The following is a 48,217-nucleotide window of genomic DNA, read 5'->3' on the forward strand; positions in this document are numbered from 1 at the left end:
ACCATCGACATCGCCACCATCAAGATCTGGCTCCGCGACCTCGCCCGCGAAACCTGATCCACAAGACACGGCCTAGTCGCGATCCGGCCCCGATGCCATATCGAGGTCCCCGCCTCGCGGAGCCGTGCCAACCAACGCCGCATCGGCCCATCGATGACTTGCTCGTTGCACATCAACGATCACGGAGCCGTCCACGGCTGGGAATACCGACCTTTGGTCCGACCTTGTGTACCGACCTTTGGTCCGACCACCCCCTGAGCTGGGCATTCAGGATGGACCTTGAGCCTCAGCAAGATCGTTTCGGCGACCCTCGGAGGTACATTGAGCGCACCCAGGCCGGCCGCGATTGTCGACCGGGTTGACACAGACTGCTGGAGGCAGCCGGTGACCCGCCCCAGTCCGTACGTTCGCCGACGATGGCTAGGACGCGAGATCAAGCGACTGCGTGACGAGCACGCGATGCCGGCTGAAAAACTCGCACGCGCCGTCGGGTTTCCGCGTCAACAGCTCAGCGCCTTGGAGAACGGCCATCTCGGCCCCGACATCGATCTGGTCAGCGTGATCTGTGACTATCTGGCCGTCGGCGTCAAGCGGCGGGCAGCCATCATGGACGCGGCGACCGATGGCTGGGCGCGCGGATGGTGGATGGCCGACGCGCAACGAATGGGCCTCCGTCAGGCCACCTACGCCGACCTGGAAAGCGGCGCCGAATCCATCACCGAGTACGCCTTGGCGCTGTTTCCCGGCCTGCTCCAGACGACCGCGTTCGCCGACGCTCGGCTGCGCAGCGAACCTGCCCGTCACACCGAGACCTTCGACCCCGCCGCGGCGGTCGCCGCCAGGGCGCACCGGCAGCAACTACTGCTCGCCGCCGATGGGCCGCGCTACGACCTCCTCCTCGACGAGATCGCGATCCGACGCTGCGCCGCCGAAGCGCACATCGTCGCCGACCAACTCCGGCACCTCATCGACGTCTGCGCGACGCACCCCACCGTGACCATCCAGGTGCTGCCGATCGGCATATCGATCAAGGGCCACAGCGCCTATAAATCGGCGTACTCGATCTACCGCTACCGCGCCACGCCGAACTCCCTGGCCGTCGCAGTCGACACCCTCACGAATGATGTGATTTACACCGAGATGGAGGAGGTCCAGCCCTACCTGAGCCTGCACAGCCGGCTGAAGGCCGCCTCACTCGCACCTGACCTCAGCATTCGCCTGCTCCGCGACGCGGCGCAGAGCCTGTCACCCATCGAAGGAGTCTCCGCATGACCGCACAATTCACGGGATGGCGCAAGTCCACCCGCAGCGACGACGGCAACTGCGTCGAGGTCGCCAGCGCCGGCGACGGCACCGTCGGCGTGCGCGACTCGAAGAACAGCGCCGGCCCCGTCCTGGCATTCGAGCCCGCCGCCTGGAGCGCCTTCACCGGGAGCGTCCGAGCTGGCACGTTCAACCGTTGATCCCTGGCTCTGACCACAGCAGGGCGGCACGCTCGGTGACGAGAATGCGAGTGGCGCGGCTGTGAGGCTGATCGGCCGGCGCCCGGTCAGGGGCACCCGCCTCAGAAATTGGCGGCCACAAGATCAGGGCAGTCGACGGCGGGACCGCGCGACGCTCGCTGGTGCTGAAATACTATTCATGGCCGCCGAAGCGTCGCGCGTCATCGCGCTGATGGAAGGTTCATGTGCCGTGGAGGTAGCTTGTGCCGCGCCACCCTGAAGCGATCATTGAGCCGAATGTCCTGCTCAGTGAGGCCCGCAAGTCCCGGTCGTCGCCGAACCGACGTGGCCAGCAAATGTCGCGCACCGAGCTTGCCGACGCGGTGAACAGCAGCCTCGATCGGCTTCACCCTGGCCGGGACATGACGGCGCAGTACGTCGACTCCCGGTGGATCGGCAAACTCGAACGCGGGGAGCACCGCTGGCCCAGCGTCGAGCGACGCGTCGCCCTCTGCCACGTGCTGACCGTCACCGACGATGCCCGGCTCGGCCTCTACAGCCCACGCCGCTCGCCCGACGCTCCACCCGAGTACTCCGGTCCGCAGCCAGCAGCGCCAACCGCATCGGTGACCCGCATCCGCGTCGACGACTCGCTCATCGCCGGCCAGCCAGACGCGGTCGAAGTGTGGCTGGCCGAACTCCACCGCCTCACACAGCAGGCCGGCCCCTACGTAACCCCGCACCTTGGTACCCAGGTCCGCCAACACCTCGACGTCCTCGATCACCTGCAAAGCAACGGCGGCCGACCGCACCTGGCGAGCGTCGACGCCCGGTGGTCGGAATACATGAGCTGGGTCGCCGACAACAGTGGGGCCTCGGATGGTGGCTCATGGCTGGACCGATCGCACCGCCGGGCGAACGAAGCCGGTGACCAGCTGCTCGGCGCATACATCCTCATGCGCCAAAGCCAACGCGCCCTCGACGACGGCGCCGTCCGCGCCGCGATCACGCTGTCCCGCCGATCACTCACCCACGGCCCGGTGCCGCCCCGCACACGCACCCTGTGCCTGACGCGATTGGCTGAAGCGCTGGCCAGCAACGGCGACGACGACACCGACAACGTGATCACCGCTGCCCGCCGAGGGCTGCAGAGCGCCACCAACGACGCCGAGGACGAGTTCGCCAGCCACTGCGACCTGCGCTACGTCACCGCGGTCGACGCGCGTTGCCGGCAACTGCTCGGCGACACGCTCTCCGCCGGTGCGATATTCAACGAGCTTTTGGACGGCGACAACCAGGTACCCCTGCTCGACGCCGGAATTTGGTACGCACACCTCGGCGAGTGCTACCTGCCCGACGACCCAGAGCGGGCAGCGGGCCACGGCATGAACGCCCTGCGGCTCGCCAACGAGACGGGCTCGTACCGCGCCATCCGAGCGTCACAGCCGCTCGCCATCGCGCTGCGCCGCCACACCACCCTCGCCCCCGTGCGAGCCTTCGTCGATGCTCACCGCGCTGCGGTGCTCAGCCGGTGACAAGATGACCGAGTGGATTTAATCCCCATGACCACCAGCACCGAGATCGCCGCCCAGACACCGACGGTCGCGGTGCTGCCAGTCGGCAGCTTCGAGCAGCACGGATCGCACCTGCCGCTGGCCACAGACACAATCATCGCCGCGGCGATCGCCACGTCAATCGCCGCACGGTACAACGTTCTCGTTCTGCCGCCGATCACCGTGTCCTGCTCGCACGAGCACGCCGCGTGGCCAGGAACCGTCAGCATCAGCCATAAGACTCTCTCGGCCATCGTCGAGGACATCCGGGACTCACTCGCCAACAACGGGATCACGCGGTTGGCCATCGTCAACGGCCACGGCGGCAACTACGTGCTCAGCAACATCGTCCAGACCGCCAACGCGTCAAAGCCGGGCGTGATGACGCTGTTCCCGACCCGGGCTGACTGGGACCAGGCACGGGCAGCCGCCGATCTAGAGACTGACGCGCATCGCGATATGCACGCCGGCGAATTGGAGGTCTCCATCCTGCTGCACAGCTGCCCGGACGCCGTCCGCCCCGGCGTTGCGCAAGGCGACCACCTCGCTGACGAACGCGCCATGCTCCTTGTGCATGGCATGGGTGCGTACACGCAGACAGGCGTCATCGGCCAGCCATCGGCCGCGAATAGGGAGAAAGGACACGCGCTGCTCCACAGTTTGACCGAAGCCTTCGGTCGCCACTTGTCAGCCATGGGCGTCGAACGACAGTCCTCAGCGGGGCGCTGGTGACCCTTGGGTCGAATTATTGAGCTGTTGGATATCGAATCCGCACTGTCGTCGAGCGAATTCGTTTAATCACCGTCAACAGTAAGGCGTCCGGGCAGGCCGGCGCGCGCGAACGTGAAAGGGAGGGCCAGTGCGACGCTATCTGGACACCGATGTGGTGCCCAACACTCAGCTCAGCGAAGCTCGCCGAAGAACAGCTTCGCCCACAAGTTCCGCAGAGGGCATGTCCCGCAGCGAACTGGTCGATGCGATCAATGCGAGGCTCCGTGACCACGCTCCTGGACGCAACCAGGCGGCCATCGCCGTCGATGTTCGCTGGCTCGCCAAGCTCGAACGCGGCGAGGTCCGTTGGCCCAGCGAGGAGCGCCGCACCGCCCTGCGCCACGTCCTCGACGCCACCACCGACGAGGACCTCGGTGTTCATCGACCGATGTGCCGGGACCTGTAGTTGCCTCGCCATCCGGACACGGTGATCACGCCGAACACCCCACTCAGCGACGCCCGCCAGCGACTGCCATCACCCCGGCGGGCAGGCCAGAGCATGTCGCGCAGCGAACTGGCCGACGCCGTCAACACCGCCCTCGACCGGCTCTACCCCAGGCGTAACCTCACCGCCCACTACGTCGACTCCCGCTGGATCGGCAAGCTCGAACGCGGCGAACACCGCTGGCCCAGCGAAGAACGCCGCGCTGCCCTCCGCTATGTCCTCGGCGCCGTCACCGACACTCAACTCGACCTCTACATCCCACGACGGACTGATATCACCAGTGGCACCGGCCATTTCACCGGTCAGCCGTCACCGGGGAGTTGGGACGAGACGATCTATGAGCTGCGCGCCCAGTGGCACCTGCTGGTTCAGAACGACAAGCTGTTCGGACCGCAGTACGCGCTCATCGGCGTCACTGCCCAGCTCACGCTTGTCGATCGGCTGCTCGTTGAGGTGCCAACGTCATTCCGCCCCAGCCTCGTCCGCCTCGCCGCCCAGTACGCCGAGTCCGCAGCATGGTTGAACCAGTCGCTCGACGACGCCCCGGCCGCTCATCGCTGGACCGGGAAGGCGCTCTCCTGGACCGATCAGATCGCTGATCCGGTCATGACGGCGTGGGCGATGTATCGCAGCAGCCAGTACTGGCTCATCGCCGGGAAGCCGCATCGTGCTGTCGAACGGGCCGGTGCCGCCATGGTCAATGACACGAAGGTGCCCAGCCCGGTGCGGGCAGCGCTTCGCGTTCAGCATGCTCATGCGCTCGCCGCAGTTGGGGAGAATCGTGAAGCGATGCAGCTCCTTGACGACGCGCATCGTTGGGCCGCCGACCGTGGCCCAGGTAAGCCCGAAGGGGAGCACGGCTCTTACTGCACGAGTGGGTACATCGAAGTTCACCGCGGGACCTGTCTCCGGCTCGGGCAGCGTCCCGAGGAGGCCATCGCGGTGCTGGACGCGGCGCTGCCGTCGATCCCGTCGCTTCATCGCCAGGACTTCACCTCAGCCCTGCTGACCAAGGCCGCAGCGCATGTCGCGGCCGACCAGCCCGACCAGGCCGCCGCCACCGCGCGTATCGCGCTGCCGGTCGCCCGTCGCGCTGGATCGCGGCGCATTTTGCACCAACTGGCCCAGATCGGATCGGCGGTAGACGAGCACCGTCACCTGGCCGACGTTCGCGCGTTCCTCGACGACCTTGTGGAGACCCCCTGATGGCATCAGAGGTAGAGCTGGCCGCGATGCGGCACGCCATCACGCTGTCGGCCCTTGGGCTGGGCACCACGAGCCCGAACCCGCCCGTCGGATGCGTCATCCTGAGCCAGGATGGAACGATCGTGGGTGCAGGGTTTCACCGCCGCAAGGGCGAGCCGCACGCCGAAGTGCACGCCCTCACCGCCGCTGGAAACGCGGCTCGTGGCGGGACAGCCGTCGTCACGCTTGAGCCATGTAACCATGTCGGTGTCACACCGGCGTGCCGCCAAGCGCTGCTCGACGCCGGCGTTTCCCGCGTCATCATCGGCGTCATCGACCCAACCTCGCGCGGCGAAGGCGGTGCCGCAACGCTCGCTGCCGCAGGCGTCGAGGTCGAAACCGACGTGCTGCACGACGAAGCCCTCACGGTGCTTAGCCCCTGGCTGACCGCAACCACGCGCCGGAGACCCTACCTGACATGGGCGTACGCCCCCGACGACGGGCGTCAACAGGCGGCGCAGGGACGTCTTCTGCTCGATCTTCGCGGTGGCGCGGATCTCGTCGTGGCGGACAAGACCCTCTACGAGGGTATCCCCGGCGGTCACACCGCAGAGCATTTCGCACTGCCGGGGGAAGCCGATATTGACGTCGGCCCGCTGCGGTGGTTGTCGGCCGCCTACGCAGTCGGCGCACGTAGCGTGCTCGTCGTCGGGCATGAGTACGCCGAAGCACTGCGATCGCAGCTGCACGCCATCGACGAGGTCATCATCTCTGTATCGCGAGCTGATCCGTCCAAGGCGCTTAACACCGTCGACGCCGGCCTCATACCCAACGACTTCCACCTCGTTGCAATGACCACAGCTGCGGACTCGTTAAGGGTCCACCTGCGGCGCTCCGCGCACAACATGGAGTAGCACCCCAGCACCCCTCCGACGCTTCGCCAATGAACAGGTTCGCCGGCGTCTCATGCGTCTCATGCCGCCTCACACAGAACGCGGACCACGCCGATTCCCTCGCAATGGCCAGTACTGACGCTGGCCGCCTGGAGCTCCTCCTCGCCTGAGTGGCCTGTCGGGTGAGCAACGGGGGTCGCTCGGCGTGAGGCATCGACTGACGCCTTCTCCCGCTGGCTCTGGCAGCGCCCCGAACCGACGTCGTGGCACCCAAGCCGGCCGCTGACGACCGTGCGCTTGCGGGGTGGTTTGTCCAGCTCAGCACCTGGTCGGACCGTAGGTCGGTACACAAGGTCGGACCATAAGTCGGTATTCCCAGCCCTCTTGTGAGGGGTGATCCTGGGCACACGAAGTGATGGCACCAGGTCCATCAACCACCGGGATCGGCGACAACAGCCGGGATCCCCAGAGGCCGAGGCCCGCCCGATCGACAAGGAAGGTTCCCTGGTGCAAACGATCAGCCCTGGCGTATCTTCAACTGCTCTTACCAGTGACAATAGAGAATCCCACACCGAGGTCTTCAAACAATTGATCGATGTCTGCGTCGATTTCAAGTTGCAAGACCAGATCTACCGGCAACGGAGGAGTCCCGAGCAGATCCGGGACATCCTCGTCCGTGAACTGCCCGAGCACCCTACCGACCTGGCCGAGATCCTCGACGACTTCCGGCACTCGGTGCTGCCGCTGTGCAAGAACGAGAACAGCCCGTACTTCCTCGGGTTTGGCGACACCGGAGACGATCCGGCCGCGCTGGCGGGCGGGCTACTGGCGCTGTTTACCCAGCAAAACCTGATCAACCAAAGCTTCGACTCGCCCAGCGCGACCTTCGTCGAGATCGCCACCTTGCGGTGGCTGCGCGAACTACTCGGATACACGAACCTCCCGGTACCTGATCTCACCTGCGTATGGAATGTCGGTGGCCTGGTCACGACAGGTGGCACGTCGAGCAACACGGTGGCCATGATGTTGGCGAGGGAGCAGCGGGCGCCGGGCTGCATGGTCCGGGGCGTGTCCGACCCGGGCCAGTTCGGCGTCATCGTCCCCCGTGGCATCGGGCACTACAGCGTGAGGAGCGCGCTGACCTGGATCGGCTGCGGCGCTCAGATCATCGAGGTTGACACCATCGACTTCCGTTACGACTTGCAGGCGCTCAAGCGGACCCTGCACGAGCACAAGGGCCGCGTCATGTCGGTGGTCGCGTACGCCGGAGACAGCCGAACGCAGACAATCGAAAACCTGCGCGCCGTGCACGACGTGGTGCGCTCTACGGACGAGTCAATCTGGCTGCACGCGGACGCTTGCTGGGGCTTCGTGTGTACCTTTAGCGAGGCCCTGCGGCCCCGCGTCGATGGCATTGCCGAGTACGACAGCGTGACGGTCGATCCACACAAGGTCATGGCGGTGCCGTACAGCGTCAGCGCTCTGCTCGTCAAAGTACCCGAGCACCTTCGCATGATCACCAGCTATTCCGACCTCATCATGCAGGAGGACTTTGCCTTCGGACAGATCACACCATTCATTGGAACCAAACCGTGGGCGTCGCTCAAGCTGTGGATGATGATGCGCGCCCACGGACGCGCCGGGCTCGCCGCAATGATCGAGCGCCGGATGGAGATCACGCGGGCGTTCGTCGAGGCGGTTGACCAGCGGCCCCGCTTCCTGCGGCTACACGATCCAGACCTCACGGCCGTGGCGTTTCTCTACCTCCCCACGGACGTCGACCCCACCCGGCCGGACATCGATCGCGTCAACACCGTGAACAAGGAGATCCACCGCCGCCTTCTCGAGGTTGGCCAGTGGCACCTGCACCAGTTCAGCATCCCCGACCCCGGGGTACTGCGAACCGGCGAAATCCTGCATCCACTCCGATTCATGGGCGCGAATCTACGTATCGAGGAGCGCCACATCCGCGGCATCCTCGGACATGTGCAGGCGCTTGGTGCTGAAATCGAAGAGTCCTGCTAACCGGATCCCCGTCGTCACTCACCCTGGGAGGCAGATGATGGATATTCAATCCGAAAAATTCCGCGCGGTCTACCACGCGCCCGGCATCTACGAGCAGGTACTGCTGCCACACTTCTTCGACGGTGTGGAGGATGTCGACCTGGTGGCACGGCTCATGCTTGAGCACTACGGGCAGCCTGGCAACGACCGACGGCTCAACGTCCTGGATCTCGGTTGCGGGACCGGGCGGGTCACCACCGTTCTGGCCCCATACGCCGCAACGCTGTACGGCATCGATAGCGGCGGACCGATGATCGCAGCCTTCCGCCAGCGGTTCCCGGACGCCCAGGCCGCGTGCCTGGACATCCGGGAGGCGGTCGAGGCGATGCATGCCAAGGGCCTGGCAGGCACGTTCGACGTAGTCGGCGCGTTCTGGTCCTTGAGCTACCCCATCCTCGATCTGTTCGAGGAGATGACATCCGAAGGCATCCGCCCGCGAGCCGACGCGGCGGATGCCCGCAGGCGAGCCGACGGATTTGTGCGCGACGTCCTGAGCCTGGTCGCCCCGAATGGCCGCCTGATCGTCATGTTCTTCGACTCCGAAACGCCCGAGCAGCGACTCGTCACCCAACTCTGGGAGCAGATCGCCCCATTTCCCGGCACTGGCCGCGGATACGCCCGTGAGATTGTCATCGAGGGACTACGGGACGCCGAGTCGCGCGGCGAGGGCCGCCTGGTCCACACCCGTCGTGGCGGTGTCGCCGCAGCTCCGACTCCGGACGCGGCGCGCCGGTGGTTTGAGATCGTGCACCTCAAGTCGTTCCCCGCACTGGTCTCCGACCCCACGACCCGAGCCGCGGTTGAACGCTTCGCCAGGGAGCACGAGCAGCCATCGGGCGAGGTCCTTATCCCCTCGGGAGTCCATCTCATCGACTTCTGGAAGATCGAGAGCCGCGCGCATGTGGCGGGGTCGGCGCCGGCGTCGCTGACGCGGAGGCTCCGATGATCAATGAGCTGCTCGCCGACGCGAGCCGGGTTCTGCACAAGCTTGTTGGCACCGCCGGCTACGGCCTCGTCTACGGCTCCCATGCCCGTGGTACCGCCAGCCCTCAGTCAGACCTGGACCTTCTCCTCATCACCGATGAAGTGCCCGACCGGATGGATACCGCAGCGCTCGTCAGCGAGGTGCGGAGCCTGCACGCCCGGCACGGATTGGACCTTGACGAGGAGGTGGCGTACGAGGTCAAGCTCTTCGCCCGTACCGATGAGGTGATTCAAGCCATCGCGCTCGGCGGCTTTGTCATCGACCCTTCGGGCCGGCTGTCGATTCCGCCGGTAGTCGCAGAACCGGGGTTCTTGAACTCGACACCGTTCAAGCTCCGCCTGATCCTCAACGCGCTCACCAGCCCTCACATCTTCCTGGGCGGAAACGTCGAGCGCTACCGCGAACACCAAGCGCAGGCGAGCAACGCGGTGGCACTGCTGGCCCTGTCAATGGTCGATGAAACCGAACGGATCTCCATAACCCACCTCGTCCACATGCTGATCAGTGATCCCGGTAGCGGCAGCCATGGCAAGGACTACCTTGGCTACGCCTCCTCGGACACAGCCGCTCTGCATGGTCTGGTCCAGTGCGGCTTGGCTGGCTTGAGCACTGCCGACGCGACCCGCGCCGTTGACGGGGTGCTCGTGGAACAGCGTGCACAGATACGAAGATCACTCGTCGCCCGCTGTGGGGGCGGCAAACCATGACGGAGTCGAGCGGCTCGGCCGGTAGGCTGCCGATGTCAGTTGCGTGCCAAACAATCACAGCTTGTGATGGACGAGAAGGAAGACGCCCGAGTGACCGACGCCGTCGCAACCAAAAACCTGGTGGAGTCCGCGGTGTCCGCGGCCATGACCCAGGTCCTGCCAGCCGATCTGGCCGGCGGCGACCCCCTGGTGCGACGATCCGACCACGCCGACTTCCAGTCCAACGTCGCCCTCGCGCTAGCCAAGCAGGCCCGCCGGTCACCCCGTGAACTGGCCCAGTCCCTGGCCGAAGCGATCAACGACCAGACCGTCTCCGCGACAGTGTCTGGACCCGGCTTCCTCAACCTGCGGGTGAGGGACGGGGCGATCTGGGACCGGGTCAACGATCGAATGAGCGACGAGCGGCTCGGTATCGGCACGCCGGCGACCGGCGAGCGCGTCGTAATCGACTACTCGGCACCTAACATCGCCAAGGAAATGCACGTCGGGCACCTGCGGACCACGATCATCGGCGATGCCCTCGCTCGTGTCCTGGACTTTCTCGGTGCCGAGGTGGTTCGCCAGAATCACCTCGGTGACTGGGGCACCCAGTTCGGCATGCTCATCCAGTATCTCGACGAGCACCCCGAGCTGCCCTGGCGGCAGCAGGACACGCTTGTGGACGCCACCAGCACGGTGTCCACGCTCGACGGGCTCTACCGCGCCGCCCGTGCGCAGTTCGACGCCGATACGGCCTTCGCCGACCGAGCTCGATCCAGGGTCGTCGCCCTCCAGTCCGGCGACCTGGACACCCTCGCCGTCTGGCGCGATCTTGTCGGTGAATCCCAGCACGCCTTCCAGGCCCTCTACGACCGCCTCGGAGTGCTACTCACCCCTGCCGACTCGGCAGGCGAGTCCACCTACAACCCCTACCTCGGCGATGTCGTGGACGAGTTGACCGCCGCCGGCATCGCGGTGCCCAGCGAGGGCGCGCTGTGCGTCTTCTTCGAAGACATCATCGGCCCGGACGGTGATCCGGTCCCATTGATCGTGCGTAAGAACGACGGCGGCTTCGGCTACGCCGCGACCGATCTGGCCACGATCCGATACCGCATCCGCGATCTGAAGGCCACCCGCATCCTCTACGTCGTCGACGCCCGCCAGGCCCTGCACTTCCGCATGATCTTCGCTACCGCACGGCGAGCCGGATGGCTGACCCACGGCGTCGACGCCGTACACGTTCCCTTCGGCACCGTGCTCGGCCCTGATGGGCGACCGTTCAAGACCCGCTCCGGCGGCACCGTTCGCCTCAGCGAACTACTCGACGCCGCTGTCGACGGCGCGCGCACCGTCATCGCCGAGAAGGCGCACGGCCTGGACGCCGCGACCCTCGACCACGTTGTGCAGGCCGCCGGCATCGGCGCGGTCAAGTACGCCGACCTGTCCACCTCCCGCACCAAGGATTACACGTTCGACATCGGCCGAATGGTCGCGCTCTCCGGCAACACCGGCGTCTACCTCCAGTACGCCCACGCCCGGATCCAATCAATCCTTCGCAAGGTCCCTGGAAGCAAGACCGTTGGGCAGGTCGACGCGACCCTGCCGCTACACCCCACCGAGCGCGCACTCATCCTTTCCCTCGACGAGTGCGAGGAAATCCTCACCGAGGTCGCCACCACTCTCGAACCACACCGGCTGTGCGGCTACCTGTTCGAACTCGCCAAGGCGTATACCGAGTTCTACGAGTCCTGTCCTGTGCTGCGCGCAGACACCCCCGCTCAGCGCGACAACCGAATTGCGCTGTGCCAGTTCACTGGCCGTACCCTCGCCACCGGCCTCAACCTACTCGGTATAGAAGCACCACCGAGGATGTGATCAAGGCCGGGCGGCCGCCTGTGCTGCCCTTGCCCGCCGGGCAGGGCCGTTTCGTAGTGGGCGACGCGTGCGGTGAGCTGGGGATCTGTGGGTTGAGTGGCTCGACTGGCGTCACCGTCGTGCTCACCAACCTCGCCCGCCTGGCAGTCCGCCCACTCCCCGGCCTGTTCGGCCACGCCTGCGGGCGGGTGCTCGCGCAGCGCTTCGTCGCCGGCGCATACGGCTGGAGGCGCTTGTCGAAAGCCCGGTTGATAGCCGGGTTTCTGCCAGGAAGTAGGGCGGGGTGGGTTCGTATCCGGCTGCGGTGTAGAGCCGCAGGGCGCGGTGGTTGTGTCGGCCTGCCTCGAGCCGGAGGTGCCGTACGCCGTATGTCAGGGCTTCTCCTATTCGAGTCGCCGTAGCAGTTGGTGAGTCGCCACCTCACCCCGCCGCCGCGCCGTGGGCAGCGCGGTGATGCCCCTATGTCAAGTTTTGATTCGGTTGATCTTCGGCGGGGTAAGGGCGCGGCGGATCTCGGTGAAGACTTGGCGGGCGATGTAGCGCTTGAGCAGGCGCAGGATCTCTTTGCGGCTGGAACCGAGCGCCGTGCGGCGTGCTGCGTACTCGCGGGTGCGCGGATCATGCATAAGGCGGTTGTTGGCAATCGTCCATAGTGCGCTGTTGGCGGCGCGGTCACCACCGAGGTTGAGCCGGTGGCGTTGGGTCTTACCGCTGGAGTGCTCGACCGGGCTGACACCGCAGAGCGCGGCGAACGCGGCCTCGCTGCTCAGCCGGTCGGGGTTGTCGCCAGCGGTCGCGAGGAGCTGGGCTGCGGTGATCGGCCCGATGCCGGGCTGGTCCATCAGCCGGGAAGTGGTCTGGCGGACGATCGCCTCGACCTGGGCGGTGTTCGCGCGGACCTCGGTGTCGAGGAACTGCCAGCGGCGGGCCAGCGAGGCCAAGGCGAGGCTGATGCCGTCGGCGCCTGTCAGCGCGGCGCAGGCGGCGGCGAGGTGGTCGGTGCGCCGGCGGTCCAGCTGGGCGCGCTGGTCATCGTCGAGTTCGAGGATGACGCTACGGAGCTGCAGCTCGGCTTGGGTGCGTGATTTGGTCGCGCTGCGCCGGGCAACCAGTAGAGCCCGCAGCTGCCCGGCTGGTCCGGTGCGAGTCTTGGGGGTGGCGGTCGCGTCGCCGGAGAGAACCGCGAGGGCGGCGTTCTCGGCGTCAACGGGGTCGGACTTGCCTCGGCGACGCCGGGCGGCGCGGTCGGACCGGTTGACCTCGAACACGGTGATACCGCGGCCGGTCAGGAACTAGGCAAGCCGGTAGCCGTAGCTGCCGGTACCCTCCACGCCCGCCTGGGCGAGCTGCCCAAACCCGGCGCCCCACTGCCACAGGTCAGCGTGGTGGGCGTCGTCGGTGGGAAAGCTGGCTATGCCGAGGCGCCGGCCGAGCGCGTCGAGGGTGACCGCGACGTGCAGATCCTTGTGGGTGTCGACGCCGAGGGTGATCACGGATGCTGCTGCCATGGGGACCCTTCCACACGAGCTGACCGAGGGGTTTGCGACCGTCGGCCAGTCCGTGGACAGGACACTCACCGTGCAGGTCAACGCACCTATCGGGTCACAGCGGGCGTGGCCGCGATCGCGGCGAGAACGCCGGGTGATTGCACTCGGCGGCGTGGGCGGGTGGTGCCGGGAGCTGCGCGGATACCGCCGTCAGTGCGCGGCTCGGTACCGCCGGGCGCGGTCTCGGAACGCCTTGTCGCCTCCTTCGAGGATCTGCCGGGCGGCGTCGGCGACCGCCGGTTCGTCGATGGCGCCGCAGGCCACCACGCGGCTCTTGTCGATGGTGGCGTCGAGGGCGAGGATCATCTCGGCGTCGCCGAGTATGGGGATGTTCGGATTGTGAGTGGCGACGATGACCTGTCGGCGGTTGGAGACCTCGGCCAGCTGCCGGACGACCTGGTCGTAGATGTAGCGGTTGTCCAGGTCGTCCTCCGGCTGGTCGATGATCAGCGGATTACTGCCGGTGACCAGGGCGAGCGACAACATGGCGGTGGCCTTCTGTCCGGGGCTAACTCTGCGGACGTCGAGCCAGCGGGGCTCGTCGTTGTCACTGAGGTTGATCTCGACCACGATGCGGTCGGGGGTGTCGCACTGCTCGATTTGCCGTACTTTGCCGGCGGTCAGGGTGTGCAATTTCGCGGCGGTGTTCTCGCTGACGCCGAGCTTGACGAGTTGTTCCTCGTTGGATTTGAGGGCGGTGACGAGCACTGCGGGGGATGTGTCGGCCAGCTTGGTGATCTGGTCGCTGCGGACGTTCTTCCCGGCGACCAGTTGGGTCAGTAGGTCTTGTAGGTCGGTTCGGTCGGCTTGGGGCTGCACGACGACCCGGACCCGGCCGCCAACTGTGACGGTCAGGTTCGCTGCGGCGGTCTGCAGAAGTTGCGAGATGGCTCGCCTGGCGGCTCGCAATTCGTCGATCTGGTCGGCGTGTACGGCGTGGAGTTCCTCGAGGCGCTGTCGCTGTGCCGGGGTCTTGGCGACGGCGCGTTCGAGGTCGGCGGCGGTGCGTTGGAGGCGGGCGAGCTCGTCCGGGTTGGTGAGGCCGGCGTCGGCCAAGGCCACGTTGATCTGGTGCCGGCGTGTTTGAACCAGAGCCTGGTGTTCTTCGACGGCCGGTTCGAGCGTGCTCAGTCCCAGGCGTACCGCATCGAGGATCGTGTTCACGGCTGCTCGTATTGTGGACTCGGCTTGGGCGGCGGCGCCGATGAGGGCCGCCGGGACGACGTCGTGCTCGCGGACGGCGGGGCGTGCGGCGGCGGAACGGATCTGCTCCACGATCGGCTCCACCCCCTTCAGCCAGGTCCTCACCGCGGCGACCTCCGCCTGGACCGCGGTGAGTTCGCGGGAGGCGGCGACGTGCTGCTCCGCCCCGTGCTGACCGGCGACCTCCAGCTGGTCACGGATGTCCCTAAGCTTCTCCTCGCTGTCCGCCGAGCGGGCTAGGGTCGCCTCGAGCTTGCCGAGGTCGGCGTTGGTCGCCTCCAACTCGCGCAGGCAACGTTCCTGCTCGGCGTGAGCGGCGGTGAGATCCGGGTCTGCCGAGATCGCGAGGAACTGGCGCAGCCCGGACTGATCGTCGGCGAGCAGGGCGAGTTCACGTTGGCCGTAGACGCTGACGCTGAAGCGGCGCGAGACGTCGAGTTCGGTGTCGAGGCCGTTGCGCAGCAGCTGCGGCGGCGTATCGTCGCCGGATCGGGTGATCTCGTAGCGCTGCTGGTCGGCGGTTACCACGCCGAGGGTGGCCGTCGCGTTGGCCGAGAAGTTCGCGACCCGGTTGTTCCGGTTGTCGTCCGTCTTCGGGGCGGGTGCGGCGCAAGCGTGCCTGACGATCTCAATCGTGGTGGACTTTCCCGCGCCCTTGCCGCCGATGATGGCGTTCAAACCTGGCCCGAGATCGAGGGCAAGGCCGTCGTGGAAACCACCTGTAACGGTTAGCCGGGTCAGGCGCGGCCATGTGGGGTCGGTGCCGTCGAGGAACTGCAGACCGGGAACCCGCCCGAACTTGGCGCGGTGGGGCTCCTGGAGCCGGATCCGCTGGTCGGGCATCAAGAACGCCTGGCGCAGGCTCTCCAAGGTCGGGGGCGTGCCCAGCTTCAGGTAGACCGCGCGTCGACCGACGGTCTCAAGATCGCGGACATCTCCGGAGATGAACCACGCGGGGCGGTGCTGACCGAACTGGGAGCGCGGGTTGCGCAGGACATCGGCGCCCTCATTTCCCCACACGTCGAAGCCGGCGACGAAGCCACTCTGCGCGATTTGCGCGCTTGTGTTGCAGACGTTGCGCGCGAACAGGCCGATGTCTTTGGCGGTGGAGTGCGGCGCGAGCACCAGCGCCCCATACGTCTGCGCAGCGGTCTTGACCAGGTCCAAAGGGGAACCGACCGTGGTCGGGTTCGGCTCACGCCGCTCGGTCAACGCCGGCGGGCTGTTGGGCGGGAACAAGTGCGAGAGGAACTGTTGGCCGCGCTGATAACCGTCGTCGTTGCAGTCCCAGATCGCCATCAGATGGCATTTGTTGACGTTGAACTCGATCCCGGGAAACACCACCACGCCGTGACGACGGGCCGCCGCGGCAAGCTCGGGATACCAGGCGAGGGTGTTGTGATCGGTGACCGCGATGACCGACACCCCCGCGTCGGCATGCGCTTTGATCAGCGTTTCGGCGAACGCGGCGTTCGGCGACGGGCCACCGACGTCGCCGTACTTCTGGTGGAAGTCGGCCGGCGTGTGGACCTGAAGATCTGCCAGCACCCATCGGGAGTAACCCACGAAGAGAGACGATAGATCCACGCGCGCGGCCGGGACGACTTCATTGACGCGCCACGCCGTGACTCCCCGGGGTGGCGCGTCAGGTGAGTGCACGGCGGCGGTGGGAGCGAGCGGGCGGCGGTGGCGCGCCAGGGCGCTCTGACGAGGCGGGTGCTGGTGGGTTCACTTTGAACTGGGCAAGGCGGCCAGGCAGAGCCGCCAACTGCTGCGTCGAGGATGTCGCCGAGCCGAAGCCAAGCGTTTGGTCCAGTTGGAGAGGCTGGATTGGCGGTGAACCGCGCCCAACACCTACGGCAGCATCATCGTTGACATGCGCACCGGCCGGCCCGTGGACCTGCTGCCCGACCGGCACGCCGACACGTTCGCCGACTGGCTGCGCGCCCATCCCGGCGCGCAGGTGATCTGCCGTGACCGTGCGAGCGGGTACGCCGAAGGCGGACGGCTCGGCGCGCCGGACGCGATCCATGTCGCCGACAGGTTCCACCTGCTACAGAACCTCACCCAGGCCGTCGACCGGGTCGTGCGTGCACACCGCGTTTGTCTCAAGGACCGGCCGGAAGCCGAAGCCGTCGCCCAGCCGCGCCCGTCCACCGATGGTGAGCAGGGCCACCGCGCCGAGGTGACCAGACAACGGCACGCCGAAATCCACACCCTGCACGCCACTGGTGTCGGCACGACCGCGATCAGCCGAGCGTTGAACCTCGACGGCAAGACGGTGCGTCGCTACCTACGGGCGGCGACCGCGGACGAACTGCTCACCGAGACCGCCCCGCGCACCCGTGACCTCGACAAACACGCCGCCTACATCGCCGAACGGTGGAAGCAGGGCTGCACCAACGCCGTCCGGCTGACGGACGAGCTACGCGAACGCGGCTACCACGGTAGCGCACGCACGGTGCGCCGACTGCTGCAGACCTGGCGCGACGGCACGATCAAGCCGACCCCGTGACCCCGGTCGCGCCGAAGCCCCGGGAGGTGACCGGCTGGATCATCCGGCCCGCCGCCGAGCGCACCGCCCGTGAACACGCTGACCTGGCCCGAATCCTCGAGCGGTGTGACAGCCTGCGCACCGTCGACCGACTGGTCAGTGACTTCGCCGGCATGCTGCGCCAACGCCAGGGCCAGCACCTGGACACTTGGATCACGCAGGCCCGCTCCAGCACAGTCGCACAGCTGGCTGGCTTCGCCTCCGGGCTGCTCAAGGACTACGACGCGGTCCGCAACGGACTCACCCTGCCCTACAGCAGCGGCGCCGTCGAAGGCAACGTCGGCAGATTGAAGACGATCAAGAGGCAAATGTACGGCCGAGCAAACTTCGACCTCCTCCGGCTCCGCGTCATCCTCGCCGAATAGCCGTTACGCCACGCGAGGACGAAATCACCAACTTTGGGCCAGAGCCACTTCGTCCTGACCCTTGACACCCCGGCCAGGTCACCGCAGGGCCGAGGGCTGGCAGGTGCCAGGCCCCGAAGGGTATCCGGCAACCAATCGATTGAGCTATTGCCCGCCCCGTCGTGCACCTCACTCATCCAGGGTCATTACATCATTGGGTAACTGCTGGTCACGGCGGTTATGAGGTCGTGTGGGCGGCGGGTGGCGAGGGCGATGTTGGCCACGCCGTCCACAACCGCGCCCGCACACTCCCCCGAGCCATGAATCGGAAGCGCCGGGACCCACCACCAGGCGACCTGACCGCCACGGCCCCACCGGCCCGCCCGGACCCGCCGACACGAACCACGCCAGCACCGACCGTTCCGACCCCAGCCAGCACAAACCCCCGCCGAAACAGAGGAGCACCAACGGAGCACCAACGTTCCAAAATGTAGGACAATCGGCAACGAAAATGGGAAAGAAAAAGGCCGCGACCCCTGTTCTGGCAGGTCACGGCCTTGATCATTCGTGCGCCCGAAGGGACTCGAACCCCTAACCTTCTGATCCGTAGTCAGATGCTCTATCCATTGAGCTACGGGCGCTCGTGCTCAGCCAGTGTACACACCCGGCTTTCGCGCGGAGACTCCGGGATTCGAACCCGGGAGGGGCTTTAAGACCCCAACCGCATTAGCAGTGCGGCGCCATAGACCAGACTAGGCGAAGTCTCCCTGGTGGCCCGCAGACCACCGCGCCCGAGGATACAGGTCGGCACCCACCGGGGGCAAAACGACTTCCGGGGTACGCCGACCGGGGCGCCCCGCCCCGGTATTTCGCCGCTGTGCGGTGACGTGATCGGGACTACGCTCCATCGATATGCAGGAGCAGCCGCCCAGCGAACCGACCCGCCAAGAGCCTGCTGAGCGCCCGCGTCGGCGCTCGGCGCGGGCCACGTTCACGCCGCCGCAGGCGACCGAGCAGTCTGCCGAGACCGCCCCTGCGGCACCGGCGAGCCCGCGTCCACGACGTGCCAAGGCGGCACCGGTGATCTTCCAGCCACCGGAGCCGGACCGTCCCCTGCCTCGACAGCCGGAGCCAACCCCCGCCGACGCGGAGAGCGCCCCGGTCGAGCCGCCCGCCGCCGAAGATTCGGCGCATCCCGCCAAGACGGCAGCCAAGAAGCCCGCCAAGACGGCAGCTCACCCCGCCAAGGACGAGGCACCTCCCGGCGCGTCGGGAGACCCGACAGTCCGGCCGCCGAGGGCGTGGGCTCCCCGGCCGCAGAAGACCGCCACCAGCACGGCGGCCGTCGCACCGACACCACCCCCGCCAGCGCCGGCCATCCCGGATGCGACGCCCGTCACCTCCGAGCCGACCGGGATCACGCCAACCCCTCGCAAGCGCGCCACGCCCACCCGCGCCACGACCCCGAGCAAGACGACCCCGAGCAGGAAGACCCCGAGCAGGAAGACCCCGAGCAGGAAGACCCCGGGTGAGGCGACATCGCGCTCGACGACCCAGGACCAGGCGATTCCGGACCCAGCCGCGCCGCGAAAGTCCACCCCGCGCACGGCGGAACCGGAGAAGCCCACCCCGCGCAGAGCCGCCACGCCGAAGGCGAGCGCACCGGCATCCACCCCGGAAGTGGCTTCCGCGATCACCCCCGAGCCCGCTGCGGCGGTAAGCCCTCAGGCGGTTGCACCCGGCAACCCCGAGACGGCTTCACCCCGTACCCCCGAATTGCCGGCGGTGGTCGCGCGCCTGCGCGACCATCCTGGCTTCGCTCCGGAGTTGCTGGCGCTGGAGGCGGTACGGACGCTCGGTCCGGGCGCCGCCGAGTGGGCGCGGCGGCTACGGGACCGGTACCCGGACGCTCCGGCGGACGGTCTGGCCCGCCTGGCGACCCGGCAGTACGTGCGGGCCGCGGGCGTGGGCGGGGCGGCGGCGGCGCTCGCCGGGCTCTTCGCGCCGCTGGCAGAGCTGGTGTCGGTGCTGTGGACCCAGTCGAACCTGGTGTTGCGCCTGGCGGCGGCCTACGGCCGGGACCCGTCGCATCCCGATCGGGTCGAGGAGCTGCTGGTGTTGACCCAGGTGCACCCGGACGCGGCGAGCGCCCGGGCGGCGCTGGCCGGTGCGCGGGAGGCCGGCGATCCGGCGGAGGGGACGTGGCGGAGGGCCGCGGAGGCCGCATGGCGGCTGGCCGCGCCGCTCACCGCGCAGGCCGGAGGCTGGGTGGCACTGCGGTTGGCCTCCCGGCTGGTGCCGGGCGCGGCTGTGGTGGCCGCCACGTTGGGCGACGCGGCGGCGGCCGACCGGCTGGCCGCGCGGGCCGTGGCCGCCTACCGGCCGGGCCCCCGCTGACCGGTCACAGCCAGTCGAACCACTCGCGGGGCAGCGACGCGTAGCCGACGAAGGCGATCACGTCGAGCAGGGTGTGCGCGATGACCAGGGGCATCACCCGACGGGTACGCAGGTAGAAGAGGCTGAACACGACGCCCATCACCGCGTTGCCGACGAACGCGCCGAAGCCCTGGTAGAGGTGGTATGAGCCGCGCAGCAGCGCGCTGGCCGCGATGATCGCGGCGAGCCGCCACTGGAGCTGGCGCAGCCGGGTGACCAGATAGCCGACCACGATCACCTCCTCCAGCACGGCGTTCTGCACGGCGGCGAGGATCAGCACCGGGACCGCCCACCAGACCTTCGGCAGCGCCGCCGGCACCAGCGTGGCGTTGAGGCCGAGGTACGCCGCCACCCAGAACAGGGCCAGGCCGGGCAGACCGATCAGCGCGGCCAGGCCGGCGCCGCGCGCCAGATCCTGGCCGGCCCGCCGCGCGTCCAGGCCGAGGGTACGCGCGGGGTCGCCGGGGTCCCGGCTGAGCAGGTGTACGGCGAGCAGCACCGGAAGCAGCGCGAACACGATGCCGAGGAGCTGGTACGTCAGGTCCAGCCAGGGGCGGGCCGACGCAGAGGTGTTCAGCGCGGCGGTCTGCTTGGAGAGCGGGCCCTCCGCGGTCAGCTTCGCGATGATCGAGACCACCGCGTAGACGGCGGACTGCCCGAGGGACAGGCCGAGGACCAGCAACGTCTCGGTCCCCAGCAGCCGGCGGGACACCGGGCGGGTCAGCTCAACGGTCACCGCACCACTCTGCCCGACGGACGGCACCACGGGCACGGCTGACCGGCCGGCATGAACCGATCGCACATTCTGTGCGACCGATGTGCACGCTCCGTGGAGATTCTATGGGCGCCCGATCCGCTGCCGTCTGGAGAAGGAGCACCGGTGGACAACGTCGCACGGTTGCTGAAGGAGAGCTGGACGCTGGTCGAGGAGGACCGGGAGCGGCTGAGCGGGCACTTCTACGCCCGGCTGTTCCTGCTCGATCCCGCCCTGCGGCAGCTCTTCCCGGTGCAGATGACCGGCCAGGGTGACCGCCTGCTGGAGGCGATCATCACGGCGGTCCACACGGTGGACGACCCGGAGAGCTTCGACGAGTTCCTGCGCGCACTGGGCCGCGACCACCGTAAGTACCACGTCGACGACCGGCACTACGCCACGATGGGCGTCGCGCTGCTCGACGCGCTGCGCAGCACCGCCGGCGACGGCTGGAACCTGGAGTACGACCAGGCGTGGCGGGACGCGTACGCGGCCATCGCGGCGAAGATGGTCGCCGGGGCGACCGACGACGACAATCCGCCGTTCTGGCACGCCGAGGTGCTGACCCACGAGCGCCACGGCCCCGACATTGCCGTGCTGACCTGCCGAGCCCTGCAACATCCGCTGTCCTGGCGGGCGGGCCAGTACGTCAGTTTGGAGCTGCCCCGCTTCCACCCGAGGGTGTGGCGGAACTACTCGGTGGCGAACGCCCCGAACGACGACAACGTGCTGGAGTTCCACGTGCGGAGTCCCGGTGCGGGGTGGGTGTCTGGGGCGCTGGTCCGCCGGGTGCGGCCCGGGCATCTGCTGCGCCTGGCGGCGCCGATGGGGTCGATGACCCTGGACCGTTCCTCCGAGCGGGACATCCTCTGCGTGGCCGGCGGCGTCGGGCTCGCGCCGATCAAGGCGCTGGTGGAGGAGTTGGCCACCTACAACCGGACGCGGTGGGTGCACGTCTTCTACGGCGCTCGGCAGGCGTCGGACCTGTACGGCCTGGCCGGGTTGCAGGACCTGGTGGCGGCGCACCCGTGGTTGTCGGTCACCGCGGCGTGCAGCGACGACCCGGACTTCGCCGGCGATCTGGGAGACATCCCGGACGTGGTGGCCCGGTACGGCCCGTGGACGACCCACGACTGTTATGTGTCCGGGTCGGCGCAGATGGTCGGGTCGACCCTGCGGGTGCTGGCCGCCGACGAGGTACCACCGCCGAACATCCGCTACGACACGTTCGGCGATCTCTAGACGTTCCTCCCCCCACACCGGGGCGCGTGCCCCTGCCCCCTGGGGCGCGCGCCCCGGTCCCTCCCCGACTCGGTAGCGCCAGGGTCGACCGGTTTCAGTAGCGCCAGGGTCGCCCGGTCTCCCGGTACTCCTCGACCGGCACCAGCGGCACACCGGGCGCCATCCGGTCGACGTAGAGCCGGCCCTGTAGGTGGTCGATCTCGTGCGCGACGAGCCGGGCCATGCCGAACTCGAACGACGTGATGATCCGGCTGCCGTCCCACTGGGCGTGTTCGACGTCGAGTCGCAGCGGGCGGGGCACCAGACCCCGGTGGTCGAAGAAGGAGAGGCATCCCTCGTACTGCTCGTCGGTCTCCGGGTCGGCGTCGACGACCCGGGGGTTGAGCAGGACGACCGGTTCCGCCGAGCGGTCGGGGGGTCGGACGACGGCGGCGGCACGGCCGATGCCGAGCTGCGGTGCGGCGATGCCCACCCCCTTGCTGAACGGGTGCAGCGCGTCGAGCCGGGACAGCGCCATGGTGAGGCGGTCCACGATGTCGCGGGCCACCTGCTCCTCACCGGGCAGGTCGAACTGTCGAACCGGCTGGCGGAGAAGGTCGTCGCCACGCTGCACGATGCCAAGCCCGCGCATCCGGTCGCTGGGGCGGACCCGGGTGCTGCCGGGGCCGGCGTCCGGGTCGGTGCCCGGCCGAGCCCGGAAGCGCCACTGCAACCGGTAGCGGGCGTTGAGCGGCGGGTCGTCGGTCTGCCAGTCGAAGGTCGCCCGCTCGCCCTCGCCGCGTCGCTGCGGGGCCGTCCGCAGTGGGCCCTCCTCCGCGGAGAGTGAGGTCTCCACGCCCCAGACCTGCGGATCGAGCGCCGCCGGCAGATCCAGGCGTACGGCGAGGTGCCGGGTGGGCAGCCGGACGGCCCGCTGGAACCAGGGGCCCCACTTCTCGTGTCCGACGCTGTACGCGTACTCGATGCTGGTCCGGTCGCCGGGGTAGAGCGGGAAGCGGCGTTCGCTGTTCTCGAAGAGGAGCCAGATCTCCTTGAACGCGTCCCGGTCGTATTTCGCCCGCCAGTGCATCGGCTCCGGATCGCCGGTGCTGTCGTCGCGTCGGGCCTGTAGTTGCAGTTCGGCGAAGGTGAGCGGGTGTTCCCGGTGGTGCCGGTTGGAGCGACCGGGATCGTTCGGGTAGCGGTCCACCGCCACGCGTACGAGGTAGCGGGTGACCGGCTCGGTGCCCGCGTTGTACAGCTCGCGGTGGATGACGCACCGGTAGCCGTTGTCGGTGTGGGTGAGGGTGGCCAGTTCCCGCTCCACCACGAGGCCGGTGCCGGGGGGCAGCCACTGGCCGGCCAGCGAGGGTTCGCGCGGCGGTTGGCCAGAGCGGGCGTGCCGCAGGTCGTCGTACTCCCGGAAACGCTGCCAGATCGTGCCGCTGGCCTCCAGGACGGCCTCGGCACGGCGGGCGAAGTCCTCGGTCGGGCGGTGTCGGCGGCCCTCGACGTGACTCACGTAGGACGGGTCGAAGCCCATCAGCACGGCCAGTTGCTTCTTGGAGAGGCCCCGCCCGGCACGCTGCCGGGCAAGCTCGGCCGCAAATGACTCGGCAGCTCGTTCGAGGGGTGAGGTCGTCATCGGCTTCCTCGCGGCCGGGAGTATCAGTTTCACGTTCCGTGTCCGGACGCACACTTATCTGGCATGTTCCCGACACTCCGCTTGACAGCTCCCCGTTCGGACTCGGTGGTGACATCGGCCGCTACCAGAAGCTGTCCTGCACGCCCACGCCGGCGAAGGACTGCGGCTTGAACGATTGAGTCGCGTTTACGAGGCCCGGATCGCGGTACGCGGTCCGGGGCCTCTCCGCCTGCCCGAATACGGCAGCCGCTGTCGCCCGGATTACAGGCACTCGCGTATACCGGCGAGCTTGGTTAGGCTAGCCTTAGCTCAGGACGGCATCTGGTCGTCCGCCGAGGGAGGCTCCTCGGCCATGCAGACGGGGGACGGCTCAGGTGACTGCGGTGATGCCGAGGCGGGACGTGGCCGCCACGCCGCTCGCGCCCGTCACCGCCGCGCTGCGGGCCATGTTCGGCACCGATGACCTTCCCGGGCTCGCCCGGGGCCTGGTTGTCGACGACGAGTTCGGCTGGGCGCCCGCCACCACTTTGATCGACGGCACCCGCCTGCCGGAGCTGCTGCGGGCGGCGAGCGTCCGCTGGGGCGGCACCCCGCACGCCTGCGCCGCGCTGGCCTGGAAGTCGTACAGCTACTGGACGGCGTTGCCGGTCGTGCTCGGCTGGGCCTCGGCCCGCCGGGTTCCGCTGCTCGACCCCTCCGACGTGCTGACCCACTTCGAGGACCACCGCCCGCTGATCACGCTGGGCCTGCGCCACGGCACCACCGTGGCCGTGCTGCCGAGCGACCCGCTGGCGCTGTCCGGCCTGCCGGAGGTACGCGTCGTCGCGGGCGAGGCGGAGCTGCTGGCCGCGCTGCGCGCCTCCCTGCTCGACGCCCACCTCGCCCCGCTGATCGCGGCGATCCAGACGGAGGTACGGGTCGGCACCAGGACGCTGCTCGGTTCGGTCGCCTCCGGCATCGCGCACGGCATCCTGCGGGCTGCGGACGCGCTGCCCTGCTCGACGGTGGAGAGCATCGACACCCTGCTCGACGCGCTCGACCTGGCCGATCTGGTCGAGCTGGTACCCGGCCCGACCGGCGAGCCCAGCGTCCAGCGCCGCACGTGCTGCCTGGCCTTCACACTGCCCAGCCCCAAGGTCTGCCAGGGCTGCTGCGTCCGACAGGGCTGATCCACGCCTCCAACCTGCGACTGATCCACCCGCGTCCGTCCCGCGACTGATCCACCCGCGTCCGTCCCGCGACTGATCCACCCGCGTCCGTCCCGCGACTGATCCACCCGCGCCCGGCCCGGGGCCGGAGACCGCAGGGAGTCTGCTCAGTCGGTCAGCGGCCGGACGTCCCATACCCAGACGCCGCCGGTGAAGGTCGGTTGGATCCCGGTCAGCTCGGTCATACCGCGACGCAGTTCCATCTCGTGCTCGTGGGGCCCGAGGATCACCACGCCGGCTCGCCAGTAGCGCAGGTCGTCGACCGCCTTGACCCGACTCTGCGGGGTGATCGGGGGCACCCCGCCGGTGCGCCGGATGGTGGCGAAGAAACTGCTGGTGGGCCGGGGCGGCGCGGTGAACAGCGCGACCTTCGGTGGCTGGGCGCTCGGACGGGTGTCCGGGCCGAGGAAGTAGCCCCGGGCCAGCGGCATGTCCAGCCGGGTCACGGCGGACCAGCGCAGCGGCTCCGCGTAGTTGGTGTCCGGCAGCGGCAGGGTCACCACACTGCGCCCACCGGCCACGTACGGCCGCCAGGCCCCACTGGTCACGAAGGTGGGGACCGGGTCCAGCCGGACCACGGGCAGCGGGGTGGGCAGGATCGGCAGCAGGGCCATCGTCAGCACGGTCGCGGTGGCGAAGCGGATCTGCGGTCGGGCGGACGGCCGCGTACGGGCCAACTCGCGGGCGCGCTCGGCGCCGTAGGCGAGCAGCACCCCGACGATCGGGGTGATCGCCAGCGCCCACCGGGTCGGCACCACCGAGTGCAGGATCGGCAGGTTCTCCAGCACCGCCCAGGGCCCCGGCACGCCGGTGCCGCGACCGGCGAATTGGATCTCCCGTCCGAGCGAGAGCACGGTGAAGAGCAGCCCGAGCCCGGCCAGCGCGAGCACCACCGCCGACCGCCGCAGCCACCAGACGAGGGCGACCACCAGCACGAGCAGTGACCAGCCGAAGAAGCTGTTCTCCTCGGTCGGGTTCTTGGCCAGGCCCGCGGCGGTGCGTGGGCTGCCGGCCAGCGACTCCCGGGAGTACGCCACGAACGACGCCAGGTCACTGGAGTAACCACGGATCAGGCTGGACAGCCCGGAGTAGGCGCCGGGTCCGAAGAACTGCACATACAGCGGGTACGCGAGCAGCACGCCGGCGACGACGGCGGCGACGGCCAGGCCGGCGAGGAAGGGCCGGGTCCGGGACCGCAGGGCGGGGCGAGCGAGGGCCAGCACCCCGACGATCACGCCGATCCCGATCGCGGTCATCAGCAGGATCTCCAGATTGAGGAACGCCTGCCAGACGATCACCAACGCGAGCAGCACACCGTTACGCAGCCAGCGGCCCGGGTCGGCGAGCCGCAGCGTACGCCAGATGATCAGTGGGACGACGAACTGCGACACGATGTTCGGGTGCCCGTTGGCGTGCGACACCATGGCCGGCGCGAACGCGCAGAAGCCGGCACCCAGCCAGGCCGGCCCCCGGCTCCTGACCAGGACGCGGGAGAGCAGGAAGTACCAGGCCGTGGCGGTGGCGATCATTCCGAGAGTGAGAAAGAGCAGGAATGCCGCACGTGGTCCGAACAGCAGGGTGATCGGCGTCATTGGCAATGAAATGGATAATACGGACGTATTTGCCATCAGGTTGACGCCGTCCGGCACGTTCATCCGGTCCGAATGGAACGGGTACGCGAATTGCGTGACCACTCGCGCACCGTGCGCCATCATCCATTCGAACTGCGACTGGTCCGAGCGGTTGTCCCGCACTCCACCGCCCGGGTTCCACCAGAGACGCCCGGTGACCCAGATGCCGAGCACCACGAAGCTCAACACGGCCGCCGGATCGACCCACTTCCCGTTGCGGCGCAACCGATCGCCGCCGCCGGGCTCCTCCACCCGCGACGCGGTGGCCGGGCCGTCGCCGGGAGCGTCCGGTTCTGGAGTAGTCATGACAATTCATAGGGTAGTCAGCGTATGGCGGTGCCGTGACATGTTTCGGGGTACTGCCGTACTATGTGCCGGGTTCGCCGACCGCCGATCACGTGCCCACCCCCGACCGCAATTCGGCCAACCGCTCCCCCGTTTCCTTCGCCATCCAAGCGGATGATTCACTCTGTCGGTCCAGGCACGGGTCGAGTTCATATCGTGAGGAATCGACGCATGGCAGAAATCACTGGGGATCAGCGCGTCCAGTCCGAGGTGCTGGAAGGCCTGGCGACGGCCGTCAACCACCGTCGTTGGTTCGTCGAACTGGCGGTGCCGTACCTCGGTGACGACCCCATCGAGATCGGCAGCGGACTCGGCGACTACGCGCTGGAATGGTCGCAGCGGCTGCCCCGCTTCACCGCCACCGAGGCCGATCCCGACCGGCTCGTGCAGCTCAAGGAGCGGCTGGCCGCCCAGCCGGGCATCGAGGTCCGGCAGATGTTGCTGCCACACAACGACCGGGGGACCTACAGCGCTGCGGTGTCGTACAACGTCCTGGAGCACATCGAGGACCACGTGGGCGCGCTGCGCAGCATGCGCGACCTGGTCCGACCCGGTGGTGCGGTGATCATCATCGTACCGGCGTTCCAGTTCGCCATGAGCCCGGCGGACATCGCCACCGGCCACGTCCGCCGCTACACGAAGGAGACGCTCGGTACGGCGATGACCGAGGCCGGCCTGACCGTGGAGAAGATCCACTACGCCAACGCGCTCGGGTTGATCGGCTACTTCATGGCCACCAAGGTCTTCCGGCTGATGCCGAAGGAGGGGCCCATGGTCAAGGTGTACGACACCCTGGTCCTCCCCGCCACCAAGGCCGCCGAACAGGTCGTCCGCCCCCCGTTCGGCCAGTCCGTCTTCGCGGTAGCCCGAGTCCCGGCCTGACTCACCCACCCCGCGATCTTGCACTCGGCCGTGAGCGGACCGTGCAAGATCGCGGGGTACGGCTCATTCCTTGATCTGGTACGTCGGGCGGATGACCGCTCTCGCCAGGGTGTGGAAGGTCAGGTTGAAGCCGACATAGGCCGGGCTCGCGTCCGGGGTGAGGTCCAGTCGATCGACGTCCAGGGCGTGCACCGCGAAGACGTACCGGTGCGGACGGTCACCGGGCGGCGGCGCCGCGCCTCCGTAGCCCTGCTCGCCGTAGTCGTTGCGGACCGAGAAGGCCCCGCCGAGATCGGCGCCCGCCGCGCCGCCCCCGCCGCTGGGCAGCTGCGTGACGCCGACCGGCACGTTCACCAGCAGCCAGTGCCAGAAGCCGCTGCCGGTCGGAGCGTCCGGGTCGTAACAGGTGACGGTGAAGCTCTTGGTCTCGGCGGGGAAGTCCGACCAGGTCAGCTGCGGTGAGACGTTCTCGCCGCCGGTGCTGCCATGCGCGTGCCGGGCGTCCATCGGCTCGCCGTTCTGCACATCGTCACTGGTCAGCGTGAACGAGGGAACGGTCGGCAGCAGCTCGTACGGGTCCGGGGCGATGGGTCGTTCCAGGGTCATCGGGACGCGTCCTTCCGGAGTGGGCAGATACCTGCCCCTTCATACCCCTTTCCACGCCGCGGAACGACAGAATGTCCGGGGTGTGCCGGATCACGGGCGGCGACTAGGGTGGTGCCCCTGCAACGCTCCACGGGGGGAATCCTTGCTCAGCATCTGGCGGGACTTTCTGGTCGCCGTCGTCGGTGTCCTACGCAAACCGGACGAGCGGGCGCTCACCGAGGAGCGTCGACGCGCCGTCGAACGCCTCGCCGACACGACGATCCGCGAGGCCCGACGGAACGAGCCCGAGGGGACGTAGCCGCGAGCGGCGCACATCGGAGGATCAGGCGAGAGCAGGTTGAGGCGCTCCTGCGCCCCAAGCCTGAGCTGACTACACGCTCGAACCCCACGACTGCGTCGTGTCCAAGCTGGTAGCCGGCAGGGAGAAGGACCACGCCTTCGCCGACGCGCTGATCCGGGCCGGGCTCGTCGATCCAGCAGTGGTCGCTGAGCGGATCGAAATGGTTGACGTGCATGCGTTGGTGCAGAAACGACTGAGGGACTGGATCGCCACCTACCTACCGGCGACCTGACCGCTGCACGGCATTGGGCGGAGGGTGTGGGATTCGAACCCACGAAGACATCGCTGCCTTACCGGTTTTCAAGACCAGCGCCATCGGCCACTAGGCGAACCCTCCCGGACCGCCACCCGTGGGGTGCTCGGCCGTGAACAGTCTGCCACGGCGCTCACTGGCCGGCTCGCCGTCCCTCCCCGAAAGCGCCGGCCAGGCGGGGGGCGTCCACAGTGGCACCGGCCAGGGTGCTCCTGCGGCGGGAGGCGCGGCGGGTGAGACTGGAGCCATGCGAGCCATCACCATTCCGCAGCCCGGTGGACCCGACGAGCTGGTCTGGGCCGAGGTCCCCGACCCCGAGCCCAGCCCGGGCGAGGTGATCGTCAGGGTGCGGGCCAGCGGAGTCAACCGCGCGGACCTGCTGCAACGGCAGGGGCACTATCCGCCACCGCCGGGCGCGCCCGCGTACCCCGGTCTGGAGTGTTCCGGGGTGATCGACGCGATCGGCCCGGAGGTGACCGGGTGGGCGGTCGGCGAGGAGGTCTGCGCGCTGCTGGCCGGCGGCGGGTACGCCGAACGTGTCGCGGTGCCCGCCGGCCAACTGTTGCCCGTGCCGGCCGGCGTCGACCTGGTCGACGCCGCAGCGCTGCCGGAGGTGGCCTGCACGGTCTGGTCGAACGTGGTGGGGGTGGGCCGGCTCCATGCCGGCGACTCGCTGCTGGTGCACGGCGGGGGCAGTGGGATCGGCACGTTCGCGATCCAGTTCGGGGCGGCTCTCGGCGCCACTGTCCTGGCGACCGCCCGTACGGCGAAGCATCCCCGGCTGCGCGAGCTGGGCGCGGCGCACACGATCGACTACGCGGAGCAGGACTTCGTCGAAGAGGTGCGCAGGGCCACCGACGGCCACGGCGCGGACGTCATCCTCGACATCATGGGCGCGTCGTACCTGGGGCGGAACGTCGCCGCGTTGGCGACCGGCGGTCGGCTCGTGGTGATCGGGATGCAGGGTGGCCGCAAGGCGGAGCTGGATCTCGGCGCACTGTTGACCAAGCGGGCCAGCGTGTCGGCGACCGCGCTGCGCTCCCGGCCGCTGGCCGAGAAGGCGGAGATCGTCCGGGGCGTACGCGATGAGGTGTGGCCGCTGGTCGTGGCCGGCGCGGTACGGCCGGTGGTGGACCGGCGGCTGCCGATGGCCGAGGCGGCCGAGGCGCACCGGCTGGTCGAGTCGAGCGACCACGTCGGGAAGGTGCTACTCACCGTTGGGTGAGGCGGGCGGCAGCATGAGGCGTGCGCCGGGGCCCTGCGTCGCTAGGGTGTCCCCCGGGTTGTAGAGCATGCAGCGTTGCAGGGACAGGCAGCCGCAGCCGATGCAGCCGTCGAGGTCGTCGCGGAGCTTGCTGAGCAGTCGGATCTTCTCGTCGAGCCGACTACGCCAGCTCGCGGAGAGGCGTTCCCAGTCTTGCGGGCTGGGGGTGCGGCTCCCCGGCAGCGATTCCAGCGCGTCGCGGATCTCGTCGAGCGAGACGCCGACCTGCTGGGAGATCCGAATGAAGGCGACCCGCCGTAGCTCGGCGCGGGCGTAGCGGCGCTGGTTTCCGCCGGTGCGGTCGGCGCGGATCAGACCGAGCCGCTCGTAGTAACGCAGCGCGGACGGCGCCACACCGGAGCGTACGGACAGCTCACCGATCGTCAACGCGTCCTGCATCACCGGGTCCTCGAATTGAAGTGGACTTCAATTCGAGGTTACCGGCGATCAGCGTGCGGACGACATCGCGGGGCGACGGCGGGCGCGCTCGCGACCGAGGATCCAGATCGCCTCGACGCCGTCCTTCCAGGTGATCTTCTTGCCCTCTTCGCGGCCACGGGCCCGGTAGCTGATCGGCACCTCGTACGGGCGGATGCGGCGGCGCAACAGCTTGCCGGTCACCTCGGCCTCCATGCCGAAGCCGCGCGAGCGCACCTCCAGCGACCGGTAGAGCTCCACCGGCATCAGCTTGAAGCAGGTCTCCAGGTCGCCGATGTACGAGTTGAAGAGGACGTTCGCCGCCATCGTGACGCCCTTGTTGCCCATCACGTACCAGAAGCTGTAGGCGCTGTGGCTGCCGAAGGTGCGATTGCCGTAGACCACCGTGGCCCGCCCGTCGAGCACCGGGGCGAGCAGCTTGGGGATGTCCTGCGGGTCGTACTCCAGGTCGGCGTCGAGGATGACCATGTATTCGCCCTCGGCGCTGTCCACCGCCGTCTTGATGGCCGCGCCCTTGCCCGCGTTGCGCTGGTGCGTGATGACCCGCAGGCGCGCGTCGTCGGCACGACCGAGGACCTCGCCGGTACCGTCGCGGCTGCCGTCGTCGACGACGACCAGCTCAATCTCGCAGGGATAGTCCACCGCCAATGCCTGCTTGAGGGCATCCGCGATGCGTTCTTCCTCGTTGTAGACCGGCATGAGGATCGAGAGCTTCACGGGAATCTCCACGGTGGCGACAACACGTCGGGCATAGCCTAGCCTGGCTGGTCAGCCCAACGGTGGCCGCCACCGTCGGACAGCCGGCGTGGCGGTTTCAGCTCGATGGTGTTTACTTCCCGCCATGTCGGCTGCCGGCTCCCTGCTCGCGGTGCTCCCCGCCGCCTCGGTGCTCCTGCTCACGGTCGCGTCGAAGCCGCGCGGGGTCGATGCGGTGACGCCGTCACGGCTCGCCGCGGTGCGCGCCGCGCTGATCACCGGGGCGTACGCGGTGCTCGTCGTCGAGGTGCTCGGCGCGCTGCACGCGCTGACCCGGCCAGTGTTCGTCGCCGCCTGGCTGCTCTTCCTTGTTGCTTCCGCGACGGCGGTGGGTCTGCGCTGGCGGCGGGACACCCCGTTCGCCCGCCCGGCCGCCGCGACGCCGCGGCCGATGCCGGTCGGCGCGGCGGTGACCGCCGGCGTCGGCCCGGGCACGCCCACCCCGGCCGCCGACGACGACGGCCCGGTGGTCGGGCGCGACGCCGCACCGGCCCAGACCAAGGGAGTACGCGCCAGACTGCTCGCCCGGGCGGCCGAGAGCTGGCGCACGGCGGGTCGGGGCGAGCGGCTGCTCGCGGGCGGCATCGGCGCTCTGGTGCTGCTGGAACTGCTGATCGCGCTGCTGGCCGAGCCGAACAACTTCGACTCGCAGACGTACCACCTGCCGAAGGTCGAGCACTGGGTGGCCCAGGGCGACCTCGACTTCTGGCCCACCGCGATCCACCGGCAGGTGACCATCCCGCCCGGCGCGGAGTACCTGCTGCTGCACCTGCGCCTGCTCACCGGCTCCGACGCGCTGCACAACCTGGTGCAGTGGGCCGCCGGAGTGCTCTGCCTGCTGGTGGCCGCGCGCATCACCGCGCAGCTCGGCGGCGGCAGGCGGGCCCAGTTGATCACCGCGTTCGTGCTGGCCAGCACCCCGATGGTCGCGCTACAGACGACCAGCACGCAGACCGACCTGGTCTGCGCGGCGTGGGTGGCGTGCGCGGCGACCCTCGCGCTCGACGGGCTGCACCGGCGCACCGGCTGGGGAACCGTCCTCGGCCTGGGGGCGGCCACCGGGCTGACCGCGGTGACCAAGACCAGTGGACTGATCGCGGTGGGCCCGCTGCTGGTGCTCTGGGGTCTGGCGCAGCTCCGGCTGACCCTGGCCGACCGGGCATCGGCCGCCGAGGCGGCCGGTCGGACAGCCACCGTCGGCACGGCGGCCGGGCGGGTGCGGCCGGTCGGCGGGGTGGTCCGGGTGGTCCGGGTGGTCCGGGTGGTCGCGGGTTCGGTGCTGGTCCTGGCGGTCGCGGCGCTGGTCGTCGGCCCGTTCCTGGCCCGGGTGACGGCCGAGTTCGGGCACCCGTTGGGTCCGCCCCGGCTGCGCGAGTCGATCCCCATGGAACGGCACGATCCAGCCTCGATCCTGGTCAACGCGCTGCGGATCGGGCACACGGCGTTCGACACACCGCTCGCGCCACTGCGGGTCGCCGGCGCCGACGCGATCATCGGCGGCGCGGAGGCGATCGGCGTCGACCCCCAGGACCGGGCGACCACCTTCGGCCAGGAGCTGTTCCCGGTGCCCACCTGGTATCCGGACGAGGATCGGGTGGCGTTCCCGATCGCCGGATCGCTGGCGCTGCTCGGCGCGCTGGTCGCCCTCGTCCGCCCGCGCCGGATCGATCCCGGGCAGGTGGGGCCACTGCGGGCGTACGCCGTGGTGGTGCTGACCGCCGTGCTGCTGCACACCTCGATGATCAAGTGGCAGCCGTGGGGCAACCGGCTGATCCTCTACGCCCTGGTGCTCGCCGTACCGCTCGCCGGCCTGTGGCTGGATGCGCTCCTGCGTCGGGGCAGCGACCGGGCGACGAACCCCGCCGGGGCGGGTCGGGGGCGGCGGTCGGTGGCCACGGTGGCAACCGCCGTCGTGCTGGCCACCTCGGCGCTGGCCGGAGTGCTCGCGCTGTCGTACGGCTTCCCGCGCCGGCTCGTCGGCTCGGGCTCGGTCTTCACCACCTCGGACTGGGACACCCGGTTCCTGCGCCGCCCCCAGTGGGCCGACGAGTTCCGCTGGGCCGCGGCAGCGGTCCGCGACAGTGGCGCCCGCCGGATCGGGTTGGTGGAGCGCAACGACGACTGGGAGTACCCGTGGTGGCTGCTGCTGCGCCAGCCGGACGGCAGTTCGCCGGATCTGGTGTCGTTGCAGTCGGTCCTGCCGGAACGGCCGGCGTCCGACCCGGCCTCGGTGGACGCAATCGTCTGCACCGGCAGCCAGCCGACCTGCGCCAAGCTGGTCCCGGCCGGATGGCGGTTGGAGTTCCGCGACTACGTCGGCTACGCCCTACCCTCCGGCCGCTGAGACGAAGCAGCAGAGGGCCCCGCACGTGCGGCGTGCGGGGCCCTCGCGCTCACTTGACCCGGGGGATGAGGACGAGCCGGGCGACGCCCTTGTCGCCGTCCTTGGCGCCGGCGACGCCGAGCTTCGTGCCGACCTTGACCTCGCTGGGCTGCACCGTCGCCCGCTTCTCGACGACGCGCAGGTCGTCACCGAAGGTCCACGTCATCGTGAATCCGTCGGTGGACTTGACGGTCATCGAGTCGCCGTCGACGGCGGTCACCTCGCCGCGCTGCACGACCACTGTCTGCGTACCGTTGTCCTTGGTCTGCACCACCGCCTCGCCGTGCAGGGTGTTCTTGCGCAGCAGCACGCGGGCCTGGCGGCGCTTGCGCATCTCCTCGCCGCGCTTCTGCTTGCCCTTCTCGGCGGCTGTGGGGGAGGGTCCGGGCGTCGCCGGGGCGGCGACGGTCTGCACGTCCAGGTCGACGGGGTCGAAGCCCATCGCGGTCAGTGCCTGACCCTCCACGCCCATCGCGGCGGCGACCTCGACCGCCGCGTCCCGCGCGGGCTGGCTGGCCACCTCGGCCGTGCCGCACCCGCTGACGCCGAGCGCCACCGCCGCGAACAGCGCCGTGGTGCCGGTGACGAATCCCCAACGTGGCATGACTCTCCCTCTCGTTCGTGGAGCCCTCAGCCTTGCGCGCCAGGACGAGCGGACCGTCAGGCTGATGTTCGAGTCCGGTAAGGATCGCCGGGCAGCCGGACCGTGAAGGCGGCGCCACCTTCGGGGGCGTGCCCCGCGACGATCTCCCCGCCGAGCCGGCGCACCAGCCCGGCGGCCAGCGCCAATCCCAGTCCGCTGCCCACCTTGCGCACCCCCCGGTACCGCTCGTGCAGCGCCCCCCGCTCGAACGCCACCGCCAGGTCGTCGTCGGTGAAGCCGGGCCCGCCGTCGCGGACCTCCAGCACACCACCGGCCGCCGGGTCCGCACCGACCGGCCGGACCGCGAGCACCACCGGCGCCCCCGGGGGTACGACCCGCAGCGCGTTCTCCAGCAGCCCGTCCAACACCTGCCGAATCCGACCCGGATCGGTGTACGCGGACACCGGCCGACCCGGCGTCTCCAGGCGGAACGGCACACCCACTGCGGCGCACCGGCCGGACCAGGTCGGCTCCGCGTCGGCGGCCAGCCGGGTCAGGTCGACGGGTACCGGTTCCAACGGGAAGTCGGCGGCCTCCAGCCGGGCCAGCGCCAGCAGGTCACCGATCAGCCGGTCGAGGTGCTGGGCCTCGGCCAGCATCGTCCGGCCGGTGTCGGCGCTGCCGTCCGCCTCGATGACCCCGTCGGCCAGCGCCTCGGCGTACCCCCGGATCGCGGTCAGCGGGGTCCGCAGCTCGTGCGACACCGACAGCAGGAACTCGCGCTGCCGGCCCTCGCTGGTGGTCAGCGCGGCGGCCAGGCCGTTGAGCGCCTCGGCCAGGTCGGCGACCTCGTCCGGCGGCTCGACCGGCACCCGTACGGCACGGTCCCCGGCGCGCAGCCGGGCGGCGGCGGTCGCCGCTACGCGGATCGGTCGGGCCAGTCGGCGGGCCAGCAGGAGACCGGCCACCACACCGGCGGCGAGCCCGGCCAGCAGTGGCAGCCACAGGCTGAGCAGCACCTGCGCCCACAGACCATTCGACGTGGCGCGGGAGAGCACCACCCCGTTGCCACCAGGTAGCGAGCGGCCCTCCACCAATGCGCGGTGGCCGTTGACCGACCGGCGGGCCGACACGTTGCGGCCCTGCCCGATCCGCTGCACCACGCGCGGCGGCAGACCCTGCCGGTCGACGGTCCCGCGCCGGATCAGGTACGCGTCGATGCCCTGGTCACGGAGTTGCTGGATGAGCCGCTCCTCGTCGGCGGCGCGTCCCCGGTCCAGCCGGGTCCGCAGCACCTCGGCGGCGAGTCGTGCCTGGGCGGCGAGGGCATCCTGATCACGTCGTTCGGCGCCCCGGATCGCCAACGGCACGGCGACGATCGCCGTGACGAGCACCGACACCAGCGCCACCGCGCAGGTGACCAGCACCGCACGGGCGGTCAGTGTCCGGCCGAGCCGGCGACGTCGGGGGGTGGCCGGGGGGCGGGCGCCGACCACCGGCAGCGCCATGGTCGGCGACTCGACGCGCACCGGGTGCTCAGGCATCGACCGCGTACCCGACGCCGCGGTGGGTGCGGATGACACTGGCCGGGCCGAGCTTCGCGCGTACCTGTGCGACGTGCACGTCCACCGTGCGGGTGCCCGCGTGCGCGGCGTACCCCCAGACCCCGGCCAGCAGCTCCTCGCGGGTGAAGACCCGCCCCGGCCGGGCCATGAGATGCGCCAGCAGGTCGAACTCGGTGGAGGTGAGCTGCACCGGTACGCCCCCGGCGGTGACCGTCCGGCGGCCCGGGTCGAGGGTCACCGGGCCGACGACGCGCGGGCGTTCCGCCCCCTCCGGGCCACCGGCGGAGCGACGCAGGACGGCGCGTACCCGGGCGACCAGCTCGCGCGGGCTGAACGGCTTCGTCACGTAGTCGTCGGCGCCCAGCTCCAGCCCGACGATCCGGTCGACCTCGTCGTCGCGGGCGGTGAGGAAGATGACCGGCGTCCAGTCGCCGGCCTCGCGCAGCCGTCGGCAGATCTCCGTGCCGGGCAGGCCGGGCAGGGCGATGTCCAGGACGCAGGCCACCGGACGCAGCCGGCGGGCGGCGCTCAGTCCGGCCGCACCGTCGCGTTCGAGGTGGACGCCGAACCCGTCGCGGCCCAGGTAGAGCCGTACCAGGTCGGCGATGGCCGGCTCGTCCTCGACCACGAGGACGAGCCCGCGGTGGGGCGGTTCCACAGTCACCGGCCCATGATTGCCGACCCGGTGGTCCGGCGCGATCGGTGCGTGTTCGAGTTCGGTAAAGGCGGGCGTCGTACGACGTCAGCGTGCGACTGCGGGACGGAACACGTGGGGCCGTACGGCAGCGGACGCGTCGCCGATGGTGGCCAGGACCCGTTCGCGGGGTGCCCGCAGGCGGGTCCGAAAGGCGTGGTTGAGCAGCGCGTCGAGCTGCCACACCTGCTTCGGATGGGTGGTACGGATGAGGAACCGCTCGCGGATGCCGTCGATCGCGGTCGCGGCCAGCTCGACCGAGTGCAGCCGCGGGTCGGGACTCCACGTGACGTTGCTCAGTTCACGCAGCTCGGTGTTGAGGTGCAGGCGCAGCCGGTGCAGCAGCCGGGTCTGCTGGGTCACCACCAGCCGGCGGTGGGTGAGCAGCAGCAGGTAGTTGCCGGTGACCGGACGGTCGGGGCGGCTGCAACGGGTGACCAGGATGGTGGCGTCACCGGAGCCGACGCAGCGGCGGAACACCGGCATGTGCCGGCTCACGGTCTGCACGGCGAGGCCGGCCTCGGTGGCGGCCGGGAGGAACGTTCGGGAGAAGACGTCCATGACCTGCCCAACGACGTCCCCAGCAGGGTGACGTGGGTCACGCCGGATTTTTGGAAGTTCCACGCCGCCCCGTCGCACCGCCTGTCCGATTTCCGACCGGGACGGATGCCGGTCAGGACTCGGGCTGAAGCGGGGTGGCGGCGAACAGCTCGGCCAGCCAACCGGGCACCGCCTCGGCGTACTCCGCGCGAGCCGGGTCGGCCGTGTCGAGGGCCCGCCGCCAGGAGAGCGACCGGCTCACCGCGCCCAGGTTCATCGCCAGGTCGGCGGCTTCGACGAGGGTACGACGGTCGTAGCGGTCGGTCCACGCCTCCAGGTAGGCGTCGCGCAGCCGGGCCAGGCTGGCGTCGTCGGCTGACAACGCGGTGGCGTACCGGATGGAACGCAGGGTCACCAGCAGCGTGCCGAACGGGTGCGCCACCGAGGCGTCCCCCCAGTCGAAGTAGCGGTAACCGGCTCCGCCGGCGAAGACGTTTCCGTCGTGCAGGTCGTCGTGCTGCACGGTGGCCCCGATGCCGAAGTCCGCGAGCCGGCGACACCGCTGCGCGTACGCCGGAAGCTCCGCCCGTAGCCGCTCGTACGTCTCGACGGTGAGCCCGCCCTCCGCGCCGACGCGCAGCGACTCGGAATCGTCGAGCAGGTCGTCGAGCAGCCCGGCCAGCGCCTCCGGACGGTGGTCCGGTACGCCGAGGGCGACCAGTTCGTCGGCGTGCGGCGCGGTGGCGAGTTGCAGTGCCGCGTACCCGGGCAGCGCCCGCTCCCAGTGCGCCAGGTCGGGGTCGCGGCCCAGCACGTCACGCAGCGACTCCCCGCCGTCGGGAAGCAGCGACCAACCCCGCTGCCGGTCCACCCCGATCGGGGTCAGCACCAGCTCGGGCGTCAGCCCGGCCAGCGTCGCGATCAGGACCGCCTCGTGCGCGGTGCCGGCGTTGTTGACCTTGAACCAGACCGGCCCGTCGTCGGTCGGCACCCGCCAGACCAGCGACCACGGCCGGACGCGGGGCTCCACCGGCCCGGTAACCCGCCGGCCAGCCCGAGCCAGCTGCTCGTCGACCCAGGATCGGGCCTGCTCCTGCCACTCGTCGCTGGACCAGTCGGGGGCGCGCTCGTCGGCGATCGTCGTCACGATGGGCACCCTAGGCGGCGTGCTTGACGCGGGCGAGACCATTTCCCGCGGTACTCCTCGGCTGGCTGCGAGCGGCGGAGTCAGACCAGCTCGACGATTGTGGCGTTGGCCATGCCGCCGCCCTCGCACATGGTCTGCAGGCCGTAACGGAGCCCGTTGTCGCGCATGTGCTGGAGCATCGTCGTCATGATCCGGGCACCGGAGCCGCCGAGCGGATGCCCGAGGGCGATCGCCCCACCACGTGGGTTCAGCCGCTCCGGGTCCGCCTCGGTCTCCGCCAGCCAGGCCAGCGGGACGGGGGCGAACGCCTCGTTCACCTCGTACACCCCGATCTCCTCGATGCCCAGCCCCGCGCGGCGCAGCGCCTTCGCGGTGGCCGGGATGGGCGCGGTGAGCATGGTGACCGGGTCGTCGGCGGCGACCACGGCAGTGTGGATGCGGGCCAGCGGGCGCAGACCGTGCCGGCTGGCCCACTCGGACGTGGTCACGGCGAGCGCGGCGGCGCCGTCGGAGATCTGCGACGCGGACCCGGCGGTGACCACACCGTCGGCGCGGAACGGGGTGGGCAGCTCGGCGAGCCGGTCCAGCGAGGTGTCCCGGCGGATGCCCTCGTCGGCCGCGAACGTGCCACCGTCGTTTAGGGGCACCGCCGCCAGCTCCGGGTCGAACGCCCCGGCGTCCTGTGCGGCGGCGGCCTTCTCGTGGCTGGCCAGGGCGAACTCGTCGAGCTGCGCACGCGACAGGCGCCAGCGCCGCGCGACCAGCTCGGCCCCGACGCCCTGGTTGAACGGCAGCGGCGCGTCGTCCGCGAAGCCCTCCACCCCCCGGTAGCGGGCGCGGAGCTGGTCACTGAACGGCATGCCCTCCGCCACGCTGGAACCCATCGGCACCCGGGTCATCGACTCCACCCCGCCGGCGACCACCAGGTCGGCCTGGCCGGAGAGCACGGTCGCGGCGGCGAAGTGCAGGGCCTGCTGGCTGGAACCGCACTGCCGGTCCAACGTGGTGCCGGGCACCGTCTCCGGCCAGCCGGCGGCGAGCACGGCGTTGCGGCCGATGTTCCACGACTGCTCGCCGACCTGGGACACGCAGCCCCAGAAGACATCGTCGACCTGCGCCGGGTCCAGGCCGGTGCGCTCGGCGAGGGCGCGCAGCACATGCGCCGACAGGTCGACCGGGTGGACATCGGCGAGACCACCCTTGCGCCGCCCGACCGGGGTGCGTACCGCGCCGACGATGACCGCGTCACTCATGTTTACTCCCCGGTAACTTGGGCTGTCCCGATCCTACGTCGTCGGTGGACCGGCCGTCCGTCCCCGGGCATGCTGGGCGGATGGATGAGATCACCCCCAGCCGGACGTGGCGGGTGCCGGCGAGCCTGCCGGCGGCGAAGCTGGCCGGCGCGGTTCTGCTGGTCGCCCTCGGCCTGCTCTTCGCCGACGGCGACCCGGTGCGGCTGGTCGTGGCCGGTGTGGCCGCCGCCGCGCTGGCCGCCTGGGCGGCACGGGACCTGGTGGCGCCGGTTCGGTTGGCGGTGGACCCGGTGGGGCTCACCATCACCCACGGCTTCGCCGGCCGGCGGCTGCTGCCCTGGTCGGCGGTCGAGGCGATCAGCGTGGACCGTCGGCAACGGCTGGGGTTGACCGGCGAGATCCTGGAGATCGACGCGGGCGAGTCGCTGCACCTATTCGGCAGGTACGACCTGGGGGCCACCCCGGAGGAGGTGGCCGCGACGCTGCGGGCCGCCCGTCCGGTCAGTTGAGCAGTTGGGCGGTCCGGAAGATCACCACGGCGAGCAGGATCAGCAGGATGATCGCGCCACCGGCGACCTGCACCAGCGTGCGCCGCTCCCGCGGGGCGTACGCGAGGACCGCCGCCATCGCCCCGCCGACCACCAGGCCACCGATGTGCCCGGATTTCGAGATGCCCGGCACGGCGAAGGTGAAGACGAGGTTGACGACGAGGATCGGCACGATCGTCGAGGTGTTGAGACCGAGACGCCGCATGATCACGAAGATCGCCGCGAAGAGCCCGAAGGTGGCCGTCGACGCGCCGACAGTCGGACCTTCGTAGGGGGCACTGACCAGGAAGACGGCGACATTGCCCCCGATCCCCGCGATCAGGTAGAGGGCGAGGAAGCGCGCTCGCCCGAGCGCGCCCTCCAACTCCCGCCCGAGCACCCACAGTGCCCACATGTTCAGCAGCAGGTGGAACACGCCGTAGTGCAGGAACATGGCGGTGACCAGGCGGTACCACTCGCCGGCCGCGACACCTTGCACCGTGCCGAAGTCAACGTACGAGGCGTAGCCGAGCACGCCACCCCAACGGGTCAGCGGCGTTCCGTCGCCGGCCAGCCCGCCGAAGCCGGAGCCGCCCAACACCGCGGTCAAAGACCGGGCGGAGGCGACGGAGAGCAGGAAGAACAACACGTTCAGGGCGATGAGCCCCTTGGTGACGTAGCCGTGCCGGCCGGCGGCACCGCCACCGAAGGCGGTACGCGCCGGCCGGACGCTACGACGTCCCTCGTTGACGCACTCCGGGCACTGGTGCCCGACGGACGCCTCTCGCATGCACTCCGGACAGATCGGCCGGTCGCAGCGAGTGCACCGGATGTAGGTCTCCCGACCCGGGTGCCGGTAGCAGACCGGGGTGGTCGGCGGGGACTCGCTCACCGGGCCGACCCTCCGTCCGCCACCGCGCGACGCACCGACGCCGGCCGGCGCAGTGCTCCGGAGCGTTCAGTCATGCGAGCAAAGGTACCTCGCGGTTTCCTCAGGCAGCAGACCGCTCGATCTCGACCCGCTCGATGACGACGTCCTGCCGCGGACGGTCGCTCGGGCCGGTCGGGGTGTTCGCGATCGAGTCGACGACCTTCACCGACTCCTCGTCGGCCACCTGGCCGAAGATGGTGTGCCGGTTGTTCAGGTGCGGCGTCGGGGACACGGTGATGAAGAACTGCGAACCGTTGGTGCCCGGTCCGGCGTTCGCCATCGCCAGCAGGTACGGACGGTCGAAGCGCAGGTCCGGGTGGAATTCGTCCGCGAACTTGTAGCCCGGCCCACCCCGACCGGTGCCGGTCGGGTCGCCCATCTGGACCATGAAACCGCTGATCACACGGTGCGAGATGGTGCCGTCGTAGTACGGCCCACTGCCCGGCTGGCCGGTGCGCGGGTCGGTGTACTCCCGGTTGCCCTCGGCCAGGTCGACGAAGTTGCGGACGGTCTTCGGCGCGTGGTTCGGGAAGAGCTCCAGCCGGATCGGGCCAGCGTTGGTGTGCAGGGTGGCGTAGACAGCCTCGGCCACGGGTACTCCTCACTCGTTGGTCAGTTCCATGCGGATCCTCCCATGTGCCCGATCTGGCATCGCGGAGGCATCCGAAGGTGGAGGATGACGAAGGAACGACTCCCAGGAGGTAGGACCGTGTTTGGAATCGGGCGGCGTAAGTCCCAGGGCCAGCTCGCCAAGGCAGAGCTGAACCAGAGCATCAGCCACCTGAGGCAAGCAGCCAACCACGCCGCCAAGGGCGCGGGCGCGACCGTCGGCCCACGGGTCCAGGTGGCCCGGGGCTACGTCGGGCCGGCCGCGGTGAAGGTGCGCGACCGCGCGTCGACCGGTTGGGGGACGACACTCACCACGCTGGCACCGCTGGCCGCGGCGGCCCGTGACGGCGCCGCGCAGGCAGGGCCGCTGACCAGGAAGGCCAAGTCGAAGACCATGCGGATCACGGGTAAGAAGAAGCAACCGCGCCGTCGCGGCTCGATGATGACCGGCCTGCTGGCCGCGGGCGCCATCGCCGGACTGGCCGGGGCCGTCGCCCTGCGCCGCCGCCGCGAGCAGCAGGAGTGGGCCGAGTACGACCCGACCCGCACCCTGGAGCCGATGCGCAACGAGGTCGACTCGATCGAGGTGCGCACCCCGGCCGCGACCAAGGGGTCGGACGGGTCCGCCATGTCCGGGATGACCGGCGCGGGCAGCTCGGCGGTCGCGGGCGGCGACAGCGCCAGCACCACCGGCCCGGCCAACGCGACCAAGCAGACCGACGTTCGCCCGACCGACAAGGTCCCGTCGGTCGCCGAGGGTGCCAAGGACGTTTCGGGACGCCCGGCCGACGACCTCACCAAGGCGCTGAGCAAGGACACCGCCCGCACCAACGGCCGCCGCTGATTCCGACAGCAGCGCAGCGAGCGCCGGCGATGCGGGCCTCCCCCCGCGCGCCGGCGCTCTGCGTGTGCGCTGCGCGTGTCGGCGGCGCCGGTCGCGTGCTCTGCGCGTGTCGACGCCCCGTCGCGTGCTCTGCCCTGTCGGCGCTGCCCGCCGCGCGGGCCGGTCAGAGCCAGCCGTTGCGGCGGAACCAGCGGTAGAGGGCCAGCGAGACGGCGAGCATGAGGGCCAGGGCCACCGGATAGCCGTACATCATCTTCAGCTCGGGCATGTTCTCGAAGTTCATGCCCTCGACGCCGGCGATGGAGGTCCAGACCGCGGCGATGGCTGCCCACGCGGCGATCTTGCGCATGTCGTTGTTCTGGTCGACGGTGACCTGGGCCAGCCGCGCCTGGAGGATCGAGTTCAGCAGGTCGTCGTACGAGTTCACCTGCTCGACCGTGCGGCTCAGGTGGTCCTGCACGTCCCGGAAGTACTTACGGATCTCCTTGGGCACGTCCCGGTTGACCTGCGAGGTCAGGTTCATCAGCGGCCGCTGCAAGGGGACCACAGCCCGCTTGAACTCCACCAGCTCACGCTTCATCTGGTAGATCCGCTGGATCCGCCCGTGGCTGTTGCGGTCGAAGACCTCGGCCTCCAACTGGTCCAGGTCGTCCTCGAGCTGTTCGGCCACCTCCAGGTAGAGGTCGACCACCCGGTCGGTCACCCCGTACGCCACCGCCCACGGCCCCTGGAGCAGCAGCTCCTGCTTGGTCTCCAGGTCCGCCCGGACCGGGGAGAGCCGGCAGGCGTCACCGTGCCGGACGCTGATCAGGAAGTTCGGGCCGATGAAGAGCATCACCTGACCGGTCTCGACCACCTCGGAGGTCTCGGTCAGCTCGGTGTGCTCGCAGTACCGGGCCGTGCGCAGCACCAGGAAACTGACGTCGCCGAAGCGCTCCAGCTTGGGCCGCTGCTCGGCCTTCACGGCGTCCTCGACGGCCAGCTCGTGCAGGCCGTACGTCTCCGCGATGGCAGTCATCTCGGCCAGCTCGGGCTGGTGCAGCCCGATCCACACGAAGCCGTGCTGCTCGCGGCGTGCGGCCTCCAGCGCCTCGGCGTACGCCCAGTCGCCGGGCTGCCGCTTGCCGTCGATGTAGAGCGCGCAGTCGACCACCCCGCTGCGCCCGGTGTCGGTGGACGCCGGGGTGGGCGGGGAACCGTCGACGTTGAGCATCCGGGTCACCGCCCGGACCGGGGACGGCCACGCTCGGGGTCGCAGCACCCGAGATGTGTTCAGCGGCGCCGTCCGGCCCCGCTCTGCCCGATCCGTCATCGCGACACCTCCCCGCGCTCGCCTGCGGCTTGCAGGCTACGCCGATGGTGGCCACCGGCAGGTGTGACGGCGGTCGCGGGTGCGGCGCCGGGCGGGCCGGGCCGCATCCGGGGGGTGCAGGGACGACCGGCCCACCCGGCACCCGTGGGGGCGAGGGTTGTGCTGCACGCGTGACCCGGGGTGGCCGGTGGTGATCCCCGCTACACCTGACGGATGACGCTCGCAGCATTGTGGGCCGCCGGCCGCCCGCTGGGGAGCCCCGGGACGGCCGGCATCGCCTTTTTGTCGGAAACCCGACAGAAGATCAGCTTCGGCTGGCCTCGACGGCCTCGGCGAGCCGGCGTACACCCTCGTCGATCCGGTCGGCCGTCACCGCCGAGAAGGCCAGCCGCAGGGCGTGCCGCCCGCCGTCGAGGACGAAGTCGCTGCCCTTGACGACGGCGACGCCACGCTCGGCCGCCGCCGGGACGAGCCGGTCCACCAGCACGTCCTCCGGGAACTCCACCCACAGGAAGTAGCCGCCGTCGGGCTCGACGAACCGGGCCTGCGGCAGGTGCCGGCGCAGGGACTCGGCGAGCACCTGAGCCCGCTCGCCCAGCGCCGCCCGGACGGTGTCGATCGAGCGGTCGATGTCGCCGGAGACGCAGAACTGGTGCACGATCGCCTGCGACACCATGCCGGGCGAGATGTAGAGACTCGTCGCGTTCTTGGCGATGTCGGCGATCAGATCCGCCGGGCCGACCAGGTAGCCGACGCGTACGCCCGGGCAGACCGTCTTCGTGAAACTCGACGCGTGCACGACGACGTTGCGGGTGTCCAGCGAGAGCATCGACGGCAGCGCGTCGCCCCGGAAGCGGATGTCCGCGTACGGGTCGTCCTCGAAAATCGTGAAGTTGTACTCGGCGGCCAGGTCGAGCAGCTCACGGCGCTTCTCCAGCGACAGCGTCACGCCGGCCGGGTTCTGGTAGTTCGGGATGACGTGCGCGAGCCGGGGGCGCACCCCGGACTCCAGCAGCTTGCGCAGCTCGGCGGTGTCCAGGCCGTCCGGCTGGACGGCGACGCCGTGCAGCTCGCTGCCCATCCGCTGGAGGTTGAGCAGCGTGCGGTCGTACGTCGGACGCTCGACGACCACCGCGTCGCCGGGGCGGATCAGGTGGTCGAAGAGGAACGCGTCGGCCTGGAGCGACCCGTTCGTGACCAGCACCTGGTCGGCCGCGACCCCATGCTTCTCGGCGATCCACTTGCGCAGCGGAACGTAGCCGACGGAGGTGCCGTACGCCGTGACCCCCGCCGGATCGGCGTCGAAGGCACGTACGGCGGCGGCCTTGAGCCCTTCGACATCGACGATGTCCAGCGAGGGGGCCCCACGGGCAAAGGAGATCAACTGCTCGGCGGTCATGGATATTGAGCGTACGGGCGGCGGCGGGGGACGCGCCGACGGCACGGCGATGTCCGCATCCTGAGCCACCGGGACGGGTGACGTTCACCCTCCGGTCGGCAGCAGATCAGACCGGAAGTGCGAGCGAGTCGTGCTGCGCCGCTCGGGAGAGGCCGTCAAACTGCACGCCCAGAAAATCGAGGAGCGCGCTCCAGTCGACGTAGGAGCGCCACGCGGCGATCCTGCCCCGGCGCGCCCGTACGCCGTGCTCGCCGCCGAGGAGCGGCTGACCATGCTCGCCGACCTGGCCGCGCTGCCCGGCTGACCCGGTTGGCCGGAGCGGCACCGCCGGCCGGCGCTATCCTCCACCGGTGACGGGGAGCAGGACGAGGGAGGATGTCGCGATGATCGGAATGGTGCTCGCGGCCGGAGCGGGACGACGGCTGCGCCCGTACACCGACACCCTGCCCAAGGCGTTGGTGCCGGTGGACGGCGAGACGACGATCCTGGACATCGCGCTGGGCAACCTGGCTGAGGTCGGGCTGACCGACATCGTGATCGTGGTCGGCTACGCGGCGGACGCGGTCGTCTCCCGCCAGGCGGAGCTGGAGAAGAAGTACGGGATCACGCTCACCCTGGTGCACAACGACAAGGCCGAGGAGTGGAACAACGCCTACTCCCTCTGGCTGGCCCGGGAGTACTTCGCGCGCGGGGTGCTGCTGGTCAACGGGGACACCGTGCACCCGGTGAGCATCGAGAAGACCCTGCTGGCCGAGCGCGGCCCGGGCATCCTGCTCGCGGTGGACACCCTCAAGCCGCTGGCCGAGGAGGAGATGAAGACCACCTTCGACGGCGCCGGCCAGCTCACCCGGATCACCAAGATCATGGACCCGGGCGAGGCGTACGGGGAGTACATCGGCGCGACGCTGATCGAGCCGCAGGTGGCCGACGCCCTCGCCGACGCGCTGGAGGCGACCTGGCGACGGGACCCGAACCTCTACTACGAGGACGGCTACCAGGAGTTCGCCGACCGGGGCGGGGAGGTGCGGGCCGCGCCGATCGGTGACGTCCCGTGGGTCGAGGTCGACAACCACGCCGACCTGGCCCGCGCGCGGGAGATCGCGTGCCGCTACTAGCGCGGAGCGTCCTCACCCCGCTGCACATCGACGTGCGACGCGGGGCGGTCGCCGACCTGGCCGCGATCCTGGCCGACGGGCGGATCTCCTCGGGCGGTGACGTCGCGGTGGTGGTCGGCCCGGGCCAGGGCGCGCAGATCGCGGAGCTGATCCGACCGTCGCTGCGGACTGCCGACGTGTTCACCGTCGCCGGAGGCACGCTGGACGCCGCCGACGACCTGGGCGGCAAGCTGCGCGCCCGGTCGTATGACGCGGTGGTCGGCATCGGCGGCGGCAAGACCATCGACGTGGCCAAGTACGCGGCGACTCGCCGAGGGCTGCCGATGGTGTCGGTGGCGACAAGCCTCGCCAACGACGGGATCGCCTCCCCGGTGGCCAGCCTGATCACCGACGGGATCAAGGGCTCCTACGGGGTGCACATCCCGATCGCGGTGATCGTCGACCTGGACTTCGTGGAGAGCGGCCCGGACCGGCACAACCGGGCCGGCATCGGCGACGTGGTCAGCAACATCAGCGCGCTCGCCGACTGGGAGCTGTCCCGGCAGGTACGCGGCGAACCGGTCGACGGGTTGGCGGCCTCGCTCTCCCGAGCGGGTGCCGAGGCGGTGCTCAACCATCCGGGCGACATGACCGACGACGCGTTCGTCACCGTACTGGCCGAGGCGTTGATCTCCAGCGGCCTGGCGATGGCGGTCTGCGGCACCAGCCGACCGTCCAGCGGCGGCTGCCACGAGATCATGCACGCGGTCGACTCGCTCTTCCCCGGCACCGCTTCGCACGGCGAGCTGGCCGGTCTGGGCGCGCTGTTCTGCACCTGGCTGCGCGGAGATCTGCGCCGCTTCGGGGAAATGTCGGCCTGCCTGGCCCGGCACGGCCTGCCCCGACTCCCCGCCGAGGTGGCGCTCACCGACGACCAGTTCGTCGAGGCCGTGCAGTTCGCGCCGCGTACCCGCCCGGACCGATACACCATCCTCGAGCACCTGGCCCTGTCGCCTACCGAGACGCGGGAGCGGCTGGCAGACTACGCCGGTGCAATCCGCGACCAGCTTGGCTGACCCCCGTCCCACCATCGCCGACTTCCACCGGGTCAACCGGGGCGGCGGTCTGTTCAGCGAGTCGATCAGCCAGTGGCTGGGCGCGGTCGTCGCGCTGGTCGCGCAACGCCTCGGGCTACGCCCGACAGCGCTGACCCTCACCAACCTGGTGCTCGGGCTGGCCACCTCGATCTCCGTGGTCGCGCTCGCCAGCCCGGTCGCCGACGGTGACGTACCGGCCTGGGTGGTCGGTCTGATCGCCCTGGTCGGCTGGCAGGTGGCGTACTCCCTGGACTGCGCGGACGGGCAGCTCGCCCGGGTGACCGGCCAGGGCAGCCCGGCGGGCGCCCGGATCGACATCCTCTGCGACGTGGCCGCGCAGATCGCCCTGGTGGCCGCGCTGGCCGCCACCGCCGTAGCGCAGGAGCCGTCCACCCCGACCTGGCTGGTGGCCACCTTCGCGGGCACCTGGATGGTCAACCTGGTCACCTCGGTCATGCAGGCCGGCCCGAACGCCGCCAGCATGGTCACCTCGACCTCGCTGCCCGTACGCCTCGTGAAGCTGGTCCGCGACTACGGCGCGGTCGTCTTCGTGGCCGCCCTGGTGCTCGCCGTGGCCCCCGCGCTCGTCCTCTGGGTGCTGGTCGCGTTCACCATCGTCAACGGCGGTTTCCTGCTCGCCAGCATCGCCTTCTCCGCCCGCGCCTCTCTGTAAGGGCCCAATGGCGGGTCGGCGGAACGCCACCGAAACGGGCAGGGCCTCCCGCTCGAATCCCCTCACGGGTTGGATCTGGTCAGCACCGTTTCGTCGGAGCTGACGGGTTGTGCGACGAGGCGGCGGACGGCGTCTGCGTGAGTGTCGCCGAGCGGGTCGAGGACAGGGCTATTGCGTAGTGGTGTTGACCCTGGTCGCGGTCGGTATTTCGGTGGTCACGGCGGTGATGAGGTCGTGGGG

The 48,217-nt window shown here is 69.9% G+C and carries 47 protein-coding genes and 3 tRNA genes; 27 read left to right on the plus strand and 23 right to left on the minus strand.

What is annotated here, in order from left to right; all coding sequences use genetic code 11:
• Positions 1-384 precede the first annotated feature (384 nt).
• The 11 genes from ACLQ24_RS13580 to argS all read left to right on the plus strand — a co-directional run bounded on the left by ACLQ24_RS13580 (position 385) and on the right by argS (position 11,899).
• Positions 385-1,272: a helix-turn-helix domain-containing protein gene (locus tag ACLQ24_RS13580; protein WP_425891691.1), complete on the plus strand. Its 888-nt coding sequence runs from the start codon at positions 385-387 to the stop codon at positions 1,270-1,272.
• Positions 1,269-1,463, plus strand: a complete 195-nt coding sequence (locus ACLQ24_RS13585; RefSeq protein WP_425891693.1) for a DUF397 domain-containing protein — start codon at positions 1,269-1,271, stop codon at positions 1,461-1,463. Before ACLQ24_RS13580 ends, ACLQ24_RS13585 begins: the two co-directional genes overlap by 4 nt.
• A 401-nt stretch (positions 1,464-1,864) precedes the next feature.
• The gene (locus tag ACLQ24_RS13590; protein ID WP_425891695.1) at positions 1,865-2,977 is read left to right on the plus strand and encodes a hypothetical protein; all 1,113 of its coding nucleotides are present in this window, start codon (positions 1,865-1,867) and stop codon (positions 2,975-2,977) included.
• 12 nt (positions 2,978-2,989) lie between these two features.
• Positions 2,990-3,727, plus strand: coding sequence for a creatininase family protein (locus tag ACLQ24_RS13595; RefSeq protein ID WP_425891697.1), 738 nt, complete (start codon positions 2,990-2,992; stop codon positions 3,725-3,727).
• 220 nt (positions 3,728-3,947) lie between these two features.
• Positions 3,948-4,172: a hypothetical protein gene (locus tag ACLQ24_RS13600; protein WP_425891699.1), complete on the plus strand. Its 225-nt coding sequence runs from the start codon at positions 3,948-3,950 to the stop codon at positions 4,170-4,172.
• Positions 4,173-4,193: 21 nt separating this feature from the next.
• Positions 4,194-5,417 carry a hypothetical protein gene (locus ACLQ24_RS13605; RefSeq protein ID WP_425891700.1) on the plus strand — a complete coding sequence of 408 codons (1,224 nt, stop codon included), beginning with the start codon at positions 4,194-4,196 and terminating at the stop codon, positions 5,415-5,417.
• Positions 5,417-6,310 carry a bifunctional diaminohydroxyphosphoribosylaminopyrimidine deaminase/5-amino-6-(5-phosphoribosylamino)uracil reductase RibD gene (gene ribD, locus ACLQ24_RS13610; protein WP_425891702.1) on the plus strand — a complete coding sequence of 298 codons (894 nt, stop codon included), beginning with the start codon at positions 5,417-5,419 and terminating at the stop codon, positions 6,308-6,310. Before ACLQ24_RS13605 ends, ribD begins: the two co-directional genes overlap by 1 nt.
• Positions 6,311-6,796: 486 nt before the next feature.
• Positions 6,797-8,314, plus strand: a complete 1,518-nt coding sequence (locus ACLQ24_RS13615) for a pyridoxal phosphate-dependent decarboxylase family protein (protein WP_425891704.1) — start codon at positions 6,797-6,799, stop codon at positions 8,312-8,314.
• Between the two features lie 34 nt (positions 8,315-8,348).
• Positions 8,349-9,299 carry a methyltransferase domain-containing protein gene (locus ACLQ24_RS13620; protein ID WP_425891706.1) on the plus strand — a complete coding sequence of 317 codons (951 nt, stop codon included), beginning with the start codon at positions 8,349-8,351 and terminating at the stop codon, positions 9,297-9,299.
• Positions 9,296-10,045: a nucleotidyltransferase domain-containing protein gene (locus ACLQ24_RS13625; protein WP_425891708.1), complete on the plus strand. Its 750-nt coding sequence runs from the start codon at positions 9,296-9,298 to the stop codon at positions 10,043-10,045. The genes ACLQ24_RS13620 and ACLQ24_RS13625 overlap by 4 nt, the downstream gene beginning before the upstream one ends.
• A gap of 66 nt (positions 10,046-10,111) precedes the next feature.
• A complete protein-coding gene (gene argS, locus ACLQ24_RS13630; RefSeq protein ID WP_425891710.1) occupies positions 10,112-11,899 on the plus strand; it encodes an arginine--tRNA ligase in 1,788 nt (595 codons plus the stop codon).
• A gap of 464 nt (positions 11,900-12,363) precedes the next feature.
• Here argS and ACLQ24_RS13635 read toward each other — a convergent pair whose 3' ends face one another.
• From ACLQ24_RS13635 to ACLQ24_RS13645, 3 genes are all read right to left on the minus strand, one after another.
• Positions 12,364-13,167: an IS110 family transposase gene (locus ACLQ24_RS13635; RefSeq protein WP_425891712.1), complete on the minus strand. Its 804-nt coding sequence runs from the start codon at positions 13,165-13,167 to the stop codon at positions 12,364-12,366.
• 24 nt (positions 13,168-13,191) lie between these two features.
• Entirely contained in the window at positions 13,192-13,407 is a 216-nt protein-coding gene (locus ACLQ24_RS13640) for an IS110 family transposase (RefSeq protein WP_425891714.1), read from the minus strand.
• A gap of 189 nt (positions 13,408-13,596) precedes the next feature.
• Positions 13,597-16,215 (minus strand): TrlF family AAA-like ATPase, encoded by a 2,619-nt coding sequence (locus ACLQ24_RS13645; protein WP_425891716.1) that lies wholly within the window; start codon positions 16,213-16,215, stop codon positions 13,597-13,599.
• A 301-nt stretch (positions 16,216-16,516) separates the two neighbouring features.
• Here ACLQ24_RS13645 and ACLQ24_RS13650 point away from each other — a divergent pair, with 301 nt between their 5' ends.
• Entirely contained in the window at positions 16,517-17,164 is a 648-nt protein-coding gene (locus ACLQ24_RS13650; protein WP_425891771.1) for a transposase, read from the plus strand.
• A 26-nt stretch (positions 17,165-17,190) separates the two neighbouring features.
• Positions 17,191-17,568 carry an ISL3 family transposase gene (locus ACLQ24_RS13655; RefSeq protein WP_425891772.1) on the plus strand — a complete coding sequence of 126 codons (378 nt, stop codon included), beginning with the start codon at positions 17,191-17,193 and terminating at the stop codon, positions 17,566-17,568.
• A 547-nt stretch (positions 17,569-18,115) separates the two neighbouring features.
• Here ACLQ24_RS13655 and ACLQ24_RS13660 read toward each other — a convergent pair.
• The 3 genes from ACLQ24_RS13660 to ACLQ24_RS13670 form a co-directional block, all read right to left on the minus strand.
• Positions 18,116-18,188: transfer RNA gene (locus ACLQ24_RS13660), tRNA-Arg, on the minus strand.
• 35 nt (positions 18,189-18,223) lie between these two features.
• Positions 18,224-18,314 (minus strand) — tRNA-Ser (locus ACLQ24_RS13665).
• Between the two features lie 468 nt (positions 18,315-18,782).
• Complete coding sequence (locus tag ACLQ24_RS13670; protein WP_425891718.1) at positions 18,783-19,244, minus strand: hypothetical protein; 462 nt, start codon at positions 19,242-19,244, stop codon at positions 18,783-18,785.
• Between the two features lie 88 nt (positions 19,245-19,332).
• Between ACLQ24_RS13670 and ACLQ24_RS13675 the strand changes: the two genes are divergently transcribed.
• Positions 19,333-19,944 carry a hypothetical protein gene (locus ACLQ24_RS13675; protein WP_425891719.1) on the plus strand — a complete coding sequence of 204 codons (612 nt, stop codon included), beginning with the start codon at positions 19,333-19,335 and terminating at the stop codon, positions 19,942-19,944.
• Positions 19,945-19,948: 4 nt separating this feature from the next.
• Here ACLQ24_RS13675 and ACLQ24_RS13680 read toward each other — a convergent pair whose 3' ends face one another.
• Positions 19,949-20,719, minus strand: coding sequence for a CPBP family intramembrane glutamic endopeptidase (locus tag ACLQ24_RS13680; protein ID WP_425891721.1), 771 nt, complete (start codon positions 20,717-20,719; stop codon positions 19,949-19,951).
• Positions 20,720-20,863: 144 nt separating this feature from the next.
• Here ACLQ24_RS13680 and ACLQ24_RS13685 point away from each other — a divergent pair, with 144 nt between their 5' ends.
• Positions 20,864-21,979: a globin domain-containing protein gene (locus ACLQ24_RS13685; protein ID WP_425891723.1), complete on the plus strand. Its 1,116-nt coding sequence runs from the start codon at positions 20,864-20,866 to the stop codon at positions 21,977-21,979.
• Positions 21,980-22,073: 94 nt separating this feature from the next.
• On the opposite strand, the gene ACLQ24_RS13690 is transcribed toward ACLQ24_RS13685, so the two are convergent.
• On the minus strand, positions 22,074-23,603 hold the full coding sequence (locus tag ACLQ24_RS13690) for a peptide deformylase (protein ID WP_425891725.1): 1,530 nt from the start codon (positions 23,601-23,603) through the stop codon (positions 22,074-22,076).
• Between the two features lie 386 nt (positions 23,604-23,989).
• Between ACLQ24_RS13690 and ACLQ24_RS13695 the strand changes: the two genes are divergently transcribed.
• Positions 23,990-24,772 carry a hypothetical protein gene (locus ACLQ24_RS13695; RefSeq protein ID WP_425891727.1) on the plus strand — a complete coding sequence of 261 codons (783 nt, stop codon included), beginning with the start codon at positions 23,990-23,992 and terminating at the stop codon, positions 24,770-24,772.
• A 146-nt stretch (positions 24,773-24,918) separates the two neighbouring features.
• Here ACLQ24_RS13695 and ACLQ24_RS13700 read toward each other — a convergent pair whose 3' ends face one another.
• A complete protein-coding gene (locus ACLQ24_RS13700) occupies positions 24,919-26,748 on the minus strand; it encodes a hypothetical protein (protein WP_425891728.1) in 1,830 nt (609 codons plus the stop codon).
• 210 nt (positions 26,749-26,958) lie between these two features.
• Here ACLQ24_RS13700 and ACLQ24_RS13705 point away from each other — a divergent pair, with 210 nt between their 5' ends.
• A complete protein-coding gene (locus ACLQ24_RS13705; RefSeq protein WP_425891730.1) occupies positions 26,959-27,669 on the plus strand; it encodes a class I SAM-dependent methyltransferase in 711 nt (236 codons plus the stop codon).
• Positions 27,670-27,732: 63 nt separating this feature from the next.
• Here the strand turns inward: ACLQ24_RS13705 and ACLQ24_RS13710 are convergent, their stop codons facing one another.
• Positions 27,733-28,275 carry a YbhB/YbcL family Raf kinase inhibitor-like protein gene (locus ACLQ24_RS13710; RefSeq protein ID WP_425891732.1) on the minus strand — a complete coding sequence of 181 codons (543 nt, stop codon included), beginning with the start codon at positions 28,273-28,275 and terminating at the stop codon, positions 27,733-27,735.
• Between the two features lie 142 nt (positions 28,276-28,417).
• Between ACLQ24_RS13710 and ACLQ24_RS13715 the strand changes: the two genes are divergently transcribed.
• Entirely contained in the window at positions 28,418-28,573 is a 156-nt protein-coding gene (locus ACLQ24_RS13715) for a hypothetical protein (RefSeq protein ID WP_425891734.1), read from the plus strand.
• A 100-nt stretch (positions 28,574-28,673) separates the two neighbouring features.
• Positions 28,674-28,847: a hypothetical protein gene (locus ACLQ24_RS13720; RefSeq protein ID WP_425891736.1), complete on the plus strand. Its 174-nt coding sequence runs from the start codon at positions 28,674-28,676 to the stop codon at positions 28,845-28,847.
• A gap of 18 nt (positions 28,848-28,865) precedes the next feature.
• Here ACLQ24_RS13720 and ACLQ24_RS13725 read toward each other — a convergent pair.
• Positions 28,866-28,952, minus strand: a tRNA-Ser gene (locus ACLQ24_RS13725).
• A gap of 163 nt (positions 28,953-29,115) precedes the next feature.
• Between ACLQ24_RS13725 and ACLQ24_RS13730 the strand changes: the two genes are divergently transcribed.
• Positions 29,116-30,093, plus strand: coding sequence for an NAD(P)H-quinone oxidoreductase (locus tag ACLQ24_RS13730; protein ID WP_425891738.1), 978 nt, complete (start codon positions 29,116-29,118; stop codon positions 30,091-30,093).
• Here the strand turns inward: ACLQ24_RS13730 and soxR are convergent.
• Together soxR and ACLQ24_RS13740 are read right to left on the minus strand one after the other, a co-directional pair.
• Positions 30,076-30,531, minus strand: coding sequence for a redox-sensitive transcriptional activator SoxR (gene soxR / locus ACLQ24_RS13735; RefSeq protein ID WP_425891739.1), 456 nt, complete (start codon positions 30,529-30,531; stop codon positions 30,076-30,078). The two genes, ACLQ24_RS13730 and soxR, sit on opposite strands and share 18 nt — an antisense overlap.
• A gap of 48 nt (positions 30,532-30,579) precedes the next feature.
• Positions 30,580-31,287: a glycosyltransferase family 2 protein gene (locus ACLQ24_RS13740; RefSeq protein WP_425891741.1), complete on the minus strand. Its 708-nt coding sequence runs from the start codon at positions 31,285-31,287 to the stop codon at positions 30,580-30,582.
• 124 nt (positions 31,288-31,411) lie between these two features.
• Between ACLQ24_RS13740 and ACLQ24_RS13745 the strand changes: the two genes are divergently transcribed.
• Positions 31,412-33,670: a hypothetical protein gene (locus tag ACLQ24_RS13745; RefSeq protein ID WP_425891743.1), complete on the plus strand. Its 2,259-nt coding sequence runs from the start codon at positions 31,412-31,414 to the stop codon at positions 33,668-33,670.
• A 49-nt stretch (positions 33,671-33,719) separates the two neighbouring features.
• Here ACLQ24_RS13745 and ACLQ24_RS13750 read toward each other — a convergent pair whose 3' ends face one another.
• From ACLQ24_RS13750 to ACLQ24_RS13775, 6 genes are all read right to left on the minus strand, one after another.
• The gene (locus ACLQ24_RS13750) at positions 33,720-34,313 is read right to left on the minus strand and encodes a hypothetical protein (RefSeq protein ID WP_425891744.1); all 594 of its coding nucleotides are present in this window, start codon (positions 34,311-34,313) and stop codon (positions 33,720-33,722) included.
• Between the two features lie 56 nt (positions 34,314-34,369).
• Positions 34,370-35,836, minus strand: a complete 1,467-nt coding sequence (locus ACLQ24_RS13755) for a histidine kinase dimerization/phospho-acceptor domain-containing protein (RefSeq protein ID WP_425891746.1) — start codon at positions 35,834-35,836, stop codon at positions 34,370-34,372.
• Entirely contained in the window at positions 35,829-36,521 is a 693-nt protein-coding gene (locus ACLQ24_RS13760) for a response regulator transcription factor (RefSeq protein ID WP_425891748.1), read from the minus strand. The genes ACLQ24_RS13755 and ACLQ24_RS13760 overlap by 8 nt, the downstream gene beginning before the upstream one ends.
• A gap of 78 nt (positions 36,522-36,599) precedes the next feature.
• A complete protein-coding gene (locus ACLQ24_RS13765) occupies positions 36,600-37,112 on the minus strand; it encodes a hypothetical protein (RefSeq protein ID WP_425891750.1) in 513 nt (170 codons plus the stop codon).
• A 112-nt stretch (positions 37,113-37,224) separates the two neighbouring features.
• On the minus strand, positions 37,225-38,238 hold the full coding sequence (locus ACLQ24_RS13770; protein WP_425891752.1) for an aminoglycoside phosphotransferase family protein: 1,014 nt from the start codon (positions 38,236-38,238) through the stop codon (positions 37,225-37,227).
• 80 nt (positions 38,239-38,318) lie between these two features.
• Positions 38,319-39,491 (minus strand): thiolase family protein, encoded by a 1,173-nt coding sequence (locus ACLQ24_RS13775; protein WP_425891754.1) that lies wholly within the window; start codon positions 39,489-39,491, stop codon positions 38,319-38,321.
• A gap of 80 nt (positions 39,492-39,571) precedes the next feature.
• Between ACLQ24_RS13775 and ACLQ24_RS13780 the strand changes: the two genes are divergently transcribed.
• Positions 39,572-40,000 carry a PH domain-containing protein gene (locus ACLQ24_RS13780; RefSeq protein ID WP_425891755.1) on the plus strand — a complete coding sequence of 143 codons (429 nt, stop codon included), beginning with the start codon at positions 39,572-39,574 and terminating at the stop codon, positions 39,998-40,000.
• Here the strand turns inward: ACLQ24_RS13780 and ACLQ24_RS13785 are convergent.
• Both ACLQ24_RS13785 and ACLQ24_RS13790 read right to left on the minus strand, forming a co-directional pair.
• Complete coding sequence (locus tag ACLQ24_RS13785; RefSeq protein WP_425891757.1) at positions 39,993-40,910, minus strand: rhomboid family intramembrane serine protease; 918 nt, start codon at positions 40,908-40,910, stop codon at positions 39,993-39,995. The genes ACLQ24_RS13780 and ACLQ24_RS13785 overlap by 8 nt on opposite strands.
• A 100-nt stretch (positions 40,911-41,010) precedes the next feature.
• Entirely contained in the window at positions 41,011-41,541 is a 531-nt protein-coding gene (locus ACLQ24_RS13790; protein ID WP_425891759.1) for a peptidylprolyl isomerase, read from the minus strand.
• Positions 41,542-41,625: 84 nt separating this feature from the next.
• Here ACLQ24_RS13790 and ACLQ24_RS13795 point away from each other — a divergent pair, with 84 nt between their 5' ends.
• Positions 41,626-42,402, plus strand: coding sequence for a hypothetical protein (locus ACLQ24_RS13795; RefSeq protein WP_425891760.1), 777 nt, complete (start codon positions 41,626-41,628; stop codon positions 42,400-42,402).
• Between the two features lie 163 nt (positions 42,403-42,565).
• Here the strand turns inward: ACLQ24_RS13795 and corA are convergent, their stop codons facing one another.
• Together corA and ACLQ24_RS13805 are read right to left on the minus strand one after the other, a co-directional pair.
• Positions 42,566-43,714: a magnesium/cobalt transporter CorA gene (gene corA / locus ACLQ24_RS13800; protein ID WP_425891762.1), complete on the minus strand. Its 1,149-nt coding sequence runs from the start codon at positions 43,712-43,714 to the stop codon at positions 42,566-42,568.
• A gap of 304 nt (positions 43,715-44,018) precedes the next feature.
• On the minus strand, positions 44,019-45,113 hold the full coding sequence (locus ACLQ24_RS13805) for a PLP-dependent aminotransferase family protein (RefSeq protein WP_425891763.1): 1,095 nt from the start codon (positions 45,111-45,113) through the stop codon (positions 44,019-44,021).
• A gap of 130 nt (positions 45,114-45,243) precedes the next feature.
• Between ACLQ24_RS13805 and ACLQ24_RS13810 the strand changes: the two genes are divergently transcribed.
• From ACLQ24_RS13810 to ACLQ24_RS13825, 4 genes are all read left to right on the plus strand, one after another.
• Complete coding sequence (locus ACLQ24_RS13810) at positions 45,244-45,417, plus strand: hypothetical protein (RefSeq protein ID WP_425891764.1); 174 nt, start codon at positions 45,244-45,246, stop codon at positions 45,415-45,417.
• A 79-nt stretch (positions 45,418-45,496) separates the two neighbouring features.
• Entirely contained in the window at positions 45,497-46,228 is a 732-nt protein-coding gene (locus ACLQ24_RS13815; RefSeq protein ID WP_425891766.1) for a sugar phosphate nucleotidyltransferase, read from the plus strand.
• Complete coding sequence (locus ACLQ24_RS13820; protein WP_425891768.1) at positions 46,216-47,283, plus strand: iron-containing alcohol dehydrogenase family protein; 1,068 nt, start codon at positions 46,216-46,218, stop codon at positions 47,281-47,283. The genes ACLQ24_RS13815 and ACLQ24_RS13820 overlap by 13 nt, the downstream gene beginning before the upstream one ends.
• Complete coding sequence (locus tag ACLQ24_RS13825; protein ID WP_425891769.1) at positions 47,258-47,977, plus strand: CDP-alcohol phosphatidyltransferase family protein; 720 nt, start codon at positions 47,258-47,260, stop codon at positions 47,975-47,977. Before ACLQ24_RS13820 ends, ACLQ24_RS13825 begins: the two co-directional genes overlap by 26 nt.
• The last annotated feature ends 240 nt before the right edge of the window (positions 47,978-48,217 follow it).

It is taken from the genome of Micromonospora sp. DT4 (assembly GCF_049841675.1).
Lineage (GTDB): Bacteria > Actinomycetota > Actinomycetes > Mycobacteriales > Micromonosporaceae > Micromonospora.

Coding starts and splice junctions, on each gene's coding strand:
- ACLQ24_RS13585 (WP_425891693.1), top strand. CDS start 1,269: ATGACCGCACAATTCACGGGATGGCGCAAGTCCACCCGCAGCGACGAC.
- ACLQ24_RS13590 (WP_425891695.1), top strand. CDS start 1,865: ATGACGGCGCAGTACGTCGACTCCCGGTGGATCGGCAAACTCGAACGC.
- ACLQ24_RS13600 (WP_425891699.1), top strand. CDS start 3,948: ATGTCCCGCAGCGAACTGGTCGATGCGATCAATGCGAGGCTCCGTGAC.
- ribD (WP_425891702.1), top strand. CDS start 5,417: ATGGCATCAGAGGTAGAGCTGGCCGCGATGCGGCACGCCATCACGCTG.
- ACLQ24_RS13620 (WP_425891706.1), top strand. CDS start 8,349: ATGATGGATATTCAATCCGAAAAATTCCGCGCGGTCTACCACGCGCCC.
- ACLQ24_RS13625 (WP_425891708.1), top strand. CDS start 9,296: ATGATCAATGAGCTGCTCGCCGACGCGAGCCGGGTTCTGCACAAGCTT.
- argS (WP_425891710.1), top strand. CDS start 10,112: ATGGACGAGAAGGAAGACGCCCGAGTGACCGACGCCGTCGCAACCAAA.
- ACLQ24_RS13640 (WP_425891714.1), bottom strand. CDS start 13,407: ATGGCAGCAGCATCCGTGATCACCCTCGGCGTCGACACCCACAAGGAT.
- ACLQ24_RS13690 (WP_425891725.1), bottom strand. CDS start 23,603: ATGACGACCTCACCCCTCGAACGAGCTGCCGAGTCATTTGCGGCCGAG.
- ACLQ24_RS13695 (WP_425891727.1), top strand. CDS start 23,990: ATGCCGAGGCGGGACGTGGCCGCCACGCCGCTCGCGCCCGTCACCGCC.
- ACLQ24_RS13700 (WP_425891728.1), bottom strand. CDS start 26,748: ATGACTACTCCAGAACCGGACGCTCCCGGCGACGGCCCGGCCACCGCG.
- ACLQ24_RS13705 (WP_425891730.1), top strand. CDS start 26,959: ATGGCAGAAATCACTGGGGATCAGCGCGTCCAGTCCGAGGTGCTGGAA.
- ACLQ24_RS13710 (WP_425891732.1), bottom strand. CDS start 28,275: ATGACCCTGGAACGACCCATCGCCCCGGACCCGTACGAGCTGCTGCCG.
- ACLQ24_RS13730 (WP_425891738.1), top strand. CDS start 29,116: ATGCGAGCCATCACCATTCCGCAGCCCGGTGGACCCGACGAGCTGGTC.
- soxR (WP_425891739.1), bottom strand. CDS start 30,531: ATGCAGGACGCGTTGACGATCGGTGAGCTGTCCGTACGCTCCGGTGTG.
- ACLQ24_RS13745 (WP_425891743.1), top strand. CDS start 31,412: ATGTCGGCTGCCGGCTCCCTGCTCGCGGTGCTCCCCGCCGCCTCGGTG.
- ACLQ24_RS13750 (WP_425891744.1), bottom strand. CDS start 34,313: ATGCCACGTTGGGGATTCGTCACCGGCACCACGGCGCTGTTCGCGGCG.
- ACLQ24_RS13755 (WP_425891746.1), bottom strand. CDS start 35,836: ATGCCTGAGCACCCGGTGCGCGTCGAGTCGCCGACCATGGCGCTGCCG.
- ACLQ24_RS13765 (WP_425891750.1), bottom strand. CDS start 37,112: ATGGACGTCTTCTCCCGAACGTTCCTCCCGGCCGCCACCGAGGCCGGC.
- ACLQ24_RS13775 (WP_425891754.1), bottom strand. CDS start 39,491: ATGAGTGACGCGGTCATCGTCGGCGCGGTACGCACCCCGGTCGGGCGG.
- ACLQ24_RS13780 (WP_425891755.1), top strand. CDS start 39,572: ATGGATGAGATCACCCCCAGCCGGACGTGGCGGGTGCCGGCGAGCCTG.
- ACLQ24_RS13795 (WP_425891760.1), top strand. CDS start 41,626: ATGACGAAGGAACGACTCCCAGGAGGTAGGACCGTGTTTGGAATCGGG.
- corA (WP_425891762.1), bottom strand. CDS start 43,714: ATGACGGATCGGGCAGAGCGGGGCCGGACGGCGCCGCTGAACACATCT.
- ACLQ24_RS13805 (WP_425891763.1), bottom strand. CDS start 45,113: ATGACCGCCGAGCAGTTGATCTCCTTTGCCCGTGGGGCCCCCTCGCTG.
- ACLQ24_RS13815 (WP_425891766.1), top strand. CDS start 45,497: ATGATCGGAATGGTGCTCGCGGCCGGAGCGGGACGACGGCTGCGCCCG.